The organism is Aquiluna borgnonia, from assembly GCF_013283855.1.
Taxonomy (GTDB): Bacteria; Actinomycetota; Actinomycetes; order Actinomycetales; family Microbacteriaceae; genus Aquiluna; species Aquiluna borgnonia.
Window position 1 is genome coordinate 1 of the sequence record NZ_CP054056.1, and the last position, 54,879, is coordinate 54,879.

The 54,879-nt window shown below is 53.6% G+C and carries 63 protein-coding genes and 2 tRNA genes (1 of these 65 only partly in view); 39 read left to right on the plus strand and 26 right to left on the minus strand.

Translation table 11 applies throughout. The features are described from left to right. The first annotated feature begins 100 nt into the window (after positions 1–100). The 9 genes from dnaA (at position 101) to HRU87_RS00045 (ending at position 9,781) form a co-directional block, all read left to right on the plus strand. On the plus strand, positions 101–1,489 hold the full coding sequence (dnaA, locus tag HRU87_RS00005; protein ID WP_173492935.1) for a chromosomal replication initiator protein DnaA: 1,389 nt from the start codon (positions 101–103) through the stop codon (positions 1,487–1,489). A 323-nt stretch (positions 1,490–1,812) separates the two neighbouring features. Next, positions 1,813–2,943 (plus strand): DNA polymerase III subunit beta, encoded by a 1,131-nt coding sequence (gene dnaN / locus HRU87_RS00010; protein ID WP_173492936.1) that lies wholly within the window; start codon positions 1,813–1,815, stop codon positions 2,941–2,943. Between the two features lie 15 nt (positions 2,944–2,958). Then, a complete protein-coding gene (recF, locus tag HRU87_RS00015; RefSeq protein WP_173492937.1) occupies positions 2,959–4,095 on the plus strand; it encodes a DNA replication/repair protein RecF in 1,137 nt (378 codons plus the stop codon). Further along, the gene (locus HRU87_RS00020; RefSeq protein WP_173492938.1) at positions 4,088–4,576 is read left to right on the plus strand and encodes a DciA family protein; all 489 of its coding nucleotides are present in this window, start codon (positions 4,088–4,090) and stop codon (positions 4,574–4,576) included. Before recF ends, HRU87_RS00020 begins: the two co-directional genes overlap by 8 nt. A gap of 122 nt (positions 4,577–4,698) precedes the next feature. Continuing rightward, positions 4,699–6,636: a DNA topoisomerase (ATP-hydrolyzing) subunit B gene (gyrB, locus tag HRU87_RS00025; RefSeq protein ID WP_173492939.1), complete on the plus strand. Its 1,938-nt coding sequence runs from the start codon at positions 4,699–4,701 to the stop codon at positions 6,634–6,636. Between the two features lie 18 nt (positions 6,637–6,654). After that, on the plus strand, positions 6,655–9,171 hold the full coding sequence (gyrA, locus tag HRU87_RS00030) for a DNA gyrase subunit A (protein WP_173492940.1): 2,517 nt from the start codon (positions 6,655–6,657) through the stop codon (positions 9,169–9,171). After that, a complete protein-coding gene (locus tag HRU87_RS00035; protein WP_173492941.1) occupies positions 9,146–9,547 on the plus strand; it encodes a DUF3566 domain-containing protein in 402 nt (133 codons plus the stop codon). Before gyrA ends, HRU87_RS00035 begins: the two co-directional genes overlap by 26 nt. A gap of 52 nt (positions 9,548–9,599) precedes the next feature. Then, positions 9,600–9,673: transfer RNA gene (locus HRU87_RS00040), tRNA-Ile, on the plus strand. A gap of 35 nt (positions 9,674–9,708) precedes the next feature. Beyond that, positions 9,709–9,781 (plus strand) — tRNA-Ala (locus HRU87_RS00045). A gap of 273 nt (positions 9,782–10,054) precedes the next feature. Here HRU87_RS00045 and HRU87_RS00050 read toward each other — a convergent pair. The 3 genes from HRU87_RS00050 to HRU87_RS00060 are packed head-to-tail and all read right to left on the minus strand — an operon-like array spanning position 10,055 to position 12,788. Beyond that, on the minus strand, positions 10,055–10,429 hold the full coding sequence (locus HRU87_RS00050) for a hypothetical protein (protein WP_173492942.1): 375 nt from the start codon (positions 10,427–10,429) through the stop codon (positions 10,055–10,057). Between the two features lie 2 nt (positions 10,430–10,431). Beyond that, positions 10,432–11,598: a GmrSD restriction endonuclease domain-containing protein gene (locus HRU87_RS00055; protein ID WP_173492943.1), complete on the minus strand. Its 1,167-nt coding sequence runs from the start codon at positions 11,596–11,598 to the stop codon at positions 10,432–10,434. Continuing rightward, entirely contained in the window at positions 11,595–12,788 is a 1,194-nt protein-coding gene (locus HRU87_RS00060) for an adenine-specific methyltransferase EcoRI family protein (protein ID WP_173492944.1), read from the minus strand. Before HRU87_RS00060 ends, HRU87_RS00055 begins: the two co-directional genes overlap by 4 nt. A 105-nt stretch (positions 12,789–12,893) precedes the next feature. Here HRU87_RS00060 and HRU87_RS00065 point away from each other — a divergent pair, with 105 nt between their 5' ends. Then, positions 12,894–13,388 carry a hypothetical protein gene (locus HRU87_RS00065; protein WP_173492945.1) on the plus strand — a complete coding sequence of 165 codons (495 nt, stop codon included), beginning with the start codon at positions 12,894–12,896 and terminating at the stop codon, positions 13,386–13,388. Here the strand turns inward: HRU87_RS00065 and HRU87_RS00070 are convergent. From HRU87_RS00070 to HRU87_RS00100, 7 genes are all read right to left on the minus strand, one after another. After that, positions 13,371–13,607, minus strand: a complete 237-nt coding sequence (locus HRU87_RS00070) for a hypothetical protein (RefSeq protein WP_173492946.1) — start codon at positions 13,605–13,607, stop codon at positions 13,371–13,373. The two genes, HRU87_RS00065 and HRU87_RS00070, sit on opposite strands and share 18 nt — an antisense overlap. Before the next feature lie 294 nt (positions 13,608–13,901). Beyond that, complete coding sequence (locus HRU87_RS00075; protein WP_173492947.1) at positions 13,902–14,150, minus strand: hypothetical protein; 249 nt, start codon at positions 14,148–14,150, stop codon at positions 13,902–13,904. Beyond that, positions 14,147–14,572, minus strand: a complete 426-nt coding sequence (locus tag HRU87_RS00080; RefSeq protein ID WP_173492948.1) for a hypothetical protein — start codon at positions 14,570–14,572, stop codon at positions 14,147–14,149. The genes HRU87_RS00075 and HRU87_RS00080 overlap by 4 nt, the downstream gene beginning before the upstream one ends. Before the next feature lie 286 nt (positions 14,573–14,858). After that, positions 14,859–16,259: a site-specific integrase gene (locus HRU87_RS00085; RefSeq protein WP_173492949.1), complete on the minus strand. Its 1,401-nt coding sequence runs from the start codon at positions 16,257–16,259 to the stop codon at positions 14,859–14,861. Positions 16,260–16,410: 151 nt separating this feature from the next. Then, entirely contained in the window at positions 16,411–16,815 is a 405-nt protein-coding gene (locus HRU87_RS00090; protein ID WP_173492950.1) for an SRPBCC domain-containing protein, read from the minus strand. 48 nt (positions 16,816–16,863) lie between these two features. Next, on the minus strand, positions 16,864–17,691 hold the full coding sequence (locus HRU87_RS00095; protein WP_173492951.1) for a shikimate 5-dehydrogenase: 828 nt from the start codon (positions 17,689–17,691) through the stop codon (positions 16,864–16,866). Positions 17,692–17,727: 36 nt separating this feature from the next. Continuing rightward, positions 17,728–18,123 (minus strand): DUF1801 domain-containing protein, encoded by a 396-nt coding sequence (locus HRU87_RS00100; protein WP_213086393.1) that lies wholly within the window; start codon positions 18,121–18,123, stop codon positions 17,728–17,730. 26 nt (positions 18,124–18,149) lie between these two features. On the opposite strand from HRU87_RS00100, the gene HRU87_RS00105 reads away from it, so the two are divergent. Together HRU87_RS00105 and HRU87_RS00110 are read left to right on the plus strand one after the other, a co-directional pair. After that, positions 18,150–19,016: a DMT family transporter gene (locus HRU87_RS00105; protein ID WP_173492952.1), complete on the plus strand. Its 867-nt coding sequence runs from the start codon at positions 18,150–18,152 to the stop codon at positions 19,014–19,016. A gap of 6 nt (positions 19,017–19,022) precedes the next feature. Then, positions 19,023–19,295 (plus strand): stage V sporulation protein AB, encoded by a 273-nt coding sequence (locus HRU87_RS00110; RefSeq protein WP_343035116.1) that lies wholly within the window; start codon positions 19,023–19,025, stop codon positions 19,293–19,295. 24 nt (positions 19,296–19,319) lie between these two features. Here the strand turns inward: HRU87_RS00110 and HRU87_RS00115 are convergent, their stop codons facing one another. Further along, a complete protein-coding gene (locus HRU87_RS00115; RefSeq protein ID WP_173492954.1) occupies positions 19,320–19,724 on the minus strand; it encodes a DoxX family protein in 405 nt (134 codons plus the stop codon). A 79-nt stretch (positions 19,725–19,803) separates the two neighbouring features. Here HRU87_RS00115 and HRU87_RS00120 point away from each other — a divergent pair, with 79 nt between their 5' ends. The 6 genes from HRU87_RS00120 to HRU87_RS00145 all read left to right on the plus strand — a co-directional run bounded on the left by HRU87_RS00120 (position 19,804) and on the right by HRU87_RS00145 (position 27,007). Beyond that, entirely contained in the window at positions 19,804–20,178 is a 375-nt protein-coding gene (locus HRU87_RS00120; protein WP_173492955.1) for a hypothetical protein, read from the plus strand. 9 nt (positions 20,179–20,187) lie between these two features. Next, complete coding sequence (locus HRU87_RS00125) at positions 20,188–20,973, plus strand: crotonase/enoyl-CoA hydratase family protein (RefSeq protein ID WP_173492956.1); 786 nt, start codon at positions 20,188–20,190, stop codon at positions 20,971–20,973. Positions 20,974–21,121: 148 nt separating this feature from the next. Continuing rightward, on the plus strand, positions 21,122–23,080 hold the full coding sequence (locus HRU87_RS00130) for an acyl-CoA dehydrogenase family protein (RefSeq protein WP_173492957.1): 1,959 nt from the start codon (positions 21,122–21,124) through the stop codon (positions 23,078–23,080). Then, the gene (locus tag HRU87_RS00135) at positions 23,080–24,267 is read left to right on the plus strand and encodes a thiolase family protein (RefSeq protein WP_173492958.1); all 1,188 of its coding nucleotides are present in this window, start codon (positions 23,080–23,082) and stop codon (positions 24,265–24,267) included. The genes HRU87_RS00130 and HRU87_RS00135 overlap by 1 nt, the downstream gene beginning before the upstream one ends. A gap of 2 nt (positions 24,268–24,269) precedes the next feature. Then, a complete protein-coding gene (locus HRU87_RS00140; protein WP_173492959.1) occupies positions 24,270–26,387 on the plus strand; it encodes a 3-hydroxyacyl-CoA dehydrogenase NAD-binding domain-containing protein in 2,118 nt (705 codons plus the stop codon). Positions 26,388–26,434: 47 nt separating this feature from the next. Next, a complete protein-coding gene (locus HRU87_RS00145) occupies positions 26,435–27,007 on the plus strand; it encodes a DUF305 domain-containing protein (RefSeq protein WP_173492960.1) in 573 nt (190 codons plus the stop codon). Here HRU87_RS00145 and HRU87_RS00150 read toward each other — a convergent pair. After that, a complete protein-coding gene (locus HRU87_RS00150; RefSeq protein ID WP_173492961.1) occupies positions 27,004–27,786 on the minus strand; it encodes a hypothetical protein in 783 nt (260 codons plus the stop codon). The genes HRU87_RS00145 and HRU87_RS00150 overlap by 4 nt on opposite strands. Before the next feature lie 31 nt (positions 27,787–27,817). Here HRU87_RS00150 and dcd point away from each other — a divergent pair, with 31 nt between their 5' ends. After that, the gene (dcd, locus tag HRU87_RS00155) at positions 27,818–28,408 is read left to right on the plus strand and encodes a dCTP deaminase (protein WP_173492962.1); all 591 of its coding nucleotides are present in this window, start codon (positions 27,818–27,820) and stop codon (positions 28,406–28,408) included. Here dcd and HRU87_RS00160 read toward each other — a convergent pair. From HRU87_RS00160 to HRU87_RS00175, 4 genes are read right to left on the minus strand one after another with little or no spacing between them, the layout of a single operon-like run. Then, complete coding sequence (locus tag HRU87_RS00160) at positions 28,405–29,109, minus strand: M48 family metalloprotease (RefSeq protein WP_173492963.1); 705 nt, start codon at positions 29,107–29,109, stop codon at positions 28,405–28,407. The two genes, dcd and HRU87_RS00160, sit on opposite strands and share 4 nt — an antisense overlap. Before the next feature lie 9 nt (positions 29,110–29,118). Beyond that, positions 29,119–29,472, minus strand: a complete 354-nt coding sequence (locus HRU87_RS00165) for a BlaI/MecI/CopY family transcriptional regulator (RefSeq protein WP_173492964.1) — start codon at positions 29,470–29,472, stop codon at positions 29,119–29,121. A gap of 32 nt (positions 29,473–29,504) precedes the next feature. After that, positions 29,505–30,818 (minus strand): MFS transporter, encoded by a 1,314-nt coding sequence (locus HRU87_RS00170; RefSeq protein WP_173492965.1) that lies wholly within the window; start codon positions 30,816–30,818, stop codon positions 29,505–29,507. 52 nt (positions 30,819–30,870) lie between these two features. Continuing rightward, the gene (locus HRU87_RS00175) at positions 30,871–31,806 is read right to left on the minus strand and encodes an asparaginase (protein ID WP_173492966.1); all 936 of its coding nucleotides are present in this window, start codon (positions 31,804–31,806) and stop codon (positions 30,871–30,873) included. A gap of 145 nt (positions 31,807–31,951) precedes the next feature. Here HRU87_RS00175 and dnaK point away from each other — a divergent pair, with 145 nt between their 5' ends. From dnaK to HRU87_RS00205, 6 genes are read left to right on the plus strand one after another with little or no spacing between them, the layout of a single operon-like run. Continuing rightward, positions 31,952–33,793, plus strand: a complete 1,842-nt coding sequence (gene dnaK, locus HRU87_RS00180; RefSeq protein WP_173492967.1) for a molecular chaperone DnaK — start codon at positions 31,952–31,954, stop codon at positions 33,791–33,793. After that, positions 33,793–34,335 (plus strand): nucleotide exchange factor GrpE, encoded by a 543-nt coding sequence (locus HRU87_RS00185; protein ID WP_173492968.1) that lies wholly within the window; start codon positions 33,793–33,795, stop codon positions 34,333–34,335. Before dnaK ends, HRU87_RS00185 begins: the two co-directional genes overlap by 1 nt. 19 nt (positions 34,336–34,354) lie before the next feature. Next, positions 34,355–35,263: a DnaJ C-terminal domain-containing protein gene (locus HRU87_RS00190; RefSeq protein WP_173492969.1), complete on the plus strand. Its 909-nt coding sequence runs from the start codon at positions 34,355–34,357 to the stop codon at positions 35,261–35,263. A 21-nt stretch (positions 35,264–35,284) separates the two neighbouring features. Further along, positions 35,285–35,692 (plus strand): heat shock protein transcriptional repressor HspR, encoded by a 408-nt coding sequence (locus tag HRU87_RS00195; RefSeq protein WP_173494199.1) that lies wholly within the window; start codon positions 35,285–35,287, stop codon positions 35,690–35,692. Then, a complete protein-coding gene (locus tag HRU87_RS00200) occupies positions 35,674–37,818 on the plus strand; it encodes an ATP-dependent Clp protease ATP-binding subunit (protein WP_173492970.1) in 2,145 nt (714 codons plus the stop codon). Before HRU87_RS00195 ends, HRU87_RS00200 begins: the two co-directional genes overlap by 19 nt. Positions 37,819–37,866: 48 nt before the next feature. Then, complete coding sequence (locus tag HRU87_RS00205; protein ID WP_173492971.1) at positions 37,867–39,771, plus strand: CASTOR/POLLUX-related putative ion channel; 1,905 nt, start codon at positions 37,867–37,869, stop codon at positions 39,769–39,771. A 36-nt stretch (positions 39,772–39,807) separates the two neighbouring features. Here HRU87_RS00205 and HRU87_RS00210 read toward each other — a convergent pair whose 3' ends face one another. Further along, complete coding sequence (locus tag HRU87_RS00210; RefSeq protein WP_173492972.1) at positions 39,808–40,587, minus strand: exodeoxyribonuclease III; 780 nt, start codon at positions 40,585–40,587, stop codon at positions 39,808–39,810. A 15-nt stretch (positions 40,588–40,602) separates the two neighbouring features. Between HRU87_RS00210 and pyrE the strand changes: the two genes are divergently transcribed. Genes pyrE through HRU87_RS00230 form a run of 4 tightly spaced genes read left to right on the plus strand, consistent with a single transcriptional unit; the run spans position 40,603 to position 43,159 of the window. After that, a complete protein-coding gene (gene pyrE, locus HRU87_RS00215) occupies positions 40,603–41,169 on the plus strand; it encodes an orotate phosphoribosyltransferase (protein WP_173492973.1) in 567 nt (188 codons plus the stop codon). Between the two features lie 6 nt (positions 41,170–41,175). After that, complete coding sequence (locus tag HRU87_RS00220) at positions 41,176–42,381, plus strand: MFS transporter (protein ID WP_173492974.1); 1,206 nt, start codon at positions 41,176–41,178, stop codon at positions 42,379–42,381. 59 nt (positions 42,382–42,440) lie between these two features. Next, positions 42,441–42,770, plus strand: a complete 330-nt coding sequence (locus HRU87_RS00225) for a type II toxin-antitoxin system Phd/YefM family antitoxin (RefSeq protein ID WP_213086394.1) — start codon at positions 42,441–42,443, stop codon at positions 42,768–42,770. Beyond that, the gene (locus tag HRU87_RS00230; protein WP_173492975.1) at positions 42,758–43,159 is read left to right on the plus strand and encodes a type II toxin-antitoxin system VapC family toxin; all 402 of its coding nucleotides are present in this window, start codon (positions 42,758–42,760) and stop codon (positions 43,157–43,159) included. The genes HRU87_RS00225 and HRU87_RS00230 overlap by 13 nt, the downstream gene beginning before the upstream one ends. Here the strand turns inward: HRU87_RS00230 and HRU87_RS00235 are convergent. Continuing rightward, entirely contained in the window at positions 43,156–43,926 is a 771-nt protein-coding gene (locus HRU87_RS00235; protein WP_173492976.1) for an HAD-IIA family hydrolase, read from the minus strand. The genes HRU87_RS00230 and HRU87_RS00235 overlap by 4 nt on opposite strands. A gap of 30 nt (positions 43,927–43,956) precedes the next feature. Here HRU87_RS00235 and HRU87_RS00240 point away from each other — a divergent pair, with 30 nt between their 5' ends. Both HRU87_RS00240 and HRU87_RS00245 read left to right on the plus strand, forming a co-directional pair. Beyond that, complete coding sequence (locus HRU87_RS00240; protein WP_173492977.1) at positions 43,957–44,616, plus strand: TrmH family RNA methyltransferase; 660 nt, start codon at positions 43,957–43,959, stop codon at positions 44,614–44,616. A gap of 54 nt (positions 44,617–44,670) precedes the next feature. After that, the gene (locus HRU87_RS00245) at positions 44,671–45,957 is read left to right on the plus strand and encodes an adenylosuccinate synthase (protein WP_173492978.1); all 1,287 of its coding nucleotides are present in this window, start codon (positions 44,671–44,673) and stop codon (positions 45,955–45,957) included. A 10-nt stretch (positions 45,958–45,967) separates the two neighbouring features. Here HRU87_RS00245 and HRU87_RS00250 read toward each other — a convergent pair whose 3' ends face one another. After that, positions 45,968–46,465, minus strand: a complete 498-nt coding sequence (locus tag HRU87_RS00250; protein WP_173492979.1) for a hypothetical protein — start codon at positions 46,463–46,465, stop codon at positions 45,968–45,970. A gap of 35 nt (positions 46,466–46,500) precedes the next feature. On the opposite strand from HRU87_RS00250, the gene HRU87_RS00255 reads away from it, so the two are divergent. Together HRU87_RS00255 and HRU87_RS00260 are read left to right on the plus strand one after the other, a co-directional pair. Then, positions 46,501–47,085 (plus strand): hypothetical protein, encoded by a 585-nt coding sequence (locus tag HRU87_RS00255; RefSeq protein WP_173492980.1) that lies wholly within the window; start codon positions 46,501–46,503, stop codon positions 47,083–47,085. 9 nt (positions 47,086–47,094) lie between these two features. Continuing rightward, entirely contained in the window at positions 47,095–47,799 is a 705-nt protein-coding gene (locus HRU87_RS00260; RefSeq protein ID WP_173492981.1) for a potassium channel family protein, read from the plus strand. Here HRU87_RS00260 and HRU87_RS00265 read toward each other — a convergent pair. The 4 genes from HRU87_RS00265 to HRU87_RS00280 all read right to left on the minus strand — a co-directional run bounded on the left by HRU87_RS00265 (position 47,796) and on the right by HRU87_RS00280 (position 50,440). Further along, a complete protein-coding gene (locus HRU87_RS00265; RefSeq protein ID WP_173492982.1) occupies positions 47,796–48,179 on the minus strand; it encodes a (deoxy)nucleoside triphosphate pyrophosphohydrolase in 384 nt (127 codons plus the stop codon). The genes HRU87_RS00260 and HRU87_RS00265 overlap by 4 nt on opposite strands. Before the next feature lie 123 nt (positions 48,180–48,302). Next, positions 48,303–48,785 (minus strand): glutathione peroxidase, encoded by a 483-nt coding sequence (locus HRU87_RS00270; protein WP_173492983.1) that lies wholly within the window; start codon positions 48,783–48,785, stop codon positions 48,303–48,305. A gap of 33 nt (positions 48,786–48,818) precedes the next feature. Further along, positions 48,819–49,466, minus strand: coding sequence for a Pr6Pr family membrane protein (locus tag HRU87_RS00275; protein WP_173492984.1), 648 nt, complete (start codon positions 49,464–49,466; stop codon positions 48,819–48,821). Between the two features lie 8 nt (positions 49,467–49,474). Further along, positions 49,475–50,440: an alpha/beta fold hydrolase gene (locus HRU87_RS00280; RefSeq protein ID WP_173492985.1), complete on the minus strand. Its 966-nt coding sequence runs from the start codon at positions 50,438–50,440 to the stop codon at positions 49,475–49,477. 52 nt (positions 50,441–50,492) lie between these two features. On the opposite strand from HRU87_RS00280, the gene HRU87_RS00285 reads away from it, so the two are divergent. The 4 genes from HRU87_RS00285 (at position 50,493) to HRU87_RS00300 (ending at position 53,221) form a co-directional block, all read left to right on the plus strand. Then, positions 50,493–51,536, plus strand: a complete 1,044-nt coding sequence (locus tag HRU87_RS00285; protein WP_173492986.1) for an NAD(P)-dependent alcohol dehydrogenase — start codon at positions 50,493–50,495, stop codon at positions 51,534–51,536. A 100-nt stretch (positions 51,537–51,636) separates the two neighbouring features. Beyond that, positions 51,637–51,876, plus strand: coding sequence for a type II toxin-antitoxin system Phd/YefM family antitoxin (locus HRU87_RS00290; protein ID WP_173492987.1), 240 nt, complete (start codon positions 51,637–51,639; stop codon positions 51,874–51,876). Beyond that, complete coding sequence (locus HRU87_RS00295) at positions 51,873–52,256, plus strand: type II toxin-antitoxin system VapC family toxin (protein ID WP_173492988.1); 384 nt, start codon at positions 51,873–51,875, stop codon at positions 52,254–52,256. The genes HRU87_RS00290 and HRU87_RS00295 overlap by 4 nt, the downstream gene beginning before the upstream one ends. An 8-nt stretch (positions 52,257–52,264) precedes the next feature. After that, entirely contained in the window at positions 52,265–53,221 is a 957-nt protein-coding gene (locus tag HRU87_RS00300; protein WP_173492989.1) for an aldo/keto reductase, read from the plus strand. Here HRU87_RS00300 and HRU87_RS00305 read toward each other — a convergent pair whose 3' ends face one another. After that, complete coding sequence (locus tag HRU87_RS00305; RefSeq protein WP_173492990.1) at positions 53,222–53,773, minus strand: TIGR00645 family protein; 552 nt, start codon at positions 53,771–53,773, stop codon at positions 53,222–53,224. Positions 53,774–53,777: 4 nt separating this feature from the next. Further along, entirely contained in the window at positions 53,778–53,912 is a 135-nt protein-coding gene (locus tag HRU87_RS07170) for a hypothetical protein (protein WP_281359129.1), read from the minus strand. 10 nt (positions 53,913–53,922) lie between these two features. Here HRU87_RS07170 and HRU87_RS00310 point away from each other — a divergent pair, with 10 nt between their 5' ends. Then, a complete protein-coding gene (locus tag HRU87_RS00310) occupies positions 53,923–54,195 on the plus strand; it encodes a type II toxin-antitoxin system Phd/YefM family antitoxin (RefSeq protein WP_213086395.1) in 273 nt (90 codons plus the stop codon). After that, complete coding sequence (locus HRU87_RS00315; RefSeq protein WP_173492992.1) at positions 54,192–54,590, plus strand: type II toxin-antitoxin system VapC family toxin; 399 nt, start codon at positions 54,192–54,194, stop codon at positions 54,588–54,590. The genes HRU87_RS00310 and HRU87_RS00315 overlap by 4 nt, the downstream gene beginning before the upstream one ends. Before the next feature lie 27 nt (positions 54,591–54,617). Here the strand turns inward: HRU87_RS00315 and HRU87_RS00320 are convergent, their stop codons facing one another. Continuing rightward, on the minus strand, positions 54,618–54,879 hold the end of the coding sequence (locus tag HRU87_RS00320; RefSeq protein WP_173492993.1) for an alpha/beta hydrolase. Its footprint extends 749 nt past the window's final position; the window shows 262 of its 1,011 coding nt (coding positions 750–1,011); the start codon falls outside the window, past its right edge; its stop codon occupies positions 54,618–54,620.

A 54,879-nucleotide genomic window follows, 5' to 3' on the forward strand; every position in this document is an offset into this window, starting at 1 on the left:
GTTCCTCGGTGAAGTTTTCCACAACCACTTGAAGAGTTTTCCACATAGTCCAAAGACTGTGGAAAAATCTGTGGATAACTTATTGGGGGAGGAGAGAATTATGGCTGATGAACAACTGAATTCGTTGTGGCAATCGCTTGTCTCTCAGGTCACCCAAGATGATCGTGTGACTCCCCACCTGCGTGGCCATTTAGAGCTCGCCACCCCCAAGGGTGTCCTAGGGGACACTCTTTACATCGAAGTTCCAAACGACATAACCAGGTCAATGCTTCAGCAGAGGCTCCGGGCCCAATTGCTTGACGCAATGGCTGCTCTCTCTGAGATGGGAGGCCCATCAAGCTTTGTGGTCATAACGAACGAGGATCTTCAGAGCCAGGACAAAATCGAGTTTGTTGTTGAACCCGAGCCGAAGCTTCCGGACCGCGATCCTGCTACTGGACCGGTCAAGACCACAGGGGAGTCAAGGCTCAACCCCAAATACAGCTTCGAGAACTTCGTGACCGGAGGTTCAAATAGGTTCGCCCACGCGGCCGCGTTCGCCGTTTCGGAAGCCCCAGCGGAGGCCTACAACCCACTCTTTATCTATGGTTCCAGTGGTTTGGGCAAAACCCACCTGTTGCACGCGATTGGGCACTACGCGATTCACCTAAAACCAAAGACCAAAGTTCGCTACGTCTCAAGCGAGGAATTCACTAACGACTTCATCAACGCGATTCAGAACAACAAAAACGCGGAGTTTCAGGCCCAGTACCGCGATGTAGACATCCTGCTTGTCGATGACATTCAATTCCTGTCAGGAAAAGACCAAACCCAGGAGGCCTTCTTCCACACCTTTAACACCCTCCACGACCACAACAAGCAGGTTGTAATCACATCAGATCTCAGACCTAAGCAACTTGCTGGTTTCGAGGAACGCATGCTATCGAGGTTTGAGTGGGGGCTGACCACTGATATCCAGGCTCCAGAGTTTGAAACGCGCGTGGCAATCTTGCGAAAGAAAGCAGCCCAGGAGCGAATCTCGGTTCCAGACAACGTGATTGAATTTATGGCTGCCAGAATTTCTTCGAATATCCGAGAGCTAGAAGGAACCCTGATCCGCGTTACTGCATTCGCAAACCTAAATCGCCAAAGCATTGATATGGACCTAGTTCAACTGGTGATGAAGGACAGCTACTCTTCAGGCGACGGAGCAACTATCTCCCCGCTATCAATCATCACGGCCACTGCCAACTACTACAAAATATCTCCCGACGACATAACAGGATCGGGTAGGCAGCAGGCCGTTGCTCTGGCTAGACAAATTGCCATGCACATTTGCCGAGAACTTACCGACATGTCGCTGCCCAAAATAGGCACTCACTTTGGAAACCGGGATCACACAACCGTTATGTACGCAACGAAAAAAATCTCCACGCAAATGAGAGAAAAGCGCTACATCTATAACCAGGTCTCCGAAATTATTCAAAAGATCAAAGACGAAAACAAATAGTTTTCAAAATTCTTGTGGATAACTACGGCCACAACTGTGAAAAAACACTCTAAATAAGCTGAAAATCTGAAAAACTTTGTTGAAACAAAAAATAATTTCCACAGCTGATTGATTTATCCACAGAGTTATCCCCACCTGTGTAAACAAATTACACGCTTGTAGTTCCCAATGATTTACTAACCCTTGGATACTTATCAACAGTTTCTACGATGGTTATTGTTGTTATTCAAGATATTTAAATTTGTTGTTTATTGGGATTCCCAGTCGAAAACAATTTCCGCTCTAGGGTGTGCCAAGATAAAACTCCACAAAGAGGGTTGTAAATGAAATTTCAAGCTGATCGCGAAGTACTCGGGGATGCTATTTCCTTCGTGGCTCGACTCATGTCTCCAAAGCCTCAGTTACCTCAACTTTCCGGAGTTCTAATCACGGCTAACAACAATGAAGTTGTTCTCAGTGTTTTTGACTATGAGGTTTCGGCAAAGGTAAGCATTTCCGCTGCTGTTGATGCACCAGGCAAAGTGCTTGTCCAAGGCAAGTTGCTAGCCGAAATTGTCTCTAAACTTCCAGGTTCGACTGTTTCTTTGAACCTTCAAGAGTCAAGACTTCAACTGACAAGCGGATCCTCAAAATTCACACTCTCCTCAATGTCACTCTCCGACTACCCTGAGATTCCGGCAATGCCTGAGTCTTCTGGAACTGTTGCCGCCTCCGAATTTGCACAAGCAGTTTCTCAGGTTGCGATTGCTGCATCACGTGAAGAAGTCACACCTGTTTTGACGGCTGTCATGATCACCGCATCAGCAAAACAGCTAACTATGGTTGCAACCGACAGATTCAGGGTCGCTGTAAAAGATTTGGCCTGGACTGGAAAGTCCGCTGAGAAAGAGCTCCTCATTCCCGCCCGGGTTTTGCAAGAGATTGCAAAGACTTTCTCGCACAACGGGGACTTGGAAATAGCATTTGGCCAAGGGGAAAAAGAGGTTGTCGGGTTCAGCGCGGGCAACAAATCCGTATCTTCTGCCACCATCAAAGGCAAATATCCACCGGTGCTGCAACTTTTCCCAACTGAAATTTCCAATTTTGCTGTCCTAAGCACCCACGACCTTCTTGATGCAACGAAGCGAGTTGCCCTTGTTGTTGATCGAGAGAAGCCGCTGCGTTACAAGTTTGGAAGCACAGAGGCTGTTCTGGAATCAATCGGGAGTGATGTGGCAGAGGCAAGCGAGCAGGTAGTTTGCTCGCTAACAGGCGAAGAGACAATCGTTTCCCTGCGCCCTCAATTCCTATCCGATGCGCTATCCGGTATCGAGTCGCCAAATGTGAAAATTGGTTTCACGGTAAACCCGAACAACCCCAACAAACCAGGTCCAGTCTTGATCTCTGCTTCTGACTCAAAGTCTGCTACTCCAGATTTCAAGTATTTGCTGCAGCCAAATCTGCTTGTCTCCTAGAGAGGCGACCCAAGGTTGTGGATTTCCGCGCTTCAGCTGAACTCTTTTAGGAATTACGATCAGCTTTCGGTATCACTAAAGCCCGGTATCAACCTTTTTATTGGCGAAAACGGCGCTGGGAAGACCAACCTGGTCGAGGCATGTGTCTTCCTTTCGGATCTTCAGTCCCACAGGGCCAATAGTTACCTCCCTCTGATAGCCCAGGGAAGAGATTCCGCACAGCTATCGCTTACGGTCACCGCTGGAACCCGTGAAATTCAAGTGGCAACAGAGCTAAATCGATCAAAGCCAAATCGCTACTCCTTGAATGGCAATCTAAAAAGACGCTCAAGTGACTTAGTGGGCGCGGTTCAGGTCGTTGTCTTCTCGCCCGAGGACTTGGATTTGGTGCGGAGAGACCCAGCCGATCGCAGAGGTTTTTTAGACACTGCGGTGATTCAGCTCAAGCCAAGAATGGCAGGGGTAAAGAGCGATTACGAAAGGGTTTTGAAACAAAAAAACGCTCTCCTAAAATCCGCTCGATCAACCAGCACCCCTGACCTTACGACTCTAGATATTTGGGACGACCAGTTAGTGGCGTTCGGAAGTGAGTTGATAGAAGCCCGTCTTGAGCTTATTTCGCTTCTAGAACCGCTAATTCAGGATTTTTACCAAAAACTAGCAGGTAGCAAAGATCTCATCGGTTTGGGGTTGGCGGCCTCGATCGAAAACCCTGAAGAGGATGGGACAGAAACCCTGCAGAGTTTGACTCGCTCCGAAATATCTGAGCGTTTTCACTCCCGAATTTCCGAGCAACGCAGCAAAGAGCTAGAGCGCGGAATCTCTCTAGTGGGGCCACATCGAGACGAACTACTGATCACAAAATCGGGCCTACCCGCCAGAAGCCACTCCTCTCAGGGGGAAGCTTGGTCTATTGCGCTGGGTTTGAAGCTGGCACTTGCACACCTGATCAGAGAGCGATCACAGCAAGGCGATCCGGTTTTGGTTTTGGACGATGTTTTTGCAGTGTTGGATTCCGGCCGGAGAAACCGACTGGTTGAATACGTCTCGGCAAATGAGCAGGTTCTAATCACCAGCGCCGACCCCGACCAAATGCCCAATCTTGATATCGCTTCCACCTTTAGAGTGGCCGGGGGTGTGGTTGATGCGTGAATTGAACTTCAGTGCTGCCGATGAGTACTTTCGCAAATATCTTCTTGGCACGGCCGGACTCAAGTCTCGTGATCAGAAACGTCGTGAAGCAAAACAGAAAAGGGGCTCCCAGCCCTTCGAGGCTGGCCGTGATTTAGTCACTGCCGCAGCCTCGATGGATGCTCTGGTTGGTCAATTCAATTGGGACGCTCGCCTATCCGAGGCGGACTTATTCGCCAATTGGGAGAAGGTGGTTGGTGAAGACAGTGCCAACGCTTCATTCCCCGAGGAAATCAAGAATCGCGTGCTGAGTGTTCGTTGTCGCTCCACAGCTTGGGCAACCCAGCTTCGGCTGCTACAAAACGCGATTTTGAACAAAATTCAAGAGCTTTACCCGCAGCTGAGCATCGAAGAAATTAAGTTTGTTGGACCAAGTGCTCCGAGTTGGAAAAAAGGCCCCAGATCAGTCCCCGGAAGAGGCCCGCGCGACACCTACGGTTAGGGGTTCAATGCCAAGTAATTTGGCTAACTGAAGGTAAACTTCAAGGGTTAGCAAACCCGAATCTAAGTCGGCTCACCGGAGTCGCAGTTCATAGGTTCTAACCAAGCAGGAAGTAACTAAATATGTCTGAACCAACTAAAAATTATGACGCCGGCGCCATCCAGGTTTTGGAAGGCCTCGAAGCAGTTCGCAAGCGTCCCGGTATGTACATCGGATCTACCGGACCCCGAGGACTTCACCACCTCGTCTATGAAATTGTCGACAACTCTGTTGATGAAGCTCTCGCAGGTCACTGCGACAGCATCCAGGTTGTAATCACCAAAGCCGGACACATCAAGGTCACCGATAACGGCCGCGGAATCCCGGTAGACATGCACCCGGTTGAGAAGAAGCCGGCAGTTGAGGTCGTGCTCACGGTGCTACACGCCGGTGGAAAATTCGGAGGTGGCGGCTACGCCGTTTCTGGAGGTCTTCACGGCGTGGGTGCCTCGGTTGTTAACGCTCTCTCCACAACCCTGAAGGTTGAGGTTCACAGGGAGGGCTTTGTCTGGCGGCAAAGCTACACGGTTGGTGTTCCTGATGCACCGCTGGCAAAGGGTGAGCCAACAGATCACACCGGTACCACCATTGAGTTTGTGCCAAGCCCAGAGATCTTCGAGACCGTCGAATTCGACTACGAGACGCTGCGTCAGAGATTCCAGCAGATGTGCTTTTTGAACAAGGGCCTAAGAATCTCGTTGAATGATGAGCGAAACGGTCAAAACGACAGCTACTGCTATGAGCGCGGCCTTAGCGACTATGTCGAATACCTGAATTCAGCCAAAAAAGTTGAGGTTGTCCACGACGAAATCATTTCGATTGAGACTGAGACCGAGGAGAAGAACCTCTCCGTTGAGATTGCCATGCAGTGGACCACAGGGTACAACGAGGGTGTCCACACCTACGCCAACACCATCAACACCCATGAGGGTGGTACCCACGAAGAGGGCTTCCGAGCAGCCCTAACGTCTCTGCTGAACAAGTACGCACGAGAAAAGAACCTTCTGAAAGAAAAAGACGAGAACCTCACCGGTGACGATGTTCGAGAGGGTCTAACGGCGGTAATTTCCGTGAAGCTGACCGAGCCGCAATTTGAAGGCCAGACCAAGACCAAGCTTGGCAACACCGAGGCCAAGGCCTTTGTCCAGCGCGTGGTCAACGACCAACTTGGAGACTGGCTGGAGCGTAACCCAATCCAAGCCAAAGAGGTCGTCCGGAAAGCTATTCAGGCCGCGTCAGCTCGCTTGGCCGCAAGAAAGGCCCGCGAGGCAACCAGGCGCAAGGGGCTTCTGGAATCCGGTGGCATGCCGGGCAAGCTTCGCGATTGCTCATCTCGAAACCCCGAGGTCTCCGAAATTTACATCGTTGAGGGTGACTCCGCCGGTGGCTCTGCGGTTCGCGGTAGAGACCCAGAGACCCAGGCAATTCTTCCGCTTCGCGGAAAGATTCTGAATGTGGAGAAAGCCCGTTTAGACAAGGCGCTGGCTAACACCGAGGTTCAGGCGCTAATTACTGCATTTGGAACTGGAATCGGTGAGGACTTTGATGTTTCGAAGATTCGCTACCACAAGTGCATCTTGATGGCTGATGCCGATGTTGACGGCCAGCACATTAGAACATTGCTTTTGACATTGCTTTTCCGCTACATGAGACCGCTAATCGAGCACGGCTACGTCTACATGGCGCAGCCGCCGCTGTATCGCATCAAGTGGTCAAATGCCGAGCACGAATATGTCTTCTCGGATGCCGAGAGAGACCAGCAATTGGCCGTTGGTCAGGCTGCCGGAAGAAAAATCCCCAAGGAAAACGCCATTCAGCGCTACAAGGGTCTTGGTGAAATGGACTACGACGAGCTCTGGGAAACCACCATGAACCCAGCAACCAGAACCCTGCTTCAGGTGACCCTGGATGACGCGGCAATTGCAGACGAGATCTTCTCCACTCTGATGGGTGAGGATGTCGAATCCAGAAGAAATTTCATCCAGCGCAACGCCAAAGACGTTCGCTTCTTGGACATCTAGGACGAGGAACTTACAAAAATGAGCGAAAACCAGATGGACAAAATCGAGCAGGTCGACCTTCAGGTCGAAATGCAACGAAGCTACCTCGACTACGCGATGAGCGTCATCGTTGGAAGAGCCCTGCCGGACGTTAGGGACGGACTAAAGCCGGTCCACCGCCGTGTGCTGTACGCAATGTATGACGGCGGATACCGCCCAGACAAGCAATTTTCAAAGTGCTCCCGCGTGGTCGGCGATGTCATGGGCCAGTACCACCCGCACGGTGACTCGGCGATTTATGACACATTGGTGCGTCTGGTTCAAGACTGGAACCTGAGATATCCGCTGGTTTCTGGTCAGGGTAACTTCGGATCTCCGGGAAATGACCCGGCTGCTGCTCCTCGTTACACCGAGTGCAAGATGGCTCCGCTCGCCATGGAAATGGTTCGCGACATCGATGAGGAAACCGTTGATTTCCAGGACAACTACGACGGTAGAACCCAGGAACCGACAATTTTGCCCTCAAGATTCCCAAATCTTTTGGTCAACGGCTCAATTGGTATCGCCGTTGGTATGGCGACCAACATTCCACCCCACAACCTGAGGGAAATCGCTCAGGCCGCGGAATTCGTGCTCGCCAACCCGGACATCACCGGTGAGGCCTTGGTTGAGGAACTCATCAAGATCGTCAAGGGCCCAGACTTTCCTACCGGAGCGCAGATTCTCGGCCGCCGAGGCATAGAAGACGCCTACCGAACCGGTCGCGGTTCGATAACAATGCGGGCCGTGGTCAACGTTGAGGAAATCCACAACCGCACCTGCCTGGTAGTTACCGAGCTTCCCTACCAGGTAAACCCGGACAACCTAGCCCTAAAGATCGCTGAACTGGTCAAAGAGGGAAAACTTACCGGAATCGCTGATATCCGTGACGAGACCTCTGGTCGCACCGGTCAGCGTTTGGTGATTGTGCTCAAGCGCGATGCCGTTGCCCGAGTTGTTCTGAACAACCTCTACAAATACACCCAGCTCCAGGAGAACTTCGGCGCAAACATGCTCGCTCTGGTGGATGGTGTCCCCAGGACACTGTCGATTGACGGATTTATCACCAACTGGGTAGAGCACCAGATTGACGTGATTGTCCGCAGAACCCAGTTCCGCCTGCGCAAGGCCGAGGAGCGCGCACATATTTTGCGCGGATACCTCAAGGCTCTCGATGCCTTGGACGAGGTAATCGCACTGATTCGACGCAGCTCAACCGTTGACGATGCTCGTGACGGACTGATCAAGCTACTTGAGATTGATGAGCTGCAGGCTCGTGCAATCTTGAACATGCAGTTGCGTCAGCTTGCCGCCCTTGAACGTCAGAAAATCATTGATGAGGCTGCTGAACTCGAGCGCCAGATCGCCGAATTCCAGCGCATCATTGCCGATCCTGTTGCTCAACGTGGAATTGTCTCAACCGAACTCGGTGAGATTGTCGCCAAATACGGTGACGAGCGTCGTTCTGAAATCCTGATGGGCTTCGACGGCGATGTTTCCATGGAAGATTTGATTCCTGAGGAGGAGATGGTTGTTACTCTCACCTCTGGGGGGTACATCAAGCGCACCAGAAGCGACAACTATCGCATTCAACACCGCGGTGGCAAGGGTGTGAAGGGCGCCAGCCTGAGAGCTGACGATGTGGTGCAGAACTTCATCGTCTCTACCACTCACCACTGGCTGATGTTCTTTACCAACACGGGCCGGGTTTACCGCTCCAAGGTCTACGAGATTCAAGAGGCCGGTAGAGACGCAAAGGGTCAGCACGTAGCCAACCTCCTCGCGCTTCAACCGGATGAGCGAATTGTTGAGGTGGTCGACCTAAAGGACTACCAGCAGTCGCCATACCTAGTTCTGGCAACCAGGAGTGGATTGGTAAAGAAAACCTCCCTGGAGTCTTATGACACCCCGAGAACCGGTGGAATCATTGCAATCAAGCTCCGCGAAGGCGACGAGCTAGTCAATGCCATGCTGGTTAGCGACGAGAACGACCTACTTTTGGTATCCCGCAAGGGTATGTCAATCAGGTTCTCCGCCTCCAGCGAGCAGCTGCGCCCAATGGGACGTGACACCTCCGGTGTGATGGGTATGAGCTTCCGCAAGGACGATGAATTGCTCAGCGCATCGGTAATCGGTGAGGCCGGATTCGTGTTCGTTGTTACCGAGGGCGGTTATGCCAAGCGCACCAGTGCGGATCAATACCGAGTCCAGAACCGTGGCGGACTGGGTATCAAGGTTGCCAAGCTCGATGAAAAGCGCGGAGACCTGGTTGGCGCACTAATCGTGGACGAGGCCGATGAGGTCCTAGTCGTTTTGGCTTCGGGCAAGGTAATTCGCACTAACGCTAGTGAAGTTCCAGCAAAGGGCCGAGACACTATGGGAGTGGTGTTTGCCCGGTTTGAGGAGAGCGATTCAGTTTTGTCTCTGGCGCGAAACAGTGAGCGTAATCTAGAGTCTTCGGGGGATCAGACTGAAGCCGAAGGAGAGACTAGTGGCGACACTGTTCAAGCGGAATAGCGGCCCCAAGGAGCCGGTAAAACAGGTAAGGCTCAAGCTTCGTTCAATCGATGTTTGGTCTGCGGTGAAGGTTGGCTTCCTGGTCTCCATCGCCTTGGGCATCGCAACGCTCGTTGGTGCCCTGCTGCTTTGGGCGCTGCTGGCCAACTCCGGCATCTTTTCATCACTGGGCGGACTACTAACCAGCGTTTTGGGTGAGGGCAGCGGATTCAGCCTTGAGAACGAGTTTTCTTTTGGCAACGTAATGTCAACCGCGCTTTCGCTCTCGCTTTTGAACATCGTGCTGACCACAGCACTCAGTGCTGTCTGGGCCGTCATCTTCAACCTAATTTCAAAGTTGGTCGGTGGCGTTTCAGTCACCTTCACCAACAACTAGAAAATTCGGTTTGGCATCTTTGCCAATCTTTAGTAATGTTGTGATGCTCTACGGGCCTATAGCTCAGGTGGTTAGAGCGCTTCACTGATAATGAAGAGGTCGGAGGTTCAAGTCCTCCTAGGCCCACGGTGAGCACTTTCCACTACGGGAAGGCTCGCTTTGGGGACTTAGCTCAGTTGGTAGAGCACCTGCTTTGCAAGCAGGGGGTCAGGGGTTCGACCCCCCTAGTCTCCACCCATAAGGTAAGACCCTCTAGAAATAGGGGGTCTTTTCCTTTACCTTTCGTTATTTGTCGTAAATGTTGTCGTAAATCTGTAATCGCTCAGTAACGCATTACAAAAGCATTATCTCGTCCAGGGACTACTTGTCTTTTTTAGGCTGGTTCGAAACTGAAGTTTGGCTTGTTTGAGGCTGACTCTTAGGCTTTGGTGTAACTTCACGGGCTGCCCTTTTTTCACCTTGCGGGTTAGACGGTTGTGTATTTGATTCACTCATGATTGGGCCGATCTACTTTGTGTTCGCGAAGAGAAAGTAAGCCAGGGAGAGCAAGCCACCTACGAAGGTCATAACTCCGATGATGTTAAAAGCATTGATGAAGATGTCCAGGCAACCATCGGTTTCTTCCCGATCGGCGTCTATCTGGTTGATTCGTCGGCGTTTGTCTGCCTGTTCAAATAAGAGTGCAATCAAAACACTCAAAACAGCGATAAACATTGCACCCCAGGAGAGTTTGATGGCCCAACTTTCTAAAGATGCAGCCTCAGTCCCAAGAAGTGCCACCGAGATCGCCAGCACACCTGAACCAACGCTGATGATGAGCCGATCTACTTCTCGGTATGAATCCGTTAGTCGACCCTGAAGGCCCTCTCGTCTTGAACTCATGTCTACTTGTTGCCCTTGGCGCGATTGTGGGTTTTACAAAGCATCTGGCAGTTCTCAAGGCTTGTGGCTCCACCTTTGCTCCAGGCAGCAACGTGATCTGCGTCCATTTCGTCCAACTTCCAAACCCTTGCCCTATTGGCGTCGGTGCCAATAGCGCAGAGGGGACAGTTAGAAACCTCTTTGATCTGTGCGTCGGCAGCCTGCCTCGCGTAAACGGATTTCTTTGTTGGTTCGTCGAAGACCCGGACTTCAATAAGTTTGGTGTCCAGCTCGCCGCCTAAAACGAACTCCCAAATGCCTTTGCGGTTCTTAACGTACGCGTCTCCATAGAGTGCTTGTATTCGCTCAGAGACCTTTGAAGGGTCGAACGCCTTTCCATGATATTGCTCGTAGAGGCGCCCCCACTCCAATCCACGCATTTCATTTTCGACATCAGTGAAAACGGTTGATACCCAGTCGATGACTGTAGTGAAGTAGGTTTTTACCTCATTGATGTTCTTGTCGAATCGGTGCTTGCTCAAGTAGCCGCCGATGTTGTCTTTGCCGCCGGCCACCCACTCGAGGGCACGTTCCCAGTACTCTTGGCGGATAACGGCCCCCGAAATGTAGGCGCTCCACTTTTGTATGTTTGAGTTTTGTGAGTTACTGAACTCTTCTTTTCCTAGCGTTACAAACGGGCCACTATAAACCGCGTTCAGGAGCTCCTGAGCATTAAGCGGAACCCCGGCGATGTTGATGGTCTGGAACCACTCTTTGATTTCCGTCTCTGTGCCTTCGCACTCGTAGACGAGTAACTTCGATTCCAAGATTTTGTCCTGTTTGTCGGTGGCGAGACCACTGAAGTATTGCTCCATTCCGTTTTCGTCCTTGATGGCGAACTTGCCAGTGATGAATCGCCCAAAACTTGTGATGCGCTGTTGCCCGTCCAACACTTCTAGGCTCTCCTCAGAAACTCTGTTGAAGTATATGAGCCCGAGCGGGTAGCCCTTCAGAAGTGACGTGATGACAGCAACGTCACGCTTTCCGTCGGCGTAAATGTAGTTGCGTTGATACTCGGGCTGAATAGTTAGACGACCGGCGAGGCCGTATAGACCCTTCCCCTCGAGTTCGTTGTATTGAAAACCGTTCGAGATTTCTCGAATGGTGTATTCCTTGAGGTCCGTCTTCACTTCGCTGCCTTTCTGTGGCGGATCAGGACGCGGGCGTAAACCTGAATGAGTGATTTGCCATCAACTTTGTAGTAGGTGGACGACGGGGTCTCGGTCACAACGATGGCAGCGCCATCATTCAGTTTCCCAACCTGACTTTCTTTTCCATCGGTTGAAACCTGTGTCTGGGTTGAATAGTTTCGAGTTTTCAATCCAGAATCATCATTCCAAGTCTTGGTTATACCCAAAATCTCAAACTGCTCGGGACTGTACTTGTGTAAGAAACTGATTGGTACTCCCATGACTCCGGCGTAGTCACTCGGGATTGCATCAGTGTGCGGAACTTCGATCGCGTTGTAGTTATCGTATTTTCGATAACCGATACCCTTCACATCTTGGTGCTTGCTGAACTTGAAGTTGTCTGCCTCGCTCATCAAGGGCAGGGGCTCATGACGACGACCATGTTCAATGTTTGTGAACCAACGAACCCCAGGAACCCTAATGAACTTGTTTCCCTGCTCATCCACACGGAGGGAGTTGGATCGCGTCACGCTCGCAGGCGGAACTTGGAACTCTCGATCTCCAGAATGGATGCTCGCTCCCAACCAAACCTTGTTATTCATCAGCAGGGGGAAAACTTCTTTGTAAGTGATCGCGTTCATGTTGCCGATGATTGTGAACTTTTTGTCTGCCTCCACAATCCAGGCCAAGAACTCGCGGAAGAGGCTGAACGGTGGGTTGGTGATGACGATGTCGGCTTCGTCCCGAAGAGCCATAATCTCGGCGCTCCGAAAGTCTCCGGTTCCATCCAGGTAGGTCCACTCCAAGTCGTCAACGTTTACTCGGTTGTCTCCATTTACGTCCTCGGTGAGTGTAAAGATTTTTCCATTTTGCACGGATTTGTCTTCATCATATTGCGGACTCTCGATTTCAAAGAGGGTCGGCTGGAGATGCAGATCTTGAGGCTTGCTTTTAGGGGCATAACTCGTGCTGACCAGTTTCTTGAGGCCTAGCCTTTCGAAGTTCTGCGCAAAGTACTTTGTGAAGTTGCTCCATTCGGGGTCATCGCATGGGAGCAGGATGGTCTTCCCCTTGAACACATTCTCGTCATATTCGAGATATGCATTCATTTCTTTTTCGATGTCGTGGAACTGCGTATAGAACTCATCGTCCTTCGCTCTTTTTGCGTCCCCCAGGTTTTGATTAGCCACACCCCAATCTTAAGCCAGCGTTACGACAATAAGGGGAGAACCCTTGGAAGGGGACTTTGTCTCATCCTAGATATATGCTTGGACGTCCATTCGGAAGGACTAGTCATGCCGCGACAATCAACATCGCTCTTAACAATCGGACCACGCCTTCTGTCGCCTTGGGCCGATCGTGCGTGGCGCGTCTCTGCTTCGGCGCAGCTCGTTTCTGGATCAGGTGCCTATTGGATCGTCACTCCAACCTTGCCCGCCCAGCACGCCGTGTCGCAGGCAGAAGTGAGCGTCTCTGCCCCGTTCCCCGAGGCCGTCGTGGATAGTGTTTTGTTTCTTTTGGCCGCTCACTTCGGAGACAACGAAGTCGAAAACTATTTGGTAGAAACGCACAATGTGAGCCTAAAAGGTGGCACGCGCGAGCTGGCGCCTTTCTACGAACTGGCCGACACAGCAAGGGATTATCTTGCGAGCAAAATGTCGGCAGTTGTGCGTTTAGGTTTCACACGCTTGGACGACCTAAGTCTTGTGAATGACGAAGTGGTTGCTGCTCTACTGCGTTACGGCTTCGACGTTGAGGTCTATGACCTGACTTCAACTCCTGAGGTTTAGATAAGCGCTCATGATTTCGACACCTCTGATGTTCTCGTGCACCCACCATCTGAGGGTGATGGGGAGATTCGCTGCAGTCGCAGCTGCAGTTTCGTTGGGATGCAGGTGAATGAAATCAACAATCCCGTCCACTCCGTCCTCTGTGATTGCGATACAAAGGGGATCGGGTGTGGTGGCTCGAAAGACACCGCCAACGGTTTGAACTACGGCTTCATACATTTCATTCATGAGATGTCCAGACCCTTGTCGTTGCGAGCTCGCTCTTTTGGTGGGTTTGGATTGGCTGTCTTGTATCTCTTGTAAATCTCGGGGATGTTTGATTTCTTTGTCGAATAGCCATTACTTGTTCGGGGAATATGTGGCGCTACGGTAGGCGCCTTCAGTCCAGGTAAGTGATCCCTCCGGACCTTCACAGTGGTGTTCCAGTTTGGCAAAAACAACTTCAATAGCCAGTTCATGATTCTCCGATGTAGGTGACGGGTGTCCACACTCGTAGACACCCGTCCAATCTGGTTAGTGGCTGGGCGGAACCATCTGCGCGATTACACAGGTCACTTCCAACCGGTCGTATGTGTGCTCTAACCAAGTCCTAGCGGCATTGGCCACTCCGTCCGTCGACACGTCCAACACAGCAGCGCGTTTGAGGTTTGGTGCGATAGAAGTAACTGGAATGTCGTCCTCGCCCTCGTAGATGGCAATCTCGCCCCTTGGCGTTAGGTAGGCGAGGAACAATCCGATGTTTGTCTCAATCAGTATTTTCATGACACGTCCTGCCCTTCTGTGACTCTAGAAGAGAGGTATTGCGCCTGAGCCTGCTTGGCCGCTTTTGCTTCCCCGCCTTTTCGGGCGCGTTCAATCCGTTCGGTTTTGTCTTGAATGTGTTGCGCCGCACCGCAGTCGATTCCGACTCCTGGCACCTCTGTCCAGATTCCGGCGGCGATCAGGTGACTCGCTGCGTCCATCACGCTGGGAGTGCTTGCCGCACCCACAATGATGTGTCTTTCTAGTTCAAGGTGTGAAACCGTTTCGGTTTCGAAGGCGATGCAATATCCGGTTGACGCTAGGTATAGACCGAGGCAGGCCAGCACCTGCTCCTCTGGAATCTGCGCCCATTTTCTGTCGTTGCCGACGTTGTGTGGCACTGCCCACCAGCCTGGTGCTGGGGTGCTGCTTTTGGTAGTCATTTGATGACTCCTTTCTTTTTATGTAAAGGAGTTATCGGCGTGACTTTTTATTGAGGTTTCACTTTCTGCCCCAGCACTGCTAACAGAACAGAACAGACCAAACACAACAGATTAGAGAGTTTCGATGTGAGTGAGCGTTCGGGAATGGGGGGTTGTCAGGGGGGAGAGAACGGAATGTTTTTGCTTTTGTTGAGTATCTCGAACTCCCTTGTCGCTGGAAGCGACAAGGGAGTTCGGTTGACCAAAATGCGAAAACTTCCGGTGGATGAATACTTATGAGAACGAGTTAGTTGTCAGGGGTTACTGAACTCTTGATCTGAGCAGGTCTCTCGATAGGTTCGCCAAACTCTCTGCTCATTGCATCCTGTGAAGCACGAGCGTAGTAGGCGTCAAGTTTGCTGTGAGCAGAGTGACCCATAAACCTTCTCAACATTTCTCTGCTGACTCCTCTACCGTCTGGCCCTCCGTAGTTTGCCCAGTAGGTTGCGCAAGCATGGCGAAGAGAGCCAGGTGAAAGGTTTCGGTATTGGATCCCGTACTTTTCCATGAACTCATGGAAGAGTGCTGAGTCGTTGTTGAGTTTCTCAGCAGAGCCGTCTTCTCTCAAAAGCACAAGGTCGGCGAAGTCCGGTCGTGCGCGCCAGCTGGAAGCGTTTTCTGGTTTTAGTGCTTCTTCTCTTCGTGCTTTTGCCGCGATTAGGAATGGACGGGTTATGGGCGTGATTTCAATAGTTCGTGCCTCGTTGGCCTTTAGTCGTTCGTCCAAGAAATCCGGCTGTCCAGAGACGTAGTTCATTTGTCGCTGGATTTTCATTTTGCCCCCGGCCAAGTCAATGTCTGAGTGCTTTAGCCCGCAGCGCTCGCCTCTCCTAAGTCCCTGGCCATAAGCGAGTGCCCAACGCAGTGCTAGGGGATCGGCTATGACCTCTGGGCGCATCAAAAGCGCGTTTATCTCCCACATGATGTGGTCGATATCTTCAGGAATGCCAGCCGGTTCAAAGGACATTTTGATTCCCACGTCCAAGAACTCACCTTCTTCAAGAAGGCCTTTTGCGCCCGCTCGATTCAGTCCCGATCTGAAGACGGAGTAGATGCCTCTGATTCTCTTGTCGCCAAGAAGCCTTTGGTCGTTATCGTCCAAAACGTTCGGAAGAGTTTCGGTGAAGTGAACTCGCGTTTGCTGGTGGGTCAGTGCTGTCAAGAGAATGCTGCCCAGGTAGGGGTAGATCCACTTTTCCAGCATGGTTTGGTTTCGCTTGGCTGTGTTTTCAGCCCATCGGTTTTGAGGGAGCGTATTTGGGTTGGTTTTCGAGGCAACGTACTCCTCCAAGAAAGATTGGACGGTGTAGGCGGCCCTGCGTTGCTCCTGGGTCAATCTTTCCGGGTTGCGTTCGCGAACTCCGTCTGATCGTTCCATCCAGAACGCCAGAATCTTCTCCCGGCACTTGGCCTCCGCGTCGGCAGCGCTTTCGCTGCTAGAAGCGGTGATCTGCGGCCGTATTCTGGTGTCATCTTCCGCCCTGGCAACTTCTGGAATGTCCCAGCAGCCCTCCCAGTATGGAATCGTGACTGGCTGTCCGCCCTTGGTGCCTTTCCGGCTCTTGTGGCTAACCCAGATGCTAAACACTTCGGCCTCCGGCGCGAAGTCCACTTCCGCTATGAGCGGTTCGTTTTCGTAATCCCCCATGCCACGAGAATACGCCTCTGTCGTAAATGTTGTCGTAAACCTGTCGTAAACTCGCCCAGAAGCCGTCTCTGGCGGGGTTCGTTTGGATACCCATAGTCTCCACAAACAGAAAATCTCCCTCCGGAAACGGAGGGGGATTTCTTTTTCTGGCTTAGTGCTCGAGAACGTATGTTGCGTAATTGTTGAGGATCGACTGCCAGCCCTCGCGCTGCATTTCAACTTCATTCTCATCTTCAGCATCGAATTCGACCGTCACTTTTGAGCTATCGCCAACTTGTTCGAAGACCACCCTGGCAGAGCGATCACCGAAGGAGTACTCCAGGAGATTGTGCTGGACGATGTTTGTGTAGGTGCCCTCGAAGTCAAACTCGAAGCTTCCGTCTTTTGCCTCCATGTGTGAGGAGAACTTTCCACCAACCCGGAGGTCAACCTTCGCGTCCCTGCACTGCCAGTCATCGGATGCAAAGTTCCACTGGTTTATGGCGTCTGGGGACACGTAGGCATCCCAGGCTTTCTCAACTGGAGCGGCTATTTCGACGGAAACAGAAATTTTCATGCGTTCAGCATAGGTTCGGCATCAGCTAGAGGGAAGTCCATTCAACGACTAAGTTTCCCGCGAGAACCGAGCAGCCCTTGAGATTTGATCTTCTGTCAGCTGCACTCCGGTGTAAGTCTCAAATTGCAATGCGGCCTGAAGGGCTGAAACCTCAGCACCACTAATCACCTTTTTGCCCCGTTGTTGGCCAAGGGAAATCAATGGAGTATCGCTAGGAAAGGCAACCACGTCGAAGACAACTCTGGCTGACTCTATGAATAATTCTGGAAATGCCAGGGCTTGCTGATCCTCCCCAGTCATTCCGAGTGGGGTGACGTTCACGAGGATGTCGAATTCACTCACTGCGGCTTCGAAAAGGGCATCATCAGAGAATTGGAATCCGTATCGACTGGCCAAGGCCTTACCTCTGACTTCATTTCTTGCAAGAACAGTTAGGTTCTCAAACCCCGCCTGGTTGAAGGCGGCAACCACCGCCTTGGCCATCCCCCCGGATCCCCGAACCAAAACACTGTCTCGGCGATTGAGGCTGTGCATTTGAATTAGGTCCAAAATCGCCTGATAGTCCGTGTTTGATGCGGTTAGAACCCCGTTATCGTTCACAACCGTGTTTACCGATTCAATTGCCTGAGCAGATGGAAGCATTGCGTCCACAAGTTTGATGATGTCTTCTTTGAACGGCATGGATACGGAGCAACCGCGAATGCCTAGCGCTCGGACTCCCGCCACGGCACCCACAAGATCGCTGGTTGTAAAAGCCTTGTAGATGAAGTTCAATCCAAGCTCGTCATAAAGAAAGTTGTGAAACCTAGTCCCTAGGTTGCTTGGCCTAGCAGCAAGCGAGATGCAGACCTGCATGTCTTTATTGAGAATTGGCATTAGGCAAGCGTATTTTGAGCCGACACCAAGTTGGTCCTATTTCTTGGGTTTTAGATTTTGATTTACGGCGGCAGCCTCTAAGACCAGTTGACGCAGCCCCTCTGCTGGTATTTGATCCTGCTCCTCGAAATTGATAGCGCGCGCGACCTTGCTATCGAGTCTTGAATTGAAGAGCCCCTGGGGATCTTGAACCTGTGCTCCCTTGGGAAAGGTGAGCCTGACTGCGTTTTTTAGATAGTCCGCGACGCAAATAATGCCTTCTAACTCCCAGGTCGGGGAACCAAGCGGCTTTGAGGGCATCTTCCACTTCACATCCTCTGTGATTTCCGAGGAGGCGGAAAGAATTACTTTTCTCAACTCCGCAAGCATTTGACCGTGCCAACTGACTTTGGAGGCGATTATTTGGTCAATTTCTTCTGCTGGGGAGCTCACCCTTAGAAATCTAATACGCTTATCCGGTGACGCGCAGAGGCCTGATTATGTTTCTCCTCACCGGCGTTTTTTGGGGACTCCCCTATTACTTCATTGCCATAGCGCTTGAGTCCTTCTCAACCCCCACCATTGTTTTCGCGAGGACCTTTATCGGAGCCTTGGTGTTAGTTCCCTACGCGATCAAAACGGGGGCATCGCGGCAGGTTCTGAAGGCTTGGCCTTATGTTCTGCTGTTTGCGGTTTTGGAGATGGTCGGCCCCTGGTATTTGATCACCGAGGCAGAAAAATATATTTCGTCCGGCCTTGCCGGATTACTAATTTCCACCGTGCCGTTTTTTGCGGTGGCGATTCTGGCCTTGGTTTTCAAGGACCGCACCGCCCTGAAGCCCGTTCCCCTCACGGGAATGATCATCGGTTTTCTCGGGGTGATTGCCCTCGTTGGAATCGATTCTTTCTTGGGCCACGTTGAACCACTCTGGATTGGCGCTGTGGTGTTGGCCGCCATCGGCTACTCAATTGCGCCGATTATGGCCAATCACAAGATGACGAATGTCCCAACCTCGGGTGTTATCGGCTTCAGCATGGCGATTGTCGCAATCATCTACTCCGTTCCAGCGGCCTTCGAAATCCCCGGAGAGCTTGCAGCCGCCCCACCCATTGAGGGCTGGGTTGCTCTTTTGGTCCTGGGGCTTATTTGCTCGGCCCTAGCGTTTGTAATTTTCTTCGAGTTGATTCGTGAAATTGGCCCGGTGAAGGCGAGCCTGATTACCTATGTGAACACCGCAGTCGCTCTACTACTCGGTACGGTTTTCCTGTCCGAACCGGTCACGCCCGGCCTACTCATCGGTATTCCACTTATCGCAGTCGGTCTATACCTGAGTGCGAAAAAATAGCCTGAGCTGCCACACTTAGCAGTTATGGAATCACTCGCCGCTCTAGTTGCAGGAATCTTCGTTGGAATCATTGCCCTGGCCTTGGCCGACATTGTTACAGCGATCCTGTATCGGCGTGGCAAGTTGAAGTTGTGGATCGCCGTTGTGGTGAATTCAATCGTTGGTTTCGTGGCGATCTGGGGGCTGAGTGTGTTTTGGACCTTAGCGGTGCCTCCCCTTATTGGGTTGGTCATCAGCTCCATAATCCTCACCTGGCCAAAGAAAAAGCGGGCCGCCTAGTTGGCGACCCGCTTCAAATAGTCTCTAGAGGGTTGGCAACACAGCCCAGAGGCCGGCAGCTACTGCAACCACTATCAGCAACTGAAGGTTCATCTTCAACGTGTACTTGCTCTCGCCACGCTTAGCGTGGAGCCAGATGGCGCCGACCATGGTTAGCGCCAGTCCCGCGCCGGCGGCAACTGCAAACCAGATTGCCCAGGTGAAACCTAGGAAGTAAGCAATAGGGGCCAGCACCAGACCGGCTGCACCGGCAAACTCAAGCCAAGCGATCAGTCGCACGGTTCCCATTGGTGTGGTCTCGACCCAACCAAATCCTGCGCCCAGCAGGGTCTCTTTTGAGCTGAAAGCCTTGAATTTTCCGGCCTTGTAGAAGCTGAATGCGCCGAAAATGCTTGCGGCGGCGGCCAAAACGGTAATGATGATGTCCATAGTTTTTATCCATTTCTGTCTAGTCCCTCTAGACAAACCTTGTCTACCATACCTTATTTTTGGGTGATAGGGTTCTGACATGGAAATCAGGGCCGAATGCGAGCGAAAAGCAGGGGCTTGGCGCGTCCGGGTTCCTGAACTCGACAACCTTCTGATCTCCACCAAGCGCCTTGATCTCGCAACAGAGCAGATTAAGGACCTGGTTCACGAATACCAGGGAATTGACCCCTGCGATGTGGTTGTAAAGGTTGAAGCCGCAATGCCGGGGATCATGTGTGATCTGGAGGCAGCGCAAATCAAGATGCGGGAATCGCAGCGGCTTCAGGAGGAGGCATCGCGTGAGATTCGCGATGTTGTGTCAAGGCTCCGAAGCGAGGGGCTGAGCATGCGCGATATTGGTGTTTTGCTACAAATTTCTCCCCAGAGAGTGGCTCAGCTAACCGACAGCATCTAGATTGTGGTCATGTCAACGTGGACCAGAATTACAACGGAGCAGCGCGGCCATGTCTACCTAATTGGGCTAAACAGACCCGAGAAGCTAAACGCCGCAGACGAGCAAATGCTGCAAGAAATTTCACTCGCCTACGGCGAGCTAGACAAAAACCCACAACTTCGAGTTGGTTTAGTTTTTGCCCACGGCGACCACTTCACCGCGGGGCTGGACCTGAATGATGTCGGACCCAAGCTCGCCAGCGGAGCACTAGCGATGGTGCCCGAGGGTGGTTTAGACCCTTGGGGTATGAGCACCAGGCAGGTGTCAAAACCAGTCGTCATGGCAATCCAAGGAACGTGCTTCACCCTCGGAGTCGAATTGGCTCTGGCTTCCGAAATTATTGTGGCTGCTGAGAATGCCAGGTTTGCCCAACTTGAGGTAACCCGAGGAATATTGCCCTTCGGTGGCGGAACGATTCGTTTTCCGCAGGCTGCTGGCTGGAGCAATGCCATGCGCTACTTGCTGACCGGGGAGTCATTTGATGCCAATGAAGCCATGCGGATGAGTTTGGTTACCGAGGTGGTTGCCGCAGGCCAGGAATTCAATAGAGCTTTGGAATTGGCTACTCGGATTGCAGAGCAAGCACCTTTGGCGGTCCAGGCCACTCTCGCTTCGGCGAGAGGGATGACACCGGAAGCAGATAGAGAAAAACTCATGGTCGTTGATCGACTGAAGAAGTTGATGAAAACCAATGACGTTCAACGTGGGATGCAGGCGTTTGCATCAAAAACCCCTGCAAAGTTCGAAGGCGACTGAAGTTTTTGTAAGCAATGGGTAATTTCTACCTACCAAATTTATAGCTTTACTACAAAACCAAGATTTTTGTTGTTGGGGTTTTTGTGGTCGCTCACGAATTTTCTCGACACCTCTTACCTTCTTGATTTTGTTGTGCGTGACTAGAGACATGGATATCAAAGAAGACGTTCAGATTGAAGTTGCAGAGCTTGGCGAAAGAATTCTCGGTCGCTGGGCAGAGGTTCGCCGTCACACCCGCGGACTGATAGAGTCCGAAAAACTCTTCAAGGTTGAGGGTGAACCCCTGGAGAAACACCGCGAGCGAGTGCTCAAAAATCTCAAAACTTTGGTTGCCAACGGTGCGACCCAGTACGGTTTCCTTCCTGAGCTCGGCGGTCAGATGAACCCCGGTGGATCTCTGGCATCCTTCGAGGAGCTTTTGTTTGCAGACCCTTCCCTGCAGATTAAGTTCGGGGTTCAGTGGGGTTTGTTTGGCTCAGCGATCCTTTACCTCGGTACCGAATATCACCACAAAAATTTTCTGCCTTCGGCAGTGAATTTAGATGTGCCCGGGGCCTTTGCTATGACCGAAACCGGTCACGGTTCAGACGTTGCCTCAATTGGCACAACTGCGACTTTTGATCCCGCCACCAACGAGTTTGTGATCAACACTCCAAACCGCCACAGCTACAAGGATTACCTGGGAAACGCGGCTCTCCACGGCCAAGCTGCTGTTGTCTTCGCGCAGCTATACACGCAGGGCAAGAACCACGGGGTTCACGCGTTTTACGTCCCGATTCGCAAACGCGGCAAGTTGTTGCCGGGAGTGGGGAGCGAAGACGATGGTCTCAAGGGTGGCTTGAACGGTATTGACAACGGAAGGCTTTACTTCAACCAGGTCAGGGTTCCCAGATTGAACCTGTTAAACCGATACGCGGATGTGGCGCAGGACGGAACCTACTCCTCCGTCATCGAGTCTCCCGGCCGGAGGTTTTTCACTCAGCTTGGAGCTTTGGTTCAGGGTCGAGTCTCACTAACCGGTGCAGTGACCAATGCCCAGAAACTGGCCCTCGATATTGCGGTTCGCTACTCAGAGGAGCGCAAGCAGTTTGCCGGTCCCGATGGGGAAGAGCGGACTTTGATGGACTACGGTCGCCACCAGCGCAGGTTGCTACCTCTAATAGCCAGAACCTACGCCCACATTTTTGCCCACCAAGAGCTATTGGATGCCTTCCACGAGGTCTTTGCTGGAATCAATGACACCGAGGAGACCAGGGCTGACCTAGAGACAGTGGCCGCCGCAGCCAAGGCGCTTAGCACTTGGGACGCTCTGGAAACCATTCAGCAGTGCCGGGAGGCGTGCGGTGGTCAAGGGTTCATGGCGGAACACCGGCTGACTGGACTGCGGGCAGACCTTGACATCTACGTCACATTCGAGGGCGACAACAACGTGCTGCTGCAGTTGGTTGCCAAACGTTTGCTTGGAGACTACGCCAAGGCTTTCAAGTCACCGGATTTTGGAACCTTGGCGCAGTATGTTGCCGGCCAGGTTGGCGAAGCAGCTTTCAACCGCGGCGGACTCAGGGGTCTCGCGCAGAACATTATTGACTTTGGTTCGACTGCAAGGTCAGTTGGATTCATCAAGGACCCCGAGCACCAGCACCAACTGTTGACTGACCGGGTCCACACCTCAATTGCCAAGCTCGCCAACGCCATGAAGGCTGCCGGCAAGGATCAACTCAAGCAGGCGGAGCTTTTCAACCGTCACCAAAATGAACTGATCCTGACCGCCAAGGCTCACGGCGAACTGATCATGTGGGAGGCGTTCACCAGAGCGCTGCCGACCATTGAGGACCCAGAGACCAGGCAGGTGTTGACCTGGCTGAGAGATCTATTCGGTTTCACACTGCTGGAAAAGGACATGGCCTGGTATCTGCTCAATGGCCGCATCAACTCCGCAAGGGCGGAGGCGATTACCGAATACATCGACACTCGCCTGCTGCCAAGGCTTAGGCCCCACGCAATAGCGCTTGTGGATGCATTCCTACTGACACCGGGGCTTGTGAGAACCAACCTCGCCAAAGATGAGGCCGCCAGGCGCGCAGGTATTAAGAAGGGTCAAAACTAATGCAGCAGCAGGATGTCTACTTCGTAGACGGTGTCCGCACCCCGTTTGGCAAGGCCGGAGAAAAGGGCGTCTACTGGAACACCAGAGCCGATGACCTGGTCGTGAAGGCCACCATCGGACTGCTGGACAGGCATCCGGATCTCGACCGAGCAGCTATTGACGATGTAGCCATTGCGGCAACAACTCAGCAGGGTGATCAGGGTCTGACCATCGGTAGGACGGCCGCCATCCTTGCTGGCCTGCCGCAGTCGGTTCCGGGTTACGCGATTGATCGCATGTGTGCTGGTGCGATGACAGCGGTAACCACGGTTTCTGGAGCCATTGGGATCGGTGCCTACGACCTAGCACTTGCCGGTGGCGTGGAGCACATGGGTAGACACCCCATGGGGTTTAACTCGGACCCGAACCCGAGGTTTCTCGCTGAAAAACTAGTCTCTCCAGATGCTCTCAACATGGGCTGCACCGCAGAGAAGATTCACGATCGCTTCCCTCACCTGACCAAGGAGCGGGCCGATGCATATGCGGTTTCCTCTCAGCATCGAGCCGCCAAGGCCTACGAGCAGAACTTGGTTCAGCCCGACCTCATTCCAGTTTCAGCAGCCAGTGCCGAGGGCTGGAAGCTTGTTACCAGGGACGAGCTTATGAGACCGGAGTCGACCATCGAGGGGATGAAGGATCTCAAGACCCCATTCCGCCCGCACGGCAAGGTAACGGCTGGTAATGCCTCTCCGCTAACAGACGGCGCAACAATCTCTCTGATTGCTGGAGAGCGAGCACTAAAGCAGCACAACCTAAAGCCCAGGATGCGCATGGTTTCCTTTGCTTTTGCCGGTGTTGCCCCAGAAATTATGGGTATTGGGCCTATCCCCTCCACGGAAAAGGCCCTTGGCAAAGCCGGCCTCGGAATCTCAGACATCGACATCTTCGAGATAAACGAGGCCTTCGCCATCCAGGTTCTCTCATTCCTAGATCACTTCGGCATTGCCGATGATGACCCCAGGGTGAACCCGTGGGGCGGGGCGATTGCCTTTGGTCACCCACTTGCCTCCAGTGGCGTGCGCCTGATGAATCAGCTATCTAGACACTTTGAAGCCAACCCCAAGGCCAGATACGGCATGACCACAATGTGTATCGGCCTTGGAATGGGCGGCACTGTGATCTGGGAAAACCTCGGATACAAGGGCTAATCATGGGTAAGTACGATCAAATTTTGCGAGATGACGAAGTCATCACTCAGAGCTACGTCAGTGACGTGCAGCTGGCCTCCGGAAAGACCCTGGCCCTAATCACCCTGGAAAACGGCCTGGACCACAATCGCCCCAACACCCTTGGACCACACACCCTGATTCAACTGGGCGAGAAGCTAGATGAGCAGCGCGCGCGAGCAAAGCGCGGCGAGATTGCCGCGGTTGGAGTAACCGGCAAGCCATATTTTTTGGCTGCCGGAGCTGATCTCTCCAAGGTAAACGAAATTCCGGACCGTCACTCCGGGCGCCTGATTGCAGAGCTCGGTCACGAGGTCTTGGGAAAGCTCTCGGAACTGGGAGTTCCAAGCTTTGTCTTTATCAACGGTTTGGCCCTGGGTGGTGGGTTGGAAATCGCACTCAATGCGAACTATCGAACCGTGAACCAGGCAGCTCCGGCCATTGCACTACCCGAGGTGTTTTTGGGGCTGATTCCTGGTTGGGGTGGGGCATACCTGCTTCCAAACCTGATAGGCATCAAGAATGCCCTCAAGTTAATCATCGAAAACCCTCTGAAGCAAAACCGCATGCTCAAGCCAGAGGAGGCGCTTGAGCTTGGGATTGCGGATGTGATGTTTGACTCACAGCGCTTCCTGGAACAGTCGCTCAGCTGGGCGGATCAGGTTTTGGGTGGACTCAAGGTTAAGCGCAAGCACGAACCGGGCATGATCGAGCGAACCACCATGTGGGGCCCGGCGGTCTCGATTGCAAGGGGCATGCTCGAGGAAAAGATTGGATCTGTCCCCTTAGCGCCCTACCGCGCCCTGGATTTGATTCTGGCAGCGAAGTCTGGAACTCAAAAGGAAGCTTTTGAGCGCGAGGACCAGGCCATCGAGGACATGATTGCCTCAGATCAGTTCCGAGCCTCAATCTACGCCTTCAATCTGGTTCAAAAACACGCCAAGAAGCCCTCGGGAGCTCCGGATTCGGCGCTCGCGAAGCCAGTCAGCAAGGTCGGCGTTATAGGTGCCGGTCTAATGGCTTCGCAGTTTGCCCTGCTGTTCCTTCGCCGCCTAGAGGTTCCGGTGGTAATCACGGACGTCTCCCAGGAGCGAGTGGACAAGGGACTTGCCTACATTGCCCAAGAGCTTGAAAAGCTGGTCGAAAAGGGCAGGCTCTCCACCGATGATCGCAATCGATACCTGGGTAACCTCTCTGGCTCGCTAGATTACGCAGCTTTCGCAAATTGCGACTGGGTCATTGAGGCGGTTTTCGAGGAGCTGGAGATCAAACGTGAGGTCTTCGCCAGAATTGAGCAGGTTGTGAGACCAGACTGCATCCTGGCCACCAACACCTCATCGCTCTCTGTTGATGCGATTGGTGCAAACCTGGAGCACCCAGAGCGGCTAGTTGGCTTCCACTTCTTCAACCCGGTTGCTGTAATGCCATTGGTTGAGGTGGTTAGGGCGGCCAAGACCAGCGAGGAGGCTGTTGCGACCGCCATGAAGGTGGCAAAGAACCTGAAGAAGACCGCAGTGATCACCTCAGATTCCGCAGGTTTTGTGGTCAACCGACTGCTGGGCTTCCTGCTTGGGGAGGCCATGCGAGCAGTGGATGAGGGAGCGAACTTTGAGAAGGTCGCCAAGGCCATCGCCCCACTTGGTCTGCCGATGAATCCATTCGATCTGCTTGAGCTAGTTGGCCTAAAGGTTGGAGCGCACGTTTTGGACTCCATGCACGCCTTCAACCAGGAGCGTTTCTACGCAAGTGCCAACCTCCACAAGCTTGCCGAATACGGCAAACTCCTGGAGCGCGACGGCAGGGGCAAGATCAAGGGCTATGACCCCAAAGCCATTGAAATTGTGGGTAATTCAGGAAACGGCGGCAGGTCTGAGGCAGAAATCTTTGAGTCGGTGAATCTCGGGTTGGCCAGGGAAATCAAGTTGATGCTCGATGAAGGCGTGGTGCACTCGGCTCAGGACATTGATTTGTGCATGATCTTGGGTGCCGGATGGCCCTTCCACCTCGGAGGAATCACCCCATACCTGGATCGAACCGGTGCTTCTGAGCGCGCATTTGGCTCCAGCTTCCACAGCCCAATGATTATCGGAGTGAGGGACTAGTCAAAGCTAGACGTAGGATTGGCTATATGACAGCTACAGGGAATTTGATGCGCAAGTTTTTGGCTTTCGCGGCAACCATGCTTGCCGTATCACTTTTAGCCGGCTGCTCACAGCCACTCGGGTCTGGGGTTGATTCGCTGACCACATCAAGCGCGAGCGAAGAATTCTCAGCAAATGATGTCATGTTTGCCCAAATGATGATTCCTCATCACCAGCAAGCGATCGACATGAGCGAAATGGCACCTTCACGCGCCCAGAGCCCAGCGGTATTGGAGCTTGCGGTTGAAATTCTGAACGAACAAGGTCCTGAAATCAGTCAAATGAACCGCTGGTTGGAGAAAGCAGGAGCGAATTCTCACATGGGTCATGACGCTCAAGATATGGGAATGGGCTCCATGCTGAGCGACCAAGAAATGCTTGAACTTGAGGCTTCCACCGGAGCGGAATTCGACAAAAAGTTTCTAACCGGGATGATTGCCCACCACGAGGGAGCTATTCAGATGGCTCAAATGATTCTGGATTCCGAAAATCCTGAGGCCAAGAGTTTGGCCGAAGCAATTGTTGAGAGTCAGACAAATCAAATTGCTCAAATGAAGGCCATGCTCGCGGATCTCGGCTAACTGGCCGCCCAGCCCAGCCTTTCAGCCACGACAAGGGACTCGCTGAGCTCTGTGTTTGTCGCAGAGATGGAGCGGTTAACAATCTCAACCAAACCCCTCGCGGCTCGCTCGCCCGATTCGGATATCAGACCCCCAATCTCTATCCCAAGCTCTGGATAGTCCAACTCAAACCTGCGGAATGGGTTCAGGGTGTCGTGCCTTGACTGCTGAACCGGGACAGCATTCCTTATCAATCGCAAGGCATGTGCCAGCGCATATCCCTTTATGTGCTGATCGGCCGCTATAACCTCACCCCTGCGGTATCGGCCAACCCCGATCAGGATCAAAGCCAAAAACAATTGATACTCGGCGCCGCGATCAAAGGGTTTTGGCAGTGAGCGCTTTGAGGCTGCCTGCAGCCGCTGGGTAATGTTTCGATTTTCTAGCACCACTCTGAAGTCAGTCCCAACGGCAAGCCAAGGCTGATTTAGATCGTCGTCTTCGAAGACGGCAAACTCCAGCAGGTCACCGTTTTCATAAACCACCTTGAGTCCGTGGGCGGTTTCTCTGGGAGCAAAGGCTATTTGCTCGTGATTCGGAAGCCAACTGAGGTCCTGCCGGAAAGACTCACCGAACCCATCCTCCACCACCAAAAAGAAATCTTGATCGCTGAATTGGTCGGCCCTTGAGACGTCAGCACTGCTTCCGGCAAACATCAGACCCACAACATCGGGAATGTTTATTAGCTTGTCAACCATTGCCTGCTGATAGGCAAGAAACTTGTCCAGATACTCGCTCATGCCCTAAACCTTAGCCACTAACCTTTTAGTCATGCTGCTATCAGACAGAGACATCCGCTCCCAGATCGAGTCCGGTCGTATTGGCCTGGACCCCCTGGACATGAACCTGCTGCAGCCATCGAGTATGGACGTCCGCCTAGATAGATTTTTTAGGCTTTTTGACAACCACAAATACCCGTTTATTGACCCCCGAGAACAGCAGGATGACCTGACTCGCTTCGTTGAAGTGCAGAGCGATGAGGCATTTATCCTTCACCCCGGTGAGTTTGTGCTTGGTTCCACCTATGAATTTGTGACGTTGCCGAACGACATCGCGGCGCGCTTGGAGGGCAAGAGCTCGCTCGGTCGCCTAGGTCTCCTGACGCACTCAACCGCAGGTTTTGTGGATCCTGGTTTTCAGGGCCACGTCACCCTAGAGCTTTCAAACACCGCAACTTTGCCGATCAAACTTTGGCCGGGGATGAAGATTGGGCAGCTGTGCTTCTTCCAACTTTCTTCAGCCAGCGAGAACCCCTACGGTTCACAGAAGTATGGATCGCGCTACCAGGGCCAGCGGGGACCTACCGCTTCCAGAAGCTATCTCAACTTCCACATCACCGATGTCGGTAACCAGCCGCTCTAGGAAAAGAGCCGTCTAGCTTCAACCAAATCCTTTGAGTAGACGCGTCTGAGCGCATAATTATCAGCCGTCAACTCACACAGCTTCGCAATTTCATAGCTAAAACCCCTCGAGACGGCAAACCACGGTGCCAACTGCATCATCAGTGCTGTGAAGCGTTTTAGTCGCTGGTGACCAAGGCGAATGTGGCCGTATTCGTGCCAGAGGATCGCACTTAGCTGCCTCTGCGGCAACTCAAAAACTGCCTTTGACAGGTAGATCTCGTTGCCTCTGGTTAGAGCTAAATACCCGGGAACCTCCAGTTCGAAAACTTTGGCCCGGTGGAAACTCTCGACCTCGCGGAGGGCAAGCATCGAGAGCAGGTCAAATTCTTTCGCCGCCCGAAACATCGGTTCTAGCCGCTGATTACTGACAGCCAGAAGAACTCCAGCCAGAGCCAGCATCACCCAGGGAGCCAAGCTTGCACCGATGGTGAAGAGCAGGTTTTCATTTGCTTGCAGCCGATACCAGGTTTCAATGACAGACCAGCTGGCAATAACAACCGCTGAGGTCGCGGCTGCCATGGCAGTAAAGAAGAGGGTGAACCAGAGCGCGATGCCAAATTCGGGAGCTTTTTTGAATCGGTTAGCCATCAAAAAGGGAGCCGATGTGGTTACCAGAAGGACATACTCAATGAGTATCACTAGCAGGTAGAAGGACTCCATCCGCCAAGGCTACTGGTTCAGTGCCCGCTTCAAAGATTCGATCTGCTGCGCGGTGAGACCGCTGGTGAAGTGGCTGAAGACCAAAGCGGGGTTCTGGGTGTTCTGCAGTGCCTCCAGCAGCAGCGAAGCGGTGTGGTGCTCGCGGGATTTTGCAGCACGAAACAGGATGGTTCTGCCGCCAAGGCTCTCCCGCTGCACAAGTTCCTTGTCCACGAGTCTAGAAAGGACAGTGAGCACGGTTGTGATGGCTAGGTTCTCATCGCCCACCATGGCGAGGATCTGCATGGAGGTCAGTCCGTCCGGTCGATCCCACAGGCATGAGAGGATCTCGGCCTCTAGTTCACCCTGCTTGCGCTTTGACATGCCTGAATTCTACTCAATGTAGAAATAGTGTGTTACTCCTTTGGAGCAAGCACCGGCTTCACGGTAATCAACAGCAGGAAGCCGATAACCAAAATCAGCATCAGGCCCAGGATTCCCCACAGCGGTGAGAAGGCCGCAACAAACACTGTCCATGCGGCTGGGGCTAGGAAGCTGACCGCCCTGCCGGTTGTCGCATACAGACCAAACGCTTCGCCCTGTTTATCGTCGGAGGACAACCTGGACATCATGGTTCTGGAGGCCGCCTGAGCGGGTCCAACAAAGGTGCAGAGGAAAAGACCAAAGCCAAAGAATGCGATGGTTCCCGCGCCGGCAAAGACAAAGACTCCAAGCCCTCCGAGCATCACACCGATGAGAGAGACAAACACCACTGTTCGCGATCCGATCCGGTCCTCAAAGAACGCCCCGACAAAGGCACCGAAGCCGGCGACGATGTTTGCTGCGATTCCGAAGATGATGATCTCGGTTAGTCCCAGGCCAAAGGCCAAACCACCCAGCACGGCCCCGTAGGCGAAGACTCCGTTTAGCCCGTCGCGGTAGACGGCAGAGGCAATCAGGAATTTCAGAAGATTGGGATTTTCCCTACCCATGGTTGCAAGCGCACGGAACAGGTTTCCGTAGGCGGCGAAGATCGACTCCTTCTCGGTGCCCGCAATTGGCTTCGCCTCAGGCACGTTCAGCATCAGCGGAATTGAGAAAACTAGAACCCAGAACATGCTGATGATCATTACCACGCGGACCGAGAGGGCAGCGGTGTCCGGAATCCCAAGCAGTTCAGCGCCACCGAACTGAATGATCCAAAGCGCCATAACCAGAAGCACGATGCCGCCCATGTAGCCAAGGCCCCAGCCGAACTGGCTGACCCGGCCGCGATCCTTGGGCCTGGCAACCTCATTGAGCATCGAGTTGTAGTTCACGGTTGCGAACTCGAAGAAAATACCTCCGACTGCCAAAAGCGTCAGTCCAAAGAAGAAAAAGTCATTGCTGGGCTGGACAAAGAACATCAAACCAATGGTTCCTGCAAACAGCCAGGTGTTGATCATCAGCCACATCTTCTTGCGCCCGGATGTGTCAGCTCGGCGCCCAACAATCGGTGCAATCAGAGCGATCAGCAAACCGGAGATGATGCCTGAGATTCCCAGCCAGTAGCCGGTGTACTGCTCGGCATCCGCCTCGCTCATGCCCGCAGGGGCAAAAGCGGTGTCCGTGATGTAGCGGCCAAAAATGAATGAGGTGACCACGGTTGGGAAAGACTGGGAAGCCCAGTCCCACAGTGCCCAGGAGAGAGTGCCCTTTGGTTTTGATGAAGCTACAGCGCTATCGGTCATGAGCGTCAGATTACTCCGCGCCGGAAACTTTTCCTAGCGCACACGTGAATTTCTAGAAGTGGAACTCCCAGCCACCAATCACGCTAGTACCGCCCAGCACCTCGGTGGTGTCCGTGCTCATGGCAAGCGCTGCACTCTCCGAGGACATTAGACCCAGTCGGTTTAGTAGCAGCGCCGCGTAACCGGCTGCCAGACGCAGCGAACCATCGGCAACCTTCATGGCGAGGGCGTGGCCCGAGGGGGCGGCAACTGTGAAAACGCCTTCGGCTCCCAGTTTGGAGAAATAGCCCGCGCGCAGAAAGCCGGCGTCCGGGGTGTTTTGGTCGCCGATCAGCTCTGGGTGATCGATTGCAGCGGAAACCAGTTCCGGCTCGGTCAGTGCAAACTGCGATGTGGCCCTGGCCAATCCAACAGTTGAGATTGCAATCAGAGGGGCTCCGCAGCCATCGGTTGAAACTCGGACGACTGGTTCTGAGCTGCACTCCTGCAATACGTCAATCACCAACTGCTGCATGGGGTGGGACTTATCAAGGTAAGTCTCGGTGTCCCAGCCATTGAGCTGGCAGGTGGCCAGGAACCCAGCGTGCTTGCCCGAGCAATTCATATTGATTTTTTTGCTCGTGGCTCCAATTCGAGCATCAAGGTTCCAGGGCAGTGAGACCGGGCAACCCAAAGAGCTTTCCGAAAGTCCGTGCGCCTGAAGAATCTCTGACACCAGCCGAACCTGATCGGGGTTGCCGTAGTGGCTTGCCATGCTCATCACCAGCTGCTCGCCGCTGAGCTTTAGGCCGGCTCGGCGCATGGCCTTGGCTTGAATCGGTTTTAGAGCGCTTCGAGGGTAGATCAGCGCCTCAACATCGCCTTTTGAATAGACCAGCTCTCCGGCCGGATCAACTACGGCGACCACTCCGTGGTGGAACGACTCGAGCATCTCGTCTCGCACCAGGGTGGCAAGCATTTCAAGGCCTTCGGCAGTTAGTTCGCGCATGCCAAAACACTACTTGTTTTGAAACTTGAGTCATTCACACTCAACTTTCAGGAATAGGTTCTTGACAGGCTGGTTTTACTTAGTAGAAACTTGAGTGCAGATGACTCAACTTCAGTCATAGTCAGGTTTACAGAAGGAGAAAATAATGGGTAGAGCAGTAGGAATCGACCTAGGAACCACCAACAGCGCGGTAACCGTGCTGGAGGCCGGAGAGCCAAAGGTCATTGCAAACGCAGAGGGTTTCAGAACCACACCATCGGTTGTGGCTTTCACCAAGGACGGCAACATCCTGGTTGGCGAGACCGCCAAGCGTCAGAACGTAACCAACGTGGACCGTACGGTTTCCTCAGTCAAGCGCCACATGGGCACGACCTGGAAGTTCAAGGTTGACGACAAGGAGTACACCCCTCAGGAGATTTCCGCTCGCATCTTGATGAAGCTCAAGCGCGATGCTGAGACCTACCTGGGTGAGAGCGTGACCGATGCGGTCATCACCGTTCCCGCCTACTTCAACGACGCAGAGCGTCAGGCCACCAAGGAGGCCGGTGAGATTGCCGGACTAAACGTGCTCCGCATCATCAACGAGCCAACTGCGGCAGCCCTCGCCTACGGCCTTGATAAGGGTAAGGAAGACGAACTGATCCTGGTATTTGACCTCGGTGGTGGAACCTTTGACGTTTCGCTCCTTGAGGTTGGTAAGGACGATGACTTCTCAACCATTCAGGTTCGTGCAACCTCCGGAGACAACCGACTCGGTGGAGATGACTGGGACCAGCGCCTAGTTGACCACCTGGTAAAGAAGTTCAAGGAGACCACCGGTGTTGATGTTGCTGGAGACAAGATTGCGCTTCAGCGCCTGAAGGAAGCTGCTGAGCAGGCCAAGAAGGAGCTGAGCCAGTCGATGTCCACTCAGGTTCAGTTGCCATACCTCTCGCTAACTGAGTCAGGACCAGCCAACCTGGACGAGACCATCACCCGCGCGCAGTTTGAGTCGCTAACCCAGGACCTTTTGGAGCGCACCCGCAAGCCGTTCCAGGATGTCATCAAGGAGGCCGGCGTCAAGGTTGCCGACATCGCTCACGTGGTTTTGGTTGGTGGATCGACCCGCATGCCAGCGGTTTCAGAGCTGGTCAAGGGACTGCTGGGCGGCAAGGAGCCTAATAAGGGTGTGAACCCGGATGAGGTTGTTTCGGTTGGAGCAGCACTTCAGGCTGGTGTCATCAAGGGAGAGCGTAAAGACGTTCTGCTAATTGACGTCACCCCGCTGTCGCTAGGTATTGAGACCAAGGGCGGCATCATGACCAAGCTGATTGAGCGCAACACCGCCATCCCAACTAAGCGCAGTGAGACCTTCACCACCGCTGACGATAACCAGCCGAGCGTTTCCATTCAGGTCTTCCAGGGTGAGCGCGAGTTCACCAGGGACAACAAGTCGCTGGGTAACTTTGAGCTGACCGGAATTGCGCCAGCCCCGAGAGGAATCCCACAGATCGAGGTCACCTTTGACATCGATGCGAACGGAATCGTTCACGTTTCCGCTAAGGACAAGGGAACCGGCAAGGAGCAGTCAATGACCATCACCGGTGGCTCATCGCTCTCCACCGAAGACATCGAGCGCATGGTTAAGGATGCCGAAGAGCACGCTGCCGAGGACAAGAAGCGTCGGGAAGAGGCTGAGACTCGCAACCAGGCCGAGCAGCTTGCCTATTCAACCGAGAAGCTGATCAAGGACAACGACGAGAAGCTCCCCGAAGAGGTAAAGACCGAGGTTCAGGCCGACGTTGACGCTCTGAAGACGGCGCTCGCCGGTGAGGACATCGAGGCAGTGAAGTCCGCTCAGGAGAAGCTGATGACCTCACAGCAAAAGTTGGGTGAGGCCATCTACGCCGCAACCCCAGCCGATGCCGAAGCTCAGCCCGAAGCCAGCACCGAGGATGTCGTTGACGCCGAGGTTGTTGAGGACGAGGACGACAAGGACAAAAAGTAATGTCGCAGGAAAACCAGGAACACGTTGACCCTGAGCACCACGAGGGCGACCCGGTTGAGGAGATGACCGAGGAGGGCTCGCCAGTCGAGCCCGAATCGGACCGCGAACCGGTCGATGAAATCGACCGCGAGCTGGCAATCTTCCAGGACCTGCAGCGGTTGCAGGCTGACTTTGTGAACTACCGCGCTCGCGTTGAGCGGGACCGCGGGGCCGAACGTCAGTCGGCAATTGCTGAGGCAATCCGGGCTTTTCTTCCCGCTCTCGATGACCTAACCCGAGCTCAGCAGCACGGCGATCTGCAGGACGGGACCCCAATGGCGGCCATCGCCACCAAGCTCAGGGCCGCTGGCGAGAAGTTTGGACTCAAGAGCTTTGGTGAGAAGGGCGACAAGTTTGATCCGGAGCACCACGATGCGCTGGTCCAGACCGTAAACCCAGAGGTAACAGAGGCAACCGTGGCAGACGTGATTGAACTCGGCTACCAAATTGGCGACCGCATGCTGCGACCAGCTAAGGTCGCAGTTTTTGTGCCGGCTGAATAAACGGGAAGGAGTGAGGTAGATGGCGTCGCAAGACTGGCTAGACAAGGACTTTTATAAAATCCTTGGAGTTTCCAAGGACGTTAGCGAAGCCGAGCTCAAGAAGGTTTATCGCAAGCTCGCGAAAGAGAACCACCCCGACCTGCACCCGGGCGATGCTAAAGCAGAGGCGAGGTTCAAGGACATTTCCGAAGCCTACGATGTGCTCTCTGACAAGGAGCAGCGCCGCGAGTATGACGCCATCAAGGCCATGGGTGGCGGTGCTCGCTTCCAGGCTGGGGGCCCCGGCGGAGCCGGAGGTTTTGAAGATGTCTTTAGCAATCTCTTCGGAGGTGGCTTCCAAGGTGGCGGATTCCCGGGCTTTGGAGGCTTCGGCCCGCAGCGCGGGCAGGATGTCTCCACCAGCTCGAGCATTGATTTCATTGACTCGATCAAGGGAACCACGCTCAAGCTTCAGGTTTCTGGAGAGAGCGTTAGCCTCAGGGTGCCACCGGGGATTCAGGATGGCCAGAAGCTAAAGGTCTCCGGCAAGGGAAACCCATCACCAAATGGTGGGCCCAGGGGTGACCTGGTGGTGACCATCAAGGTCAGGAATCACCAGGTATTCACCAGAGATGGCGACAACGTTCGAGTGGTGGTCCCGGTAACAATCGCCGAGGCGATTTTGGGCGCGACCATTCAAGTTCCACTCTTGGGCGAAGCGCCGGTGAAGCTCAAGGTTGCTCCCGGAACTCCAAATGGTAGAACCCTCAGGGTTAAGGGCAAAGGTGTGCAGCGCCCCGGCAAAGAGGGCGATTTGCTCGCCACTGTTGAGATTGCTATCCCCTCTCACATCAGTGAAAAGGCAAAAAACCTAATTGAGCAGTTCAATCAGGAGCTTCCCGATGAGGACCCCAGAGCTGACCTGATCACCAGAGCCGGCGCACTCTAAACGAAAGGAGCGAACGTGGAGATCAACGAGAACACTCCGCTGTTCGTGATTTCGGTTGCCGCGGAGCTTTCCAATATGCATCCGCAAACCCTGCGGCAATACGACCGGATGGGGCTGGTTTCACCAACCAGAACCCAGGGGCAATCCCGCCGCTACACCATGCAGGATGTTGCCAAACTGAGGGAGATATCCCGGCTCTCCCAAGAGGGGGTTTCCCTCGAAGGTATTCGCCGTGTGCTGGAGCTGGTAACAGAAAATCAGGATTTGAAGGAACGGGTTCGTGCCCTCGAGACCGAGCTGGCCAACCAGGTCATGAACCAACCCGGCAGACGCGTGTTTGCCGCAGGGGAGCAGGGCGTAATCAAGCTCAACCCCGGACAGCGGCCCCAAAAGGGCGGCTCACTGGTTTTATGGAGGAGGACGAAGTGAATCAGCAGGAAGAACAAAAATCTGCCCTGGAGCAATTTGGTGTTGACCTAACCGCCATTGCCCGCTCGGGAAAACTTGACCCGGTGATTGGCCGTGACGCCGAGATTAGAAGGGTTAGCCAGGTGCTATCCCGCCGAACCAAAAACAATCCTGTGTTGATTGGTGAACCCGGCGTTGGTAAGACGGCTGTGGTGGAAGGTCTAGCTCAGCGCATTGTGGCCGGCGATGTTCCAGAATCCCTAAAGGGAAAAACCCTGATTTCGCTGGACCTGGCAGCCATGGTTGCAGGTTCAAAGTTTCGCGGCGAATTTGAGGAGCGGCTCAAGGCTGTACTGAAAGAGATTCAGGACTCCGAGGGTTCGGTCATAACTTTTATCGACGAGCTTCACACTTTGGTCGGGGCAGGCTCGGCAGATGGTTCAATGGATGCCTCAAACATGCTCAAGCCCATGCTTGCCAGGGGCGAGCTGCGGCTGATTGGCGCCACCACGCTGGATGAGTATCGCGAGCGGGTCGAAAAAGACAGTGCTCTGGAGCGCAGGTTCCAGCAGGTATTCGTTGGCGAACCATCGGTTGAAGACACCGTCGCTATTTTGCGCGGTCTCAAGGAGCGCTACGAAGCCCACCACAAGGTCACCATTGCCGACAGCGCTCTGGTTGCAGCCGCTCAGCTTTCCAACCGCTACATCACCGGGCGCCAACTGCCGGACAAGGCAATTGACCTAGTTGATGAGGCGGCATCAAGACTGCGCATGGAAATTGATTCTGCCCCTGTTGAGATTGATGAGCTCAGGCGCCAGGTGGATCGCTTGAAGCTTGAGGAGCTAGCCCTCAAAAAAGAGAAAGACGAAGCGTCAAAGCAGCGCCTGGAGAAACTGCAGGAAGACCTTTCAGAGAAGCAGCAAAGGCTTGACGAGCTCAATGCCCGCTGGGAAAAAGAACGCAGTGAACTAAACAAAATTGGTGAGCTGAAGACCCAACTGGATGCCCTAAGGATTCAAGCTGAAAAGGCGCAGCGCGAGGCAAACCTAGAGCTGGCCTCCCGCCTTCTCTACGCAGAGATCCCGCAGCTTGAAAAGCAGTTGCTCGCAGTGGAAAACCAGGAGACCGATGGCACCCAGCGCATGGTTGGTGAGCAGGTCTCCGAGGACGAGATTGCTGCGGTGGTATCGGCCTGGACCGGCATTCCAACGGGCAAGCTGCTCGCGGGTGAGAGCGAGAAACTGCTTTCCCTCGAACACCAGCTCGGAAAGCGCCTCATTGGCCAGTCAAAGGCTGTCAAGGCAGTCTCCGACGCGGTTCGGCGATCAAAGGCCGGAATATCAGACCCTTCCAGACCAACCGGCTCTTTCATGTTCTTGGGACCAACCGGAGTTGGAAAGACTGAGCTGGCAAAAAGCCTTGCGGAGTTTCTGTTTGATGACGAGAAGTCAATGGTTCGCATCGACATGAGCGAATACTCCGAGAAGCACAGCGTCTCAAGGCTGGTTGGTGCTCCCCCTGGATACGTTGGCTATGACGAGGGCGGGCAGCTAACCGAGGCCATCCGGCGCAGGCCCTATTCGGTCGTGCTTTTGGATGAGGTTGAAAAGGCTCACCCTGAAGTTTTCGACATTTTGCTTCAGGTTCTCGATGATGGTCGCCTCACTGACGGCCAGGGAAGAACGGTTGATTTTAGAAACGTGATTCTGATCATGACCTCAAACCTTGGCTCACAGTTCCTCATCGATCCCGAGCTGACCGTTGAGCAGAAGGCAGAGGCCGTGATGGCAACTGTCCGAGCATCCTTCAAGCCAGAGTTCTTGAACCGCTTGGATGACATCGTGCTGTTTGATGCGCTGACGATTGCTGAACTTGGTTCGATTGTTGATTTGAACATTGACAAGCTCACTGAGCGTCTGGAGCAGCGCAGACTGACCCTAGGTGTCACTCCGCAGGCCAGGCTCTGGCTTGCCGAGCACGGCTACGACCCGGTTTACGGGGCAAGGCCACTCAGAAGGCTGATGCAGCGCGAGATCGAGGACCAGCTTGCCAACCTGCTGCTTGCCGGAAAGGTTAGCGATGGGGCGCTTGTGAAGGTTGAGGTTTCACCCGATCAGCAATCTCTCCAGGTAATCGCTGGCTAGCAAAGACCGAGACCTATCCGTTGTGCTCGGCAATACACTTTCCATGTATTGATTCGGGGAGCAAATTTGAAGGCGCTGCAGCAAAAAATTCGTTACTGGTTTGACAATTCACTTTCGAGGAAAGGCGCCTTCCCAGCCTGGGTTGCCATTAGCTTCACACTGGCAATCGTGCTGGTTGCGATTGTGGATCGAATTCTGCACGCCATTCCAGCCCTGAATCAACTTCCTGACGCAGGACTCGGTTGGTTTGAGGCATTTTGGTTTAGCGCTGGAAAAACCCTTTCAATCGGCACCGCCGAAACCATTGCTGACCGGATCATGGCCTTGGTCTACTGGTTTGTTGGACTGAGTGTTTGGGGTTCAATTTTTGCTTTTAGAACCCTTGCGATGAATGAGACGATTGCTCGGCTGCGCGCTGCTCCAAGCCCAATTCTCGACAAAAACCACATTTTGATTCTCGGTTGGTCACCGAGGGTTTTCACCATTTTGAAAGAACTTGCCATCGCCAACCAAAATGTCCGCAAGCCAAAAGTGGTGATTTTTGCAAATGTTGATCGCACCCTCATGGACACTGAGATTGCGAAGCGTGCCGGTGATCTAGGCAAGCTGCAAGTCATTACGCGCAAGGGCGATACCACTAACCCAACCGACCTGATGCGGGCGAATGTCACTGGGGCTAAGAGCGTGATCGTTTTGGACTCGGATCGAGCCGGCGACTCGATGATTGTCTCAACTGTCCTTGCAGCCAGGTCAATAAGTTCAAATCCAACTCAACGTTTTGTAGCCGAGGTTGATGATCCAAATGTTGCTGATGCGCTGGAGGATGCCACCGGTGGATCCGTTGTGACTGTTATCCCGCGTGAGGTCATTGCCAAGGTGACCGCCCAAGCCTCGAGGCAGCCGGGCATCCCGGCGGTGATTCTGGAGCTTTTGGACTTTGCCGGGGACGAAATTTACTTCACGACCGTTCCAGCTTTGGAGGGCAAGACATTTTTTGAGGCGCAGCTGGCCTTTAAGAAGGCTGCCCTGCTGGGGGTTGTGCCATTTGGCAAGGAGCCGGTGCTTAACCCTCCTTACAACTACAAGATTCAAAAAGGTGATCAGCTAATTGCCATTGCCGAAGACGATGACAGAGTCAACTACACGGGGCTGGACGAGGAAGTCAAAAGGCCCAGGACCAACTCGCTTTCCAGGGAGTCGGCAAAACCAAGAAATCTCCTTGTTATTGGCTGGTCTGCCATGGGCAAGAGCGTGCTCAACGAGCTGGCTGCATTCTTGCCCAAGGGATCAAGCGCAGACGTTGTTTCACAAGAGCGGTTTACCGAAGAACTGCTGGAAAAAGAGACCAAATTTGGCACGCTCAAGGTCAGCCACATCCCCTCCACTGGCGAGTTTGAGCAGCTGGCTGATTTAGTTTCCAAAAAGCGCTACGACGAGGTTCTGGTGCTGGGCTACCGCGGAGCCAAGATCTCTGAAACCGAAGCCGACGGGCAAACCCTGCTCGCAACCATGCAGCTCACCAGGCTGTTCCAGGGCCAGCTGGCTTCAGGAACCGCACCCAGACTGGTCGCGGAAATCCTTGACCCGCTCAAGGTTGACCTAGCTCAAACCTCATCTGTTGACGACCTAGTGGTCAGTGAAAACCTCGCAGCGCTACTCGTTGCTCAGCTGAGCGAGAACCCAGCCCTGGCGACCATATTCAAGGATCTGTTCAACCCGGCCAAAGGTTCAGCCGTCCACGTTAGGCCGCTCGAAGACTATGCGCCGCTGGGCAAGCCGGTCAGTTTTGCGAAGCTGGTGGCAGCTGCCTCGGCCCGCTCCGAAACCGCAATCGGTTGGCGCGTTCGGACAGAAAATGGCTCCCAGCGCCAGGTTTACCTGAACCCCGCAAAGGACTCGTTAGTCACTCCCTTTGAGCTAGATGGTCTTATAGTCATTGGCCAGTCCGTTTAGGGTGAGCCCCCAAGAATTCAGACCGTCTGCAGTGTCTTAGTCGGAAAGCTCAAGCACAACTGGAACGTGGTCACTAGGGCCCTCACCCTTGCGCTCATCGCGCTCTATGCTCGCTCCAACCACACGCTCGGTCAGTGCCTCTGAGGTTAGGCAGAAGTCAATGCGCATTCCGTTGTTCTTGGGGAAGCAGAGGTCTTTGTAGTCCCAGTAGGTGTATTGGTTGGGAACCAGATCGCGAACCGTGTCTGTCAGGCCAATCTGCTCAAAAGCCTCGAAGGCTTGGCGCTCGGGTTCAGAGATGTGGGTTTCAAAAAGCGAGAGGTCATAGACATCGCTATCCAGTGGAGCAATGTTGAAATCCCCCATCAGACAAAGTTCCAGATCCGGGTTCTCCTCAAGCTGCTCGGCGGTGTCTGAGGCAAGCCGATCCAGAAATTCCAGCTTGTATTCCATGTGGGGGTCGTCGAGTCCTCTACCGTGCGGAACGTACAGCGACCAAATCCGCACCCCGTTGAAGGTGGCTCCAATGGCCCTTGCCTCAACCACATCTTTGAAACTCGGCTGCGCCGAGAAGGAAAGTTCGAGGTCCTGAGGCTCTAGTTCTGCCCGGTAGGCAAAGGCGACGCCATTCCACTGGTTTAGACCGTGGGCGATGACCTTGTAGCCAATTGCCTCAAAGTCTGCGTAGGGGAACTGCTCCGGTTTGCACTTGATCTCCTGCATGCCAAGAACATCAACCTTGGTTCGCTCTAAAAAGCTGATTACCCTCGGGGATCTGGCTCTAACCGAGTTGACGTTCCAGGTCGCAATTTTCACTCCTAAACTCTAACCATGACTTTCTCGCACCCCGACAAACCACGTCTTGTTGAGTTGATCAAGGAGCTCGCTGTGGTCCACGGCAAGGTCACCCTCTCCTCGGGTCTGGAAGCTGACTACTACGTTGACCTGCGTCGGGCAACCCTCCACCACGAGGCGGCCGTGCTGATTGGCCGGGTCATGTTGGCGCTGCTGGATGATAACGATCTCGGTCAGGTTGCGGCCGTTGGCGGCCTCACCATGGGTGCGGATCCGGTTGGGGCGGCCATTCTGCATCAGGCTGCTGCCCAGGGCCGAGCCATTGACGCTTTCGTGGTTCGCAAGCAGGCCAAAGCCCACGGCATGGGTCGGCAGGTTGAGGGCCCTTCGGTTGATGGTAAAGAAGTGGTGGTCCTTGAGGACACCTCGACCACTGGCGGCTCACCGCTGACAGCAGCGGAGGCGCTCACCGCTGCCGGCGCCAAGGTTTTGGCTGTTGCCACCGTCGTTGATCGCGACACCGGAGCAAAGCAGGCCATTGAGTCAGCTGGCTACCGCTACCTAACCGCGGTCACGCTGGCGGATCTAGGTTTGGGTAAGTAGGTTCAATTGCAGCGCAAGCTCGCCCCCTTTATTTTTTTGCAGCTGGCTTCTTTCAGCAGCCTGATCTCCGGATCCATGGTTTTTATTGCGATTCCCTGGATTGCCCTGGAGATAACTGGCTCTGCCGCCTCCTCAGGTTTGGTGGTTGCTCTTACCTCCATCCCCGGCTTGCTCTTGAGCCCAATCATCGGTTCGGTAATTGACAAGATTGGCCGAAGAAAAACCGCTATTTGGGTGGAGCTGCTGACCGTAATCACCTCGGTAATGATTCCAATTGCCGCTGGATTCTGGGAGATGACCCTGCCGATCCTGATAGGCATTGGAGTGCTCAGGGCGATTGTTGCCCCAGGTGGTGGAACCTCCCGTAAGGCACTGGTGCCCGATGTGGCAGCTCCAGCAAACATGACCCTGGACAGGGCAAACTCGATTCACGAAGCGGTGGCTGCCTCCGGCTTCGCCATCGGACCGGCGCTCGCGAGCATCTTGATTGCCGTGATTGGTTCAGCCAATACCTTCTGGGTGGTTGCGCTGTTTGGGCTGCTCTCGGCTGTTTTTGCCTTGTTTATCAAGGTAGAGGAGCAGTACGAAGAAGACTTGGTGGGAGATTCCCAACCCTTCTATGTTTACGCGGTTCAGGGATTCAAGGCACTGTTCAACACCCCGAGTGTGTTCGTGCTGATGAGTGCCATCATGGTGCTGGCCCTAATTTATCTTCCAACCGAGATGGTGATTTTGCCGGCGTATTACAACGAAATTGGCTTCCCCGAGGGGCTGGGCATGGTGATCTCGGCCATGGCTGCCGCGGCGGTCTTTGGCGCACTGTTCTTCGAGCAGATCCACAAGCGCATCAGCTACACCAATATTCTGAGAATTGGAGTCATTGGAGTTCCACTATCGATGATTCCCATGAGCCAGCTGCCTCCGCAGTGGCTGATGGTCGGTTTTGGAATTGTGCTTGGTGCTGCCTGGGGACCACTGTTGCCGCTGTTGAACACCATCATTCAAACCAAGATCCCGGCCAACATGCGCGGCCGCGTATTCTCTTTAGAGATGACCATTTGGACCGCAGGTCCGATGATCTCTATGGTTGCGGCAGGCAGTGCCGTGGATGCTTTTGGAGTGAAGCCGGTATACCTTGCCCTGTCGCTGGGAGTATTGGTCGCGGGTGCCCTGGTCTCGTTCAACAAATACATCAAAGAGCTGGATAGTTAGTTATCCACAATCTCCTTGGATTCGCCCACCATCCAAGCCCTTCAAAGCAAACTACATAAATGGCATTGAGCTCGTTGACTAAATCAGATAATCTGATTTATATGAAAAGGGTGATGACAGCCACTGAAGTAGCACGCAATTTCAGCGAAGTTCTGGATCAAGTTGTGGCGGGAGATCAGATTGTCATCACACGAGGCAATGTTGAGATAGTTGTCATGAACTCCGCTAGTTCCCAAGAGCCAAATTCAAAGTTGCTTGCAAAATCCCTGGATGAGCATTTTGCAAAATACGGACCAATCAGCCAAAAAGAAGCCAAACGCAAACTAGATCGTCTAAATGAAATGCGAGAGCTTGACATGATGCTTGAGGCTGAAAAATGGAATCGGTAATTCTAGATTCGTCGGTTTGGATAGCTCTCGAGCGGAATGATTCTGAGTCTAGAAAATACCTCAACCGCGAATATCAGATCCTCATGCCTGCCATGGTTTGGGCTGAACTCAAATATGCCTCGATAACCTCACAGCGCGATGTGTCGGCAAGACAGACAGCGTTTGATTTCCTGGCTCGCATCCAAAGTCTGACCGATTTTGCACCAATGGATCGTGTCGTAGCCGAGCACTACTCGGAATTGAATGAATTTTGCATTTCGCAAGGCAAACCCAGGGCTGTATCTGACCTGATAATTGCAGCAACAGCGAGGGCTTTGGATGCTGCCCTGGTCTCTTACGACAGAAGAGCTAGGTTTGAGGAACTGCCAAACCTCAGAGTTATTAACTAGATCAGGTCCGCTACTGAATTCAGAATCTCCGTTGGTCTAAACGGATACTTTGCAATTTCAGCATCATCTGAGATGCCGGTCCTAACCAAGATGGTGTGGAGACCGGCTTCAATACCCGCAACGATGTCGGTGTCCATGCGGTCACCGATCATGGCGGTGTCCTCGGAGTGAACATTGATCTTGTTCATGGCACTTCTAAACATCATCGGGTTTGGCTTACCAACGATGTATGGATCCTTACCGGTTGCGGCGGTAATCAGAGCTGCTACCGCTCCCGTTGCAGGCAATGGACCTTCGGCCGATGGGCCGGTGACATCGGGGTTGGTCGCAATGAACCTGGCCCCCTTGTTGATTAGGCGCACTGCCTTGGTTAGAGCGTCAAAGCTTAGGTTTCTGGTTTCACCCAAGACCACGTAGTCGGGATCAACCTCGGTCATTACATAGCCGATCTCATGCATGGCCGTTGTCAATCCAGCTTCCCCGATCACGAAGGCCGTGCCGCCTGGCTTTTGAGATCTCACGAAATCTGCGGTGGCCAGGGCCGAGGTGTAGATGCGGGACTCGGGAACATCCAGGCCACCGGCTTGCAGTCTGGCTGCTAGGTCTCTGGGGGTGTAGATCGAATTGTTGGTCAGCACCAGGAACTCAGTTCCCTCGGCCTGCCACTTCTTCACCAGCTCTGGAGCTCCTGGTATTGGTTTTCCCTCGTGCCATAGCACGCCATCCATGTCAGTGAGCCAGTTTTTAACTTTGGAACGTCCAGTCATGGCTATAACCCTAGCTCTAGGCTGTAACAGGTGAGTGAAGACAACGTTACGGGAACCCATGAGCAATCAACCTGGGGAGTTGGCCCGTACCCGGGAGATGCAACTAAAGATCCAGATTTTGCCAAATTTGATCCGGAGCTGGTGCGAGAAGGCGACACCAGAAACGTGGTTGATGAATACCGCTACTGGTCCATGGAGGCAATCGTTGCCGATCTAGACACCAAGCGTCACCCCTATCACGTTGCCATTGAGAACTGGCAGCATGATCTAAATATCGGTTCGATTGTTAGAACCGCCAACGCTTTTCTTGCCAAAGAAGTCCACATCATTGGAAACAAGCGCTGGAACCGACGCGGCGCCATGGTGACCGATCGCTATCAGCACGTCACCCACCGACCAAGCATTGAGGACTTTGTCCTCTGGGCGCAAATCGCGGGCCCTAGCGGATCAAAACTTCCCATCATCGCGATCGACAATGTGCCGGGCTGCAAACAGATTGAGAATGTTGCCCTGCCCAGCGAATGCATTTTCCTATTTGGCCAGGAGGGCCCAGGTTTGTCGCAGGCTGCGCTAGATGCCGCGGACATGGTGCTGGAGATAACGCAGTTCGGCTCCACCAGGTCCATTAATGCCTCGGCTGCAGCAGCCATCACAATGCACACCTGGGTGATGCAGCACGTTTTTAGTTAGAATTGAGACTGGGCCATTTGCCCAAGTTCCCCAAATCTTGGAAGGGGTTAAACCATGCCCGCAGTAGTCCTAGTCGGAGCCCAGTGGGGCGACGAGGGTAAAGGAAAAGCAACCGATCTACTCGGTGACCGCGTCGACTACGTGGTTCGCTACCAGGGTGGTAATAACGCTGGCCACACAGTTGTGATTGGTGACAAGAAGTTTGCCCTGCACCTGCTGCCCTCTGGAATCTTGACCCCCGCCTGCATCCCGGTAATTGGAAACGGTGTCGTGATTGACCTCGAGGTGCTGTTCCGAGAGATTGACGGACTGAACGAAAAGGGTGTCGACACCTCAAAGCTTTTGATATCGGCTAACGCCCACATCATCACCCCTTACCACGTCACCGTGGACAAGGTCTCAGAGCGCTTTTTGGGTAAGCGCGCAATCGGCACCACCGGTCGCGGCATTGGCCCAACCTACGGAGACAAAATGGGCAGACTCGGAATCCGAGTTCAGGACCTGTTTGACCCCAGCATTCTGATGCAAAAGGTTGAGGGCGCCCTGGTTCAAAAAAATGAATTGCTGGTCAAGGTCTACAACCGCGCAGCGGTTCGCCCGCAGGATGTGGTGGATCACCTGCTCTCCTTCGCTGAGCGCCTAAAGCCGATGGTGGCGGACACCTCCCTGGTTTTGAACAGTGCTCTGGCCGAAGGTAAGACTGTATTGCTCGAGGGTGGACAGGGCACTCTGCTGGATGTTGATCACGGCACATACCCCTTCGTAACCTCTTCCAACCCAACCGCCGGTGGTGCAACCACCGGAAGCGGTATCGGACCAACCAAGATCACCGGCGTAATTGGGATCCTCAAGGCCTACACCACAAGAGTTGGTTCCGGTCCTTTCCCAACCGAGCTGTTTGATGAGTGGGGCGAATTCCTGCGCAAGACCGGAGGTGAGGTCGGTGTTACCACCGGTCGCAACCGCCGCTGCGGTTGGTTTGATGCACCGATCGCCCGCTACGCAACCCGCGTGAATGGTCTGACAGATATTTTCCTAACCAAGTTGGACGTGCTCACCGGTATCAAGGAGATTCCAGTCTGCGTCGCATACGACGTTGACGGCGTTCGGGTGGATGAGGTGCCGGTCTCGCAAACCGACTTCCACCACGCCAAGCCGATCTACCAGATGTTCCCCGGCTGGGATGAGGACATTACGGGTGCAAAAACCTTTGAAGAGCTCCCAAAGAATGCCCAGGACTACGTCCTGGCGCTTGAAAAGCTCAGCGGCACTCGAATCAGTGCAATTGGTGTCGGACAGGATCGCAACGCGACCATCGTTCGCCACGACATGCTCGGCTAAGTTTTCCAAGCTACTTGAGCTTGAGCGGGAATCCTGCATCCAGCCAGATTGTGTGGTTGGTTCCGTAGGGGTCGACTTGAAACTTTGCACTTGCCTTGACCGGACCGGTTCTATTTAGAAACTCGCAGAACTCGGACGCCAGCCTTCTGGGGACATAGCCAAACGTGGTCATGCCAGATTCAACCTTCACTGCCTTGGCGTCAAACTCGTGGTCCCGGTCTCGCTTAACAATCACCCAGATCTCTCTGGTTTCGGGATGGGTTTTGACCAGCCAGTCGGCGTAGAGGTCGAGGGTCTCAGAAAGCCCCTCGGTTCCAAAGAGCTGAATCTCGTAGGTTTCTGGGCCGCTGAGCTCTGGGAGTGATGCCATGTAGTCGTCGTAATCGCTTTGCATGGCAGCGATCTTTTTCTCTTCACGGCTTTGCTGCTCTCGCGCCTTGCGAGTCTGCTTGCGTGATTTGAGTGTGAGGTAGAGCCAGAGCGCCACCAGAGCCAAAAAGATTTCCACAGTTCCCCCCTTTTGCGGTTTCCAAATTACCTCGGGTGGCCGACAATTATCAGGTGAGCAATACCCCAGAGGAACTTGATGCCATCCCTTACCCGGATGAAGCTTTCAACACCTGGGGTGCGGCGGCGGTCGGTGTTGACCCGTTAGCTGCGAGTTTTACCTCGGTGCCCTACCAGCCGGTGCGACCCCACGTTCCTTTTTATCGCTTTTTCGCCTACCCAGACATTTTGGACTTGAGAAAAGCCGGCTATGAGGTGGATCGTTTTATCCCATTATTTGATCAGCTGGAAAATGTCCGCTATCGCGAGGCGCTGGCGCTCTCTTCAATGCTGCACCACCCAAACCCCATGACCCCTTGGAACCCGCGGCGAGCTAAGGAGCTTGAACTAGAGGTTAGAAGTCAGCTTCACGAGCACGGCGTTGGGGAGATTCCAACATTCCTGAGAAGGTTTTTGGGAAAAGCTTTTCCGAGCGACACCATCAGCTACCTAACGGTGGATTTAATCAACGTATTTTTCTGGGCGGCGATGGCCGAGTTGGCCGATGATTTGGCCTGGCGCAACCCAAACCTTTCGTGGAAAGCCGAATACCTGCGCTTCCCAGTGCGCACCCTTAGCTAACATGCTTGAGTGACCAAACCCGAGGGAGGGTTCGTGGAGAAGTTTCGCAAGCAGCTGGATGTCTTTTTTGAAAAGGTCGAATACCCATACATGATCCTGGGATTTGCCTACCTGGGCATCTTCTCGGTGCAGGTATTGGCGCAGCCTCCAAAGCAGATTTACGATGCGCTCGAGGGGGCCTCGGATGTCATTTACTGGATCTTTGCAATTGATGTTCTGCTCAGGGCGCTTTACCTGGGAAAGGGGTTTTTCACCTTCGCCGGAATCATTGGTTTTGTGAAGCAAAACTGGCTGGGTCTGGCATCGCTGCTGCTTCCAGCCTTCCGCGCGCTCAGAGTCTTGCGTGTACTGATTGTGCTGCGAGGGCTAAAGCCCTTTATGGCAAACCGAGCCAGCAAGGTTGGGTTAGTGGTTGGTGTAACACTGCCGATCCTTGTTTACACCTCGGCGATTTCCGTGCTCGAGGCTGAGCGCGGAGTTGAAGGAGCAAATATCCAAAACTTCCCAGATGCGCTCTGGTGGGCTCTTGCTTCGGTAACCACGGTTGGTTACGGAGACCGATTCCCGGTCACCGAGGATGGCCGCTACATCGCCACCATCTTGATGCTGGTCGGCATCGGGCTGTTTTCCTCACTCACCGCTCTGTTGGCGGCTTGGGTGCTGGGCGAAAACCAAAAGCGCGAGGAAGAGAAAAAGCAGGCTGACGCCAACTAGCAAAACGGAATCAAAATCCGTTTGAGAGCTGGCAGGTCAGGTTCCGCCCAATCCAGTTTTGAAAGCTCTTGCTCCTGAACCCAGGCCAGTTCCGAGTGATCGGTGGAGTGAGCGGGCTTTTTGTCCATCAGTTCACACACAAAGCAAACCAGCTCGATTTCTCCGGTGACGCTGCGATCAAATTGGCGAATGACTTTGATTGTGACCCCGAGCTCCTCTTGGATCTCCCGGACTATTGCTGCATCAAGCTCTTCGCCCACCTCGGGCTTGCCGCCAGGAAATTCCCACTTACCCGGAGCCGATTTCCAATCGCCACGCTTGGCACACAGGTAGCGGCCGGCCTCATCTTGAATGATGGCTGCGGTCACCAAAAGTGTCATGGGGCCAGAATAGCCTGAGGAACGAGGGGGTTTTGATGGAGCTTTGCTCGGTTTGCCTGCAGTTCTTTTTTGACTGTGAGTGTGAATTCTGTGAGTGCGTGATTAAGAAGTCAACGTTTGGGACTACTGAGGAAGATTAGCTTCGATCAGCTCAACAATTGACTCGTCGTCTGGTCTAACCGTTGGGCGGAAACGGTGAATCTCACCCTTTGGGGTAACCAGGTACTTCTCAAAGTTCCAAAGCACTGGACCGGCCATGCCCTTGTTGTCCTTGGTGGTGACCAGCTGCTTGTAGAGGGGGTGGCGCTTGCGCCCGTTGACATCGGTCTTCTCGAGCATTGGGAAGGTGACTCCCCAGGTGGTGGAGCAGTACTCGCCAATTGCTTCGCTGTCTTTAAGCTCCTGCATGAACGATCCGGACGGAACTCCCAATACGGTGAAGCCCTTGGGCGAGTACTTCTTGTGCAGCTCCTCGAGTTGCTCGTACTGCGGGGCCAGCCCGCATCGCGACGCTACGTTCACGATCATCATTAGCTTTCCCTGAAAATCGCTTAGGTTGCGGGTGGAACCATCAAGCATGGTCAGTGGCACGTTGTAATCAAGCATGCTGTTCAGAACAACGAACTAGCCAAAAGAATTTCAGCGCGAGGCGAGCACCTTCAGTGCCGCAAGCCTTGCGCCCAGAACAATAAAGCCCAGCGCAATAAAACTGACCGCAATCATGAGGATGTAGCTGACCATCGAGGGGATTCCGCCCTCACTCCCGGGGTTAATGAACCAGTAGGGCCACCAGCCATCGCTCAGACCTCTCATGATTGACAGCCCAAGCCAGGTGAGCGGATAAACCACAACCCACCATGCCTTTTTCCAACTTGGCTTGTGACCCTGAATCGAGATCAGGTAGTCCACAACCAGGGCAATTGGTGCGTAGGTGTGAATCACGAGATTTGGTAGGACTGGCCAGACGTAACCGATGTCCCTCGGGTCTGCGGCGGCATCTCCCAATAGTGCGTGGTAGACCACTCCCACGATGATCATGCTCACCACCGCAACCAACCTCAGGGTGTGAAGCCGTGCCGACTCGTCTTTGCCCTGCAGCAGCGTTAGACCGCTGATGGTCATCACTAGACCGGCCAGAATCGAGGAGTCAATCGAGAAGTAAGCAAAGTACTCAAAGGGACGGAACAGGTTGTTCGCCATTCGGTCCGAGACCTGCCACAGCACGCTGCCCAGCAGCGCTAAACCAACGAACAATCTGAAACTGCCGAATACACCCTTGTATAGCAACTGAACTCCTAATTCTCTGCGGTAAAGCTAAGCACGCTTTTTAGAAACTGCTGCGGTTGTTCCTCGTGTGGCAGGTGACCGCACTCAGAGATAACCACCGGCTTCAGTCCGAGCTCTGCGGCCAATCTCAATGAATCCTCGGTTGCCACGATGGTGTCGTTGTCACCGGTCAGCACCAGCGTCTTGGTTTTAAGGGCCGCCAACCTACTGGCTACATCGAGCCTGCGGTCCGCTCGGTTGAACTCCCAGAACGCCCGCTCCCACCCCACCACCTTCAGTGGCTGGGTGTAGTGGGCGAGGGTTTGCTCGGTGATTTTGTTTTGATCAAAGTAGCTCTGGTTCAAAATCTCTAGGCCGCTGGTGGCAATTGTGGAGACTAGAGCGGGTCCGAGGTGATTCAGCTGCGGAATGAAATAAAGCCAATTTAGCCAGGTGGGCGTCCCGCCGCTTGAGTAGATAGCGGCATCCTCCAGAACCAGGTAGTCAACCCTCTCGGGGTGCTCTAAGGCATATGCGGCTGCAATCTGTCCACCGGCCGAGTGGCCCACTAAAACCACCTGCTGGTTTTGATTGAAGCGATCAATGATCCCATCCAGCACCTCCAATGAGGCTTTAGCCGAGTATGGGTTGGTTCCACTGAAGCTCTCTGGTCGCTCGCTGAATCCAAAAGCAGCGCGGTCATAAGCCACCACCTCACCAACCGCTGCAAGTTCATCTAGAACCGGCAGGTAACTCAGTGCACTCGCCCCAAAGCCGTGCAGCAGAATGAAGAGCTGTTTAGCCTTTGGGTCCCCGGCACTGACCAGGTGAACTTCGTTTCCGGCGATCTCAACAAACTGGCTGCGCTCGCCCCAAACTTCTTTAGCTGCCTCCCGATTGGTCAGGGTTCCAGAGCTGTTTACCGGCACCAGAAATGGGACCACCAGCAGCACGCCTAGAATCAAGGCTGAGACAGTGAGGACTTTGCGCTTCATGATGCAAGTTAACTCTCAATAGCTGAAATTTCGTTCAAACCAGGGAGATTCAATGCCTACCACCGCTTCACTTGTGACAAACGCTCCGGGAGCCCCATTCACCAAGCAGCAGATGCCGCTCCGGGAACTCGGCCCAGACTCGGTAGCCATTCGCATTCTCTACTCCGGCATCTGCCACTCAGATATTCACCAGGCCAGAGACGAGTGGTTTGAGGGAATATTCCCAATGGTCCCAGGTCACGAGATTGTCGGAGATGTAACGGCTGTTGGCGCCGCAGTAGAGCGCTTCAAGGTTGGAGACAGAGTTGGTGTGGGAACATTCGTCGACTCCTGCCGCGAGTGCGAGTACTGCCTGGTTGGCCGCGAGAACTACTGCCTGAAGGGCAATGTCCAGACCTACAACGGTCGTCACTACGACGAGAGCCCAAGCTTTGGCGGTTACGCCCAAGACATCGTGGTGGATCAAAACTACGTGCTGAGTGTGCCAGCGAATCTGGACCCGGCAGCAGCCGCGCCACTGCTCTGTGCCGGAATCACTCTGTGGTCGCCACTAAAGCACTGGAAGGTTGGCCCGGGCATGAGGGTGGCAATCCTGGGGCTTGGCGGCCTCGGACACATGGGCGTCAAGTTCTCCGCAGCCCTCGGTGCCGAGACCTATGTCCTTGGCCACTCTCCAGCGAAGGCGCAGGATGCCAAGGAATTTGGTGCGGTTGAATACCTAGTAACTGACCAGGTGTTTGAGACCCACAAGAACTTCTTCGATGTGATCGTGAACACCACCAGTGCGGATCTAAATGTGGACGGTCTGCTGAGCCTGCTGCGAGTTGGCGGATCGCTGTTGAATGTTGGACTACCTGGCAGCAGCCAAACCTACGACCCATTCAGTTTGGTTACCGGCTTGAAATCAATCGCGGGTGCAAACACCGGCGGCATTGCGGACACCCAGCAGATGTTGGATTTCTGCGGTGAGCACAACATCGTTTCCACTATCGAGCTGCTAGATGCCTCAGACCCGAGCACCATCGACCACGCCTACCAGCGAGTGGTTGGATCCGATGTCCGCTACCGCTTTGTGATTGACGCCAAGACCATTTAGGGCTGTGGATAATGCCCAGGGTATTTGCTCCTAATTTGCTAGCTTGACTTGCGGTCAAGAACTCTTGGCTAACTTAACTAAGTTGACCTAAACTCAAGGGGTGAAGCACAGAGTGAGCATTTTTGACGCCAAAACAAATCTGTCCAAGCTAATTGAGCTTGTCATTTCAGGTGAGCAGGTTGAGATTACTAATCGAGGCAGAGTTGTGGCGGAACTTATTGCGGCAACTGGCAAAAGACAAGTCGGCTACGGAGTGCTTGCCGGTGACCTTGAAGAATTTGATTGGCAGCTGGCCGACGCGGAATTCAACGCAACCATCAATCCCACAAAATTCGAATGATTCTGCTCGACACGCAAACTCTTGTCTGGTACCTCACCGCCGATAGGCGGTTGGGTCCAAAAGCAACCAAAAAACTAATTGGGTCCGAAAATCTTTATTTCTCTACTTTGAGCATCTTGGAGTATGAAATCAAGCTTTTCGACCGCTCACTGGGAGGCCAGCAAAAAGTTCTAAGTGCCGCTAACGAAGCGGGAATGTTGGAGCTGAAACCAAGTGGTGAGGAACTCCAACGGGCATTGGACTTTCCTGCCTTGAGTAAGCACGATCCTTTTGATCGGGCTTTGGTCATGCAGGCTTCTTGGCACAATGCCCAGCTATATACTTCGGATGCAAAGCTGTTATCCCTGAATTTATCTTGGATAGTTGATTCACAATTGTGAGGGAGCGTATGAAAATCAAGCGACTTGGGCACCGTGAGGTGTCTGGCATTGGCATCGGTTGCATGAATGTCTCGTGGATTTGGTCCAATGGTGCGGCGCTGGATCCGGTGCGCCGATATGACTCGGCAATCCCCGCAATCCACGCAGCCCTTGATGCGGGCATCACGCTGCTGGATACCGCCGATATTTACGCCCCCACCTGGGACGCATTTGGCCACAACGAGATCTTTGTCGCAGAAGCCCTCAGAACCTGGTCTGGAACCAAAGAGCAAAAAGAAAAAGTGGTCATTGCGACCAAGGCCGGCATCACCAGGCAGCCAGGAGAAAAGTGGGGCAGGAACGCCTCCCTGGATTACTTGCTTAGAGCAGCTGAGGCATCAGCCGGCAGGTTAGGTGTAACCAAAATTGATCTTTGGCAACACCACAGACTTGACCCGGCTTTGAGTTTTGAGCAGCAGGTTGAAAACATCGGTGTGCTCAGAGAGCGTGGGATTGTTGACCAGATCGGTGTCTCCAACTACGACGCTAAGCAGCTAAGAATTGCCATCGATATGCTGGGCGGCCCCAATCAGGGCGGTATCGTCTCAATTCAAAATGAATTCAGCCCCCGCTACCGCTATGACCTCGATGTCCTAGCGCTTTGCGAGGAATACGGCATTGTCTTCTTGCCGTGGTCACCTCTTGGCGGAGTGAGAACCAAATCCGAGATTGCCAACCAGAGTGTCTTCGAGGAACTGGCCCCAAGTTACAAAGCCTCACCCTTTGCCCTGGCTCTAGCCTGGGAAATGCGGACATCGGATTCGGTCCTGCCCATCCCTGGTGCAACTCGGGTAGAGAGCATCATGGACTGCATTTCGGCTCTTGAAATTGAGCTCACGGACCAGGATTTTGAACGCATCAACCAGAATCTGCCGGAGCAAGCCGAATACTCATCGGAGCTGGAACCAAAGCCCAGTCACCGCTAACTACTCTTTGTAGAGCTCAGATTTTTTGAGGATTCTCGCTTCAGATTTGTGGCGATCTCCGATGAAGTCCATCACGGCAAACAGCACACCCGAGATCACGAACACCAGGTGAATCGCAACGCGCCAAACTGTGCCCTCGCCCACCTCTTCAACGCCATTGAGCGAGATAAAGTCCTTGAGCAGTTCAATCACGGAAATTGCCACGAGTGAGCCGATGAGTTTCATCTTTAACCCGGAGAAGTCGATGGTGCCCATCCAGTGTGGGCGGTCGACCGACTCGTGCGCCTCGTCAATCCTTGAGACAAAGTTCTCGTAGCCAGCAAAAATCACAATCAGAATCAGGTTCGCGAGCAGCACCAGGTCCAAAAGCGCCAGTAGGTCCAGCACGAAGTCATGACCATCGCCCATGAAAGTGTGGGAGACGAGCTTTATGAACTCCACGCCAAAGCGATAGATCACCAGGACCAGCACTCCAACCAAACCCAGGTAGAGCGGAGCTAGCAGCCAACGAGCCTGGAACAGCACTTTTTCAAGAGCGTGAGAAATCTTCATCCCACTATCTAAACACCATTGGGTAAATAATCCATGCCCCAAGGTTTTCCACAGCTCCAGAGAAGCAGAACCCCCACAGCTTTGGAGTCAGCAAAATTTGATTGGAAACGAGCAAGCAAAGTGCTACTTTGTAGAACATGGAGAAAAGTGTGGGCATCAGAGAGCTGAAGCAAAACCCCTCTGCGGTTTTGTCACAGGTCAAAGCTGGCGAGGAAATTGTCATAACCGAGCGCGGTAAGCCGGTGGCTCGACTATCGCCAATCCGAAAGAGCTTCCTCGAGGAGCTGGTCGACTCCGGTCGGGTGAAATTGCCTAAGCAGCCTTCGAGTGCCGTGTTAGCCCAGATCAATCCGACTGAGCTTCCCCTTGGGGCACCAACCGTGCTCGAGTCCCTCGAGCAGTTGCGGCGGGATCGGCTTTGAAGCTCCTCTATGTTGAGTCCTCGGCAATCCTCAAACTTTTCAAGTTAGAAGCCGAGACCAGCGCTGTGTCTGATTTCCTAGCCCAGGTTGAAGGACCACTTCTAACCAGCGAACTCTCACAGCTGGAGGTAATTGGGAACCTTCAGAAATTTGGAATTGAAACCAATCTCGCGAGGTCACTCTTTAGAACCATGCTGCTAATTCCGGTTGAATCGCACATTATTCAAAGTGCTAGCGATGCCATGCTTTTGGGAGTGGGTGCTCTTGATTCAATTCACCTTGCAACCGCCAGAGCGCTCTCGGAGGATCTCGAGGGTTTTGTGACCTATGACCTTAGGCTCGCAGGTGCCGTGAGCTCAGCCGGCATCCCGGTCATCTCACCCGGGAAAAACTAGAACTCCGGAACTAGGTTTGGGAGCCTATTAGTTCAGATGCTCGGAGAAAAACGAGACCAGAGTTTGGGCATAGCGGTCAGTCTCCGAGAGCATTCCCTCGGTGTGGTCTGCGCCCGTGAAGGTCTCCAACTCAATGTTGGCTCCAACCCCTTTGGCATAGTTGTAAAAATCAACCGAGGACTGGTAATCCAAGCGCTGGTCAATGTCCCCGTGCAGGATGAGCATCGGCCGCACACCAGCAGCCTCAATGGAATCTGTTACCGCAGTCTCGGCCAAATTCACCCCGTGA

Bases quoted from the DNA above. Each gene is read 5' to 3' on its own strand.
- dnaA (WP_173492935.1), top strand. From the start codon at position 101: ATGGCTGATGAACAACTGAATTCGTTGTGGCAATCGCTTGTCTCTCAG.
- dnaN (WP_173492936.1), top strand. From the start codon at position 1,813: ATGAAATTTCAAGCTGATCGCGAAGTACTCGGGGATGCTATTTCCTTC.
- HRU87_RS00020 (WP_173492938.1), top strand. From the start codon at position 4,088: ATGCGTGAATTGAACTTCAGTGCTGCCGATGAGTACTTTCGCAAATAT.
- gyrB (WP_173492939.1), top strand. From the start codon at position 4,699: ATGTCTGAACCAACTAAAAATTATGACGCCGGCGCCATCCAGGTTTTG.
- gyrA (WP_173492940.1), top strand. From the start codon at position 6,655: ATGAGCGAAAACCAGATGGACAAAATCGAGCAGGTCGACCTTCAGGTC.
- HRU87_RS00050 (WP_173492942.1), bottom strand. From the start codon at position 10,429: ATGAGTTCAAGACGAGAGGGCCTTCAGGGTCGACTAACGGATTCATAC.
- HRU87_RS00065 (WP_173492945.1), top strand. From the start codon at position 12,894: ATGCCGCGACAATCAACATCGCTCTTAACAATCGGACCACGCCTTCTG.
- HRU87_RS00070 (WP_173492946.1), bottom strand. From the start codon at position 13,607: ATGTATGAAGCCGTAGTTCAAACCGTTGGCGGTGTCTTTCGAGCCACC.
- HRU87_RS00075 (WP_173492947.1), bottom strand. From the start codon at position 14,150: ATGAAAATACTGATTGAGACAAACATCGGATTGTTCCTCGCCTACCTA.
- HRU87_RS00080 (WP_173492948.1), bottom strand. From the start codon at position 14,572: ATGACTACCAAAAGCAGCACCCCAGCACCAGGCTGGTGGGCAGTGCCA.
- HRU87_RS00085 (WP_173492949.1), bottom strand. From the start codon at position 16,259: ATGGGGGATTACGAAAACGAACCGCTCATAGCGGAAGTGGACTTCGCG.
- HRU87_RS00090 (WP_173492950.1), bottom strand. From the start codon at position 16,815: ATGAAAATTTCTGTTTCCGTCGAAATAGCCGCTCCAGTTGAGAAAGCC.
- HRU87_RS00095 (WP_173492951.1), bottom strand. From the start codon at position 17,691: ATGCCAATTCTCAATAAAGACATGCAGGTCTGCATCTCGCTTGCTGCT.
- HRU87_RS00115 (WP_173492954.1), bottom strand. From the start codon at position 19,724: ATGGACATCATCATTACCGTTTTGGCCGCCGCCGCAAGCATTTTCGGC.
- HRU87_RS00120 (WP_173492955.1), top strand. From the start codon at position 19,804: ATGGAAATCAGGGCCGAATGCGAGCGAAAAGCAGGGGCTTGGCGCGTC.
- HRU87_RS00125 (WP_173492956.1), top strand. From the start codon at position 20,188: ATGTCAACGTGGACCAGAATTACAACGGAGCAGCGCGGCCATGTCTAC.
- HRU87_RS00130 (WP_173492957.1), top strand. From the start codon at position 21,122: ATGGATATCAAAGAAGACGTTCAGATTGAAGTTGCAGAGCTTGGCGAA.
- HRU87_RS00135 (WP_173492958.1), top strand. From the start codon at position 23,080: ATGCAGCAGCAGGATGTCTACTTCGTAGACGGTGTCCGCACCCCGTTT.
- HRU87_RS00140 (WP_173492959.1), top strand. From the start codon at position 24,270: ATGGGTAAGTACGATCAAATTTTGCGAGATGACGAAGTCATCACTCAG.
- HRU87_RS00145 (WP_173492960.1), top strand. From the start codon at position 26,435: ATGCGCAAGTTTTTGGCTTTCGCGGCAACCATGCTTGCCGTATCACTT.
- HRU87_RS00150 (WP_173492961.1), bottom strand. From the start codon at position 27,786: ATGAGCGAGTATCTGGACAAGTTTCTTGCCTATCAGCAGGCAATGGTT.
- dcd (WP_173492962.1), top strand. From the start codon at position 27,818: ATGCTGCTATCAGACAGAGACATCCGCTCCCAGATCGAGTCCGGTCGT.
- HRU87_RS00160 (WP_173492963.1), bottom strand. From the start codon at position 29,109: ATGGAGTCCTTCTACCTGCTAGTGATACTCATTGAGTATGTCCTTCTG.
- HRU87_RS00165 (WP_173492964.1), bottom strand. From the start codon at position 29,472: ATGTCAAAGCGCAAGCAGGGTGAACTAGAGGCCGAGATCCTCTCATGC.
- HRU87_RS00170 (WP_173492965.1), bottom strand. From the start codon at position 30,818: ATGACCGATAGCGCTGTAGCTTCATCAAAACCAAAGGGCACTCTCTCC.
- HRU87_RS00175 (WP_173492966.1), bottom strand. From the start codon at position 31,806: ATGCGCGAACTAACTGCCGAAGGCCTTGAAATGCTTGCCACCCTGGTG.
- dnaK (WP_173492967.1), top strand. From the start codon at position 31,952: ATGGGTAGAGCAGTAGGAATCGACCTAGGAACCACCAACAGCGCGGTA.
- HRU87_RS00185 (WP_173492968.1), top strand. From the start codon at position 33,793: ATGTCGCAGGAAAACCAGGAACACGTTGACCCTGAGCACCACGAGGGC.
- HRU87_RS00190 (WP_173492969.1), top strand. From the start codon at position 34,355: ATGGCGTCGCAAGACTGGCTAGACAAGGACTTTTATAAAATCCTTGGA.
- HRU87_RS00200 (WP_173492970.1), top strand. From the start codon at position 35,674: ATGGAGGAGGACGAAGTGAATCAGCAGGAAGAACAAAAATCTGCCCTG.
- pyrE (WP_173492973.1), top strand. From the start codon at position 40,603: ATGACTTTCTCGCACCCCGACAAACCACGTCTTGTTGAGTTGATCAAG.
- HRU87_RS00225 (WP_213086394.1), top strand. From the start codon at position 42,441: ATGGCATTGAGCTCGTTGACTAAATCAGATAATCTGATTTATATGAAA.
- HRU87_RS00230 (WP_173492975.1), top strand. From the start codon at position 42,758: ATGGAATCGGTAATTCTAGATTCGTCGGTTTGGATAGCTCTCGAGCGG.
- HRU87_RS00235 (WP_173492976.1), bottom strand. From the start codon at position 43,926: ATGACTGGACGTTCCAAAGTTAAAAACTGGCTCACTGACATGGATGGC.
- HRU87_RS00245 (WP_173492978.1), top strand. From the start codon at position 44,671: ATGCCCGCAGTAGTCCTAGTCGGAGCCCAGTGGGGCGACGAGGGTAAA.
- HRU87_RS00265 (WP_173492982.1), bottom strand. From the start codon at position 48,179: ATGACACTTTTGGTGACCGCAGCCATCATTCAAGATGAGGCCGGCCGC.
- HRU87_RS00270 (WP_173492983.1), bottom strand. From the start codon at position 48,785: ATGCTTGATTACAACGTGCCACTGACCATGCTTGATGGTTCCACCCGC.
- HRU87_RS00280 (WP_173492985.1), bottom strand. From the start codon at position 50,440: ATGAAGCGCAAAGTCCTCACTGTCTCAGCCTTGATTCTAGGCGTGCTG.
- HRU87_RS00285 (WP_173492986.1), top strand. From the start codon at position 50,493: ATGCCTACCACCGCTTCACTTGTGACAAACGCTCCGGGAGCCCCATTC.
- HRU87_RS00295 (WP_173492988.1), top strand. From the start codon at position 51,873: ATGATTCTGCTCGACACGCAAACTCTTGTCTGGTACCTCACCGCCGAT.
- HRU87_RS00300 (WP_173492989.1), top strand. From the start codon at position 52,265: ATGAAAATCAAGCGACTTGGGCACCGTGAGGTGTCTGGCATTGGCATC.
- HRU87_RS00305 (WP_173492990.1), bottom strand. From the start codon at position 53,773: ATGAAGATTTCTCACGCTCTTGAAAAAGTGCTGTTCCAGGCTCGTTGG.
- HRU87_RS07170 (WP_281359129.1), bottom strand. From the start codon at position 53,912: ATGTTCTACAAAGTAGCACTTTGCTTGCTCGTTTCCAATCAAATTTTG.